The organism is Glycomyces artemisiae (genome assembly GCF_003002955.1).
GTDB lineage: Bacteria > Actinomycetota > Actinomycetes > Mycobacteriales > Micromonosporaceae > Glycomyces > Glycomyces artemisiae.
Window position 1 is genome coordinate 227,952 of record NZ_PVTJ01000006.1, and the last position, 54,538, is coordinate 282,489.

At 70.8% G+C, this 54,538-nt stretch carries 57 protein-coding genes, 1 tRNA gene and 3 pseudogenes (2 of these 61 only partly in view); 24 read left to right on the top strand and 37 right to left on the bottom strand.

Translation table 11 applies throughout. The features are described from left to right. Positions 1-120: the end of an RICIN domain-containing protein gene (locus tag B0I28_RS16735; protein ID WP_219926809.1), read on the top strand. Its footprint begins 1,980 nt before the window's first position; the window shows 120 of its 2,100 coding nt (coding positions 1,981-2,100); its start codon lies off the left edge, out of view; its stop codon occupies positions 118-120. A 47-nt stretch (positions 121-167) separates the two neighbouring features. Here B0I28_RS16735 and B0I28_RS16740 read toward each other — a convergent pair. Further along, positions 168-773 (bottom strand): annotated as a pseudogene (locus B0I28_RS16740) (class I SAM-dependent methyltransferase); the annotation flags it as partial. Between the two features lie 162 nt (positions 774-935). Between B0I28_RS16740 and B0I28_RS16745 the strand changes: the two are divergent. Then, the gene (locus tag B0I28_RS16745) at positions 936-1,901 is read left to right on the top strand and encodes a hypothetical protein (protein WP_106364984.1); all 966 of its coding nucleotides are present in this window, start codon (positions 936-938) and stop codon (positions 1,899-1,901) included. A gap of 196 nt (positions 1,902-2,097) precedes the next feature. Further along, complete coding sequence (locus B0I28_RS27300; protein ID WP_181245821.1) at positions 2,098-3,123, top strand: proprotein convertase P-domain-containing protein; 1,026 nt, start codon at positions 2,098-2,100, stop codon at positions 3,121-3,123. Between the two features lie 115 nt (positions 3,124-3,238). Here B0I28_RS27300 and B0I28_RS16755 read toward each other — a convergent pair whose 3' ends face one another. The 4 genes from B0I28_RS16755 to B0I28_RS16770 form a co-directional block, all read right to left on the bottom strand. Next, on the bottom strand, positions 3,239-4,288 hold the full coding sequence (locus B0I28_RS16755) for a cytochrome d ubiquinol oxidase subunit II (RefSeq protein ID WP_106364985.1): 1,050 nt from the start codon (positions 4,286-4,288) through the stop codon (positions 3,239-3,241). Next, positions 4,288-5,733, bottom strand: a complete 1,446-nt coding sequence (locus tag B0I28_RS16760; protein ID WP_219926811.1) for a cytochrome ubiquinol oxidase subunit I — start codon at positions 5,731-5,733, stop codon at positions 4,288-4,290. Before B0I28_RS16760 ends, B0I28_RS16755 begins: the two co-directional genes overlap by 1 nt. Positions 5,734-5,945: 212 nt before the next feature. Next, the gene (locus B0I28_RS16765; protein ID WP_106364986.1) at positions 5,946-7,397 is read right to left on the bottom strand and encodes a vWA domain-containing protein; all 1,452 of its coding nucleotides are present in this window, start codon (positions 7,395-7,397) and stop codon (positions 5,946-5,948) included. 83 nt (positions 7,398-7,480) lie between these two features. Then, on the bottom strand, positions 7,481-8,530 hold the full coding sequence (locus tag B0I28_RS16770; protein WP_106364987.1) for a glycerophosphodiester phosphodiesterase family protein: 1,050 nt from the start codon (positions 8,528-8,530) through the stop codon (positions 7,481-7,483). A gap of 315 nt (positions 8,531-8,845) precedes the next feature. On the opposite strand from B0I28_RS16770, the gene B0I28_RS16775 reads away from it, so the two are divergent. The 3 genes and pseudogenes from B0I28_RS16775 to B0I28_RS27305 all read left to right on the top strand — a co-directional run. After that, the gene (locus B0I28_RS16775; RefSeq protein ID WP_146148134.1) at positions 8,846-10,468 is read left to right on the top strand and encodes an HNH endonuclease signature motif containing protein; all 1,623 of its coding nucleotides are present in this window, start codon (positions 8,846-8,848) and stop codon (positions 10,466-10,468) included. Between the two features lie 386 nt (positions 10,469-10,854). After that, positions 10,855-11,655: a Scr1 family TA system antitoxin-like transcriptional regulator gene (locus B0I28_RS16780; protein WP_106364989.1), complete on the top strand. Its 801-nt coding sequence runs from the start codon at positions 10,855-10,857 to the stop codon at positions 11,653-11,655. Then, positions 11,573-11,860 (top strand): annotated as a pseudogene (locus B0I28_RS27305) (DUF397 domain-containing protein); the annotation flags it as partial. The gene B0I28_RS16780 and the pseudogene B0I28_RS27305, both read left to right, overlap by 83 nt. An 18-nt stretch (positions 11,861-11,878) precedes the next feature. On the opposite strand, the gene B0I28_RS27310 reads toward B0I28_RS27305, so the two are convergent. From B0I28_RS27310 to B0I28_RS16845, 13 genes and pseudogenes are all read right to left on the bottom strand, one after another. Next, positions 11,879-12,253, bottom strand: coding sequence for a group I truncated hemoglobin (locus tag B0I28_RS27310; RefSeq protein ID WP_181245822.1), 375 nt, complete (start codon positions 12,251-12,253; stop codon positions 11,879-11,881). A gap of 95 nt (positions 12,254-12,348) precedes the next feature. Continuing rightward, positions 12,349-13,590, bottom strand: a complete 1,242-nt coding sequence (locus B0I28_RS16790) for a DUF2786 domain-containing protein (RefSeq protein ID WP_106364991.1) — start codon at positions 13,588-13,590, stop codon at positions 12,349-12,351. Beyond that, positions 13,587-14,417: a tRNA pseudouridine(38-40) synthase TruA gene (gene truA / locus B0I28_RS16795; RefSeq protein WP_181245823.1), complete on the bottom strand. Its 831-nt coding sequence runs from the start codon at positions 14,415-14,417 to the stop codon at positions 13,587-13,589. Before truA ends, B0I28_RS16790 begins: the two co-directional genes overlap by 4 nt. A gap of 87 nt (positions 14,418-14,504) precedes the next feature. Then, positions 14,505-14,852 (bottom strand): annotated as a pseudogene (rplQ, locus tag B0I28_RS16800) (50S ribosomal protein L17); the annotation flags it as partial. 67 nt (positions 14,853-14,919) lie between these two features. After that, complete coding sequence (locus B0I28_RS16805; protein ID WP_106364992.1) at positions 14,920-15,966, bottom strand: DNA-directed RNA polymerase subunit alpha; 1,047 nt, start codon at positions 15,964-15,966, stop codon at positions 14,920-14,922. Between the two features lie 89 nt (positions 15,967-16,055). Then, on the bottom strand, positions 16,056-16,454 hold the full coding sequence (gene rpsK / locus B0I28_RS16810) for a 30S ribosomal protein S11 (protein ID WP_091053358.1): 399 nt from the start codon (positions 16,452-16,454) through the stop codon (positions 16,056-16,058). An 11-nt stretch (positions 16,455-16,465) separates the two neighbouring features. Beyond that, positions 16,466-16,840, bottom strand: coding sequence for a 30S ribosomal protein S13 (gene rpsM, locus B0I28_RS16815; RefSeq protein ID WP_106364993.1), 375 nt, complete (start codon positions 16,838-16,840; stop codon positions 16,466-16,468). A 171-nt stretch (positions 16,841-17,011) separates the two neighbouring features. Continuing rightward, complete coding sequence (gene rpmJ / locus B0I28_RS16820; protein ID WP_081913453.1) at positions 17,012-17,128, bottom strand: 50S ribosomal protein L36; 117 nt, start codon at positions 17,126-17,128, stop codon at positions 17,012-17,014. A gap of 26 nt (positions 17,129-17,154) precedes the next feature. After that, a complete protein-coding gene (gene infA / locus B0I28_RS16825; RefSeq protein ID WP_026929479.1) occupies positions 17,155-17,376 on the bottom strand; it encodes a translation initiation factor IF-1 in 222 nt (73 codons plus the stop codon). Positions 17,377-17,704: 328 nt separating this feature from the next. After that, the gene (rpsD, locus tag B0I28_RS16830) at positions 17,705-18,310 is read right to left on the bottom strand and encodes a 30S ribosomal protein S4 (RefSeq protein ID WP_106364994.1); all 606 of its coding nucleotides are present in this window, start codon (positions 18,308-18,310) and stop codon (positions 17,705-17,707) included. Between the two features lie 185 nt (positions 18,311-18,495). After that, positions 18,496-19,557 carry a D-alanine--D-alanine ligase family protein gene (locus B0I28_RS16835; protein ID WP_106364995.1) on the bottom strand — a complete coding sequence of 354 codons (1,062 nt, stop codon included), beginning with the start codon at positions 19,555-19,557 and terminating at the stop codon, positions 18,496-18,498. Beyond that, complete coding sequence (locus B0I28_RS16840) at positions 19,550-20,554, bottom strand: NAD(P)H-dependent glycerol-3-phosphate dehydrogenase (RefSeq protein WP_106364996.1); 1,005 nt, start codon at positions 20,552-20,554, stop codon at positions 19,550-19,552. Before B0I28_RS16840 ends, B0I28_RS16835 begins: the two co-directional genes overlap by 8 nt. Positions 20,555-20,565: 11 nt before the next feature. Continuing rightward, positions 20,566-21,336, bottom strand: a complete 771-nt coding sequence (locus B0I28_RS16845) for a lysophospholipid acyltransferase family protein (RefSeq protein ID WP_245889013.1) — start codon at positions 21,334-21,336, stop codon at positions 20,566-20,568. A gap of 324 nt (positions 21,337-21,660) precedes the next feature. On the opposite strand from B0I28_RS16845, the gene B0I28_RS16850 reads away from it, so the two are divergent. The 4 genes from B0I28_RS16850 (at position 21,661) to B0I28_RS16865 (ending at position 24,442) form a co-directional block, all read left to right on the top strand. Next, positions 21,661-21,876, top strand: coding sequence for a hypothetical protein (locus B0I28_RS16850; protein WP_106364998.1), 216 nt, complete (start codon positions 21,661-21,663; stop codon positions 21,874-21,876). Between the two features lie 77 nt (positions 21,877-21,953). After that, a complete protein-coding gene (locus B0I28_RS16855) occupies positions 21,954-22,151 on the top strand; it encodes a cold-shock protein (RefSeq protein ID WP_106364999.1) in 198 nt (65 codons plus the stop codon). Positions 22,152-22,220: 69 nt separating this feature from the next. Beyond that, on the top strand, positions 22,221-23,111 hold the full coding sequence (locus B0I28_RS16860) for an NUDIX hydrolase (RefSeq protein WP_181245824.1): 891 nt from the start codon (positions 22,221-22,223) through the stop codon (positions 23,109-23,111). A gap of 68 nt (positions 23,112-23,179) precedes the next feature. After that, positions 23,180-24,442: a D-arabinono-1,4-lactone oxidase gene (locus tag B0I28_RS16865; RefSeq protein ID WP_106365001.1), complete on the top strand. Its 1,263-nt coding sequence runs from the start codon at positions 23,180-23,182 to the stop codon at positions 24,440-24,442. Here the strand turns inward: B0I28_RS16865 and B0I28_RS28295 are convergent. From B0I28_RS28295 to leuC, 3 genes are all read right to left on the bottom strand, one after another. After that, on the bottom strand, positions 24,408-25,100 hold the full coding sequence (locus B0I28_RS28295) for an HU family DNA-binding protein (RefSeq protein ID WP_106365002.1): 693 nt from the start codon (positions 25,098-25,100) through the stop codon (positions 24,408-24,410). The genes B0I28_RS16865 and B0I28_RS28295 overlap by 35 nt on opposite strands. A 241-nt stretch (positions 25,101-25,341) precedes the next feature. Continuing rightward, complete coding sequence (gene leuD, locus B0I28_RS16875; protein ID WP_106365003.1) at positions 25,342-25,941, bottom strand: 3-isopropylmalate dehydratase small subunit; 600 nt, start codon at positions 25,939-25,941, stop codon at positions 25,342-25,344. A gap of 14 nt (positions 25,942-25,955) precedes the next feature. Next, on the bottom strand, positions 25,956-27,383 hold the full coding sequence (gene leuC / locus B0I28_RS16880; RefSeq protein WP_106365004.1) for a 3-isopropylmalate dehydratase large subunit: 1,428 nt from the start codon (positions 27,381-27,383) through the stop codon (positions 25,956-25,958). A gap of 67 nt (positions 27,384-27,450) precedes the next feature. On the opposite strand from leuC, the gene B0I28_RS16885 reads away from it, so the two are divergent. Continuing rightward, positions 27,451-28,137, top strand: a complete 687-nt coding sequence (locus B0I28_RS16885; RefSeq protein ID WP_030157516.1) for an IclR family transcriptional regulator — start codon at positions 27,451-27,453, stop codon at positions 28,135-28,137. A gap of 71 nt (positions 28,138-28,208) precedes the next feature. Here B0I28_RS16885 and B0I28_RS16890 read toward each other — a convergent pair whose 3' ends face one another. Beyond that, positions 28,209-28,997 (bottom strand): CHAD domain-containing protein, encoded by a 789-nt coding sequence (locus tag B0I28_RS16890; RefSeq protein ID WP_106365005.1) that lies wholly within the window; start codon positions 28,995-28,997, stop codon positions 28,209-28,211. Between the two features lie 148 nt (positions 28,998-29,145). Between B0I28_RS16890 and B0I28_RS16895 the strand changes: the two genes are divergently transcribed. Further along, on the top strand, positions 29,146-29,403 hold the full coding sequence (locus tag B0I28_RS16895; protein ID WP_106365006.1) for a type II toxin-antitoxin system Phd/YefM family antitoxin: 258 nt from the start codon (positions 29,146-29,148) through the stop codon (positions 29,401-29,403). Further along, the gene (locus tag B0I28_RS16900; protein ID WP_106365007.1) at positions 29,400-29,807 is read left to right on the top strand and encodes a type II toxin-antitoxin system VapC family toxin; all 408 of its coding nucleotides are present in this window, start codon (positions 29,400-29,402) and stop codon (positions 29,805-29,807) included. The genes B0I28_RS16895 and B0I28_RS16900 overlap by 4 nt, the downstream gene beginning before the upstream one ends. 48 nt (positions 29,808-29,855) lie before the next feature. Here B0I28_RS16900 and hutH read toward each other — a convergent pair whose 3' ends face one another. Genes hutH through hppD form a run of 6 tightly spaced genes read right to left on the bottom strand, consistent with a single transcriptional unit; the run spans position 29,856 to position 37,908 of the window. Further along, complete coding sequence (hutH, locus tag B0I28_RS16905; RefSeq protein ID WP_106365008.1) at positions 29,856-31,394, bottom strand: histidine ammonia-lyase; 1,539 nt, start codon at positions 31,392-31,394, stop codon at positions 29,856-29,858. A gap of 10 nt (positions 31,395-31,404) precedes the next feature. Then, entirely contained in the window at positions 31,405-32,562 is a 1,158-nt protein-coding gene (gene hutI / locus B0I28_RS16910) for an imidazolonepropionase (RefSeq protein WP_106365009.1), read from the bottom strand. Then, entirely contained in the window at positions 32,559-33,854 is a 1,296-nt protein-coding gene (locus B0I28_RS16915) for a formimidoylglutamate deiminase (RefSeq protein WP_106365010.1), read from the bottom strand. Before B0I28_RS16915 ends, hutI begins: the two co-directional genes overlap by 4 nt. Beyond that, on the bottom strand, positions 33,848-35,074 hold the full coding sequence (locus B0I28_RS16920; RefSeq protein WP_106365011.1) for an allantoate amidohydrolase: 1,227 nt from the start codon (positions 35,072-35,074) through the stop codon (positions 33,848-33,850). Before B0I28_RS16920 ends, B0I28_RS16915 begins: the two co-directional genes overlap by 7 nt. After that, positions 35,074-36,726 (bottom strand): urocanate hydratase, encoded by a 1,653-nt coding sequence (gene hutU / locus B0I28_RS16925; protein WP_106365012.1) that lies wholly within the window; start codon positions 36,724-36,726, stop codon positions 35,074-35,076. Before hutU ends, B0I28_RS16920 begins: the two co-directional genes overlap by 1 nt. A gap of 12 nt (positions 36,727-36,738) precedes the next feature. Beyond that, the gene (gene hppD / locus B0I28_RS16930) at positions 36,739-37,908 is read right to left on the bottom strand and encodes a 4-hydroxyphenylpyruvate dioxygenase (protein ID WP_106365013.1); all 1,170 of its coding nucleotides are present in this window, start codon (positions 37,906-37,908) and stop codon (positions 36,739-36,741) included. Between the two features lie 154 nt (positions 37,909-38,062). Here hppD and B0I28_RS16935 point away from each other — a divergent pair, with 154 nt between their 5' ends. Beyond that, positions 38,063-38,548: an Lrp/AsnC family transcriptional regulator gene (locus B0I28_RS16935; protein ID WP_106365014.1), complete on the top strand. Its 486-nt coding sequence runs from the start codon at positions 38,063-38,065 to the stop codon at positions 38,546-38,548. Here the strand turns inward: B0I28_RS16935 and fahA are convergent. Both fahA and B0I28_RS16945 read right to left on the bottom strand, forming a co-directional pair. Then, positions 38,541-39,767, bottom strand: a complete 1,227-nt coding sequence (gene fahA / locus B0I28_RS16940; RefSeq protein ID WP_106365015.1) for a fumarylacetoacetase — start codon at positions 39,765-39,767, stop codon at positions 38,541-38,543. The two genes, B0I28_RS16935 and fahA, sit on opposite strands and share 8 nt — an antisense overlap. A gap of 80 nt (positions 39,768-39,847) precedes the next feature. Beyond that, positions 39,848-40,549 carry a hypothetical protein gene (locus B0I28_RS16945; protein ID WP_219926812.1) on the bottom strand — a complete coding sequence of 234 codons (702 nt, stop codon included), beginning with the start codon at positions 40,547-40,549 and terminating at the stop codon, positions 39,848-39,850. A gap of 165 nt (positions 40,550-40,714) precedes the next feature. On the opposite strand from B0I28_RS16945, the gene B0I28_RS16950 reads away from it, so the two are divergent. The 3 genes from B0I28_RS16950 (at position 40,715) to B0I28_RS16960 (ending at position 44,667) form a co-directional block, all read left to right on the top strand. Continuing rightward, a complete protein-coding gene (locus B0I28_RS16950) occupies positions 40,715-41,899 on the top strand; it encodes a homogentisate 1,2-dioxygenase (protein WP_106365016.1) in 1,185 nt (394 codons plus the stop codon). Positions 41,900-42,094: 195 nt separating this feature from the next. Continuing rightward, on the top strand, positions 42,095-43,552 hold the full coding sequence (locus B0I28_RS16955; RefSeq protein ID WP_219926813.1) for a hypothetical protein: 1,458 nt from the start codon (positions 42,095-42,097) through the stop codon (positions 43,550-43,552). Further along, positions 43,549-44,667 carry an ARPP-2 domain-containing protein gene (locus B0I28_RS16960; RefSeq protein WP_106365018.1) on the top strand — a complete coding sequence of 373 codons (1,119 nt, stop codon included), beginning with the start codon at positions 43,549-43,551 and terminating at the stop codon, positions 44,665-44,667. The genes B0I28_RS16955 and B0I28_RS16960 overlap by 4 nt, the downstream gene beginning before the upstream one ends. On the opposite strand, the gene B0I28_RS16965 is transcribed toward B0I28_RS16960, so the two are convergent. Then, a complete protein-coding gene (locus B0I28_RS16965) occupies positions 44,661-45,185 on the bottom strand; it encodes an NUDIX hydrolase (RefSeq protein WP_106365157.1) in 525 nt (174 codons plus the stop codon). The two genes, B0I28_RS16960 and B0I28_RS16965, sit on opposite strands and share 7 nt — an antisense overlap. Positions 45,186-45,271: 86 nt before the next feature. Between B0I28_RS16965 and B0I28_RS16970 the strand changes: the two genes are divergently transcribed. Further along, a complete protein-coding gene (locus B0I28_RS16970) occupies positions 45,272-45,718 on the top strand; it encodes a MarR family winged helix-turn-helix transcriptional regulator (protein ID WP_106365019.1) in 447 nt (148 codons plus the stop codon). A gap of 43 nt (positions 45,719-45,761) precedes the next feature. Beyond that, positions 45,762-47,015, top strand: a complete 1,254-nt coding sequence (locus tag B0I28_RS16975) for an MFS transporter (RefSeq protein ID WP_106365020.1) — start codon at positions 45,762-45,764, stop codon at positions 47,013-47,015. Here B0I28_RS16975 and B0I28_RS16980 read toward each other — a convergent pair. Next, positions 47,012-47,929 (bottom strand): AraC family transcriptional regulator, encoded by a 918-nt coding sequence (locus B0I28_RS16980; protein ID WP_106365021.1) that lies wholly within the window; start codon positions 47,927-47,929, stop codon positions 47,012-47,014. The two genes, B0I28_RS16975 and B0I28_RS16980, sit on opposite strands and share 4 nt — an antisense overlap. A 74-nt stretch (positions 47,930-48,003) precedes the next feature. Between B0I28_RS16980 and B0I28_RS16985 the strand changes: the two genes are divergently transcribed. Beyond that, on the top strand, positions 48,004-49,038 hold the full coding sequence (locus tag B0I28_RS16985; RefSeq protein WP_106365022.1) for an SDR family NAD(P)-dependent oxidoreductase: 1,035 nt from the start codon (positions 48,004-48,006) through the stop codon (positions 49,036-49,038). A gap of 59 nt (positions 49,039-49,097) precedes the next feature. Here B0I28_RS16985 and B0I28_RS16990 read toward each other — a convergent pair whose 3' ends face one another. From B0I28_RS16990 to B0I28_RS17010, 5 genes are all read right to left on the bottom strand, one after another. Continuing rightward, on the bottom strand, positions 49,098-49,586 hold the full coding sequence (locus B0I28_RS16990) for a hypothetical protein (protein ID WP_146148136.1): 489 nt from the start codon (positions 49,584-49,586) through the stop codon (positions 49,098-49,100). A 21-nt stretch (positions 49,587-49,607) separates the two neighbouring features. Beyond that, positions 49,608-50,321, bottom strand: a complete 714-nt coding sequence (locus B0I28_RS16995; RefSeq protein WP_219926814.1) for a hypothetical protein — start codon at positions 50,319-50,321, stop codon at positions 49,608-49,610. Between the two features lie 63 nt (positions 50,322-50,384). After that, positions 50,385-51,041, bottom strand: a complete 657-nt coding sequence (locus tag B0I28_RS17000) for a hypothetical protein (RefSeq protein ID WP_219926815.1) — start codon at positions 51,039-51,041, stop codon at positions 50,385-50,387. 177 nt (positions 51,042-51,218) lie between these two features. Next, positions 51,219-51,293 (bottom strand) — tRNA-Gln (locus tag B0I28_RS17005). A 127-nt stretch (positions 51,294-51,420) separates the two neighbouring features. After that, positions 51,421-52,005: a hypothetical protein gene (locus tag B0I28_RS17010; RefSeq protein ID WP_106365024.1), complete on the bottom strand. Its 585-nt coding sequence runs from the start codon at positions 52,003-52,005 to the stop codon at positions 51,421-51,423. Positions 52,006-52,073: 68 nt separating this feature from the next. Here B0I28_RS17010 and B0I28_RS17015 point away from each other — a divergent pair, with 68 nt between their 5' ends. The 4 genes from B0I28_RS17015 to B0I28_RS17030 all read left to right on the top strand — a co-directional run. Further along, positions 52,074-52,391, top strand: coding sequence for a PadR family transcriptional regulator (locus tag B0I28_RS17015; RefSeq protein WP_106365025.1), 318 nt, complete (start codon positions 52,074-52,076; stop codon positions 52,389-52,391). Continuing rightward, on the top strand, positions 52,388-52,990 hold the full coding sequence (locus tag B0I28_RS17020) for a permease prefix domain 1-containing protein (RefSeq protein ID WP_106365026.1): 603 nt from the start codon (positions 52,388-52,390) through the stop codon (positions 52,988-52,990). The genes B0I28_RS17015 and B0I28_RS17020 overlap by 4 nt, the downstream gene beginning before the upstream one ends. Before the next feature lie 150 nt (positions 52,991-53,140). Then, positions 53,141-53,653: a SigE family RNA polymerase sigma factor gene (locus tag B0I28_RS17025; RefSeq protein WP_106365027.1), complete on the top strand. Its 513-nt coding sequence runs from the start codon at positions 53,141-53,143 to the stop codon at positions 53,651-53,653. Between the two features lie 19 nt (positions 53,654-53,672). Next, a protein-coding gene (locus tag B0I28_RS17030; protein ID WP_106365028.1) for a hypothetical protein crosses the window boundary here: on the top strand, positions 53,673-54,538 show its 5' portion. 700 nt of this gene lie beyond the right edge of the window; 866 of the gene's 1,566 nt are visible here — the first part of the coding sequence; its start codon is at positions 53,673-53,675; the stop codon falls past the right edge of the window.

The following is a 54,538-nucleotide window of genomic DNA, read 5'->3' on the forward strand; positions in this document are numbered from 1 at the left end:
AGCGGCAAGCTCCTCGAAATCGACGGCTGCTCGACGGCGGACGGCGCGGTGGCGCAGCAGTACACCGCCAACGGCGCCGCCTGCCAGCAGTGGCGGCTGATCAAGGAGGGCATCCAGTAACGCAGTGACGGCGGGGCGCCTCCGGCGCCCCGCCGTAACGACCCGGACCGGTCGACCCTCAGCACCCGGTAGCCCTTCGCGCTCGCGTGCTTGTCGACGGTCCAGCCGCGCTCGGCCAGCCAGCGCGCGAGCGAGTCCGCACCGAGGTGCTTGGAGACGACGAGCCAGGCGACGCCGCCGTCCTTGAGTCGCGGGAGCCAGGTGTCGAGGAGGTCGTGGAGGGCCTCCTTGCCGACCTTGATGGGCGGGTTGGACCAGATCTCGTCGAAGCGCAGGTCCTCCGGGACCTCCTCGGGGACGGCGACGTGCACCGTGCCCGGGACCCGCTCGGTGTTGCGGCGGGTGAGGTCGAGGGCGCGGCGGTTGACGTCGACGGCCCAGACTTCGGCGTCGTCGCGCTGGGCGAGGACCTTGGTGATGGGCCCGTAGCCGCAGCCGAGGTCGAGGAAGACGCCGGCGGTGTCGGGCAGGACGACCTTGTGCAGGAGCACGCTCGTGCCAGGGTCGAGGCGGCTGCCCGAGAAGACGCCGGTGGAGGTGGTCAGCTCGTATTCGACGCCGTCGAGGTCGAACGCGATGGTGCGCTCGCGGTCGTCGACGGCGGGCTGCTCGCTGAAGTAGTGCTCGGGCTGGTCGGCTGGGCCATTGGACATGCCGACCATTGTCGCTCGCCGGGCCGGGACGCGGGGCCGGGACCTGCGGGCGGGGGACCGCGGGTCACAGGTGTCGCCCGCTGAGGTGAACGGGGCTCGCGCCGTCCATCTCCAGGGGGAACGATTCACCGTTTCGCCCCGGTGCGGGGCTAAGCTGCCAGCATGGCACACGGCCCGTCCCCCTTCGGGGTCCCGCAGCAGGCGGGGCAAGGGAACCAGCACGAACCGGGATTCGACTGGGACGAGTACGACGAGCGCGCGCGGATGAACGCGCCGACCGTCCGTCTCAGCGAGGAGGAGCGCGCGCAGCTCGCACTGGACGCGATGCGCTCGCCGGAAGAGGAGATGGAGGCGCACCTGGAGAGCATCCAGGCCTCGCGCCCCCTGCGCCGCGCCGCCCAGCGGGCGCGGCGCCGCACGAAGTGGTGGCTGGTGGCGCTCGCGGTCGTGAGCGGCCTGGCGGTCGCCGCGGCGTGCACGGCGGGCGCGTTCATCGTGCTCCGCGAGGGCGAGCAGGACCCGGAGGCGCCGAACGGGGGCGCCGCCGACCTGGAGTCCTCAGTGGACGACGCCTCGGGCGCGCCCGAGGTCGTCGACCCGATCGCGAGCCGCGAGACCGACGCCGCGCCGTTCACCGCCGAGGAGCTGTTCGGCACCGGCCCGCTCGCGCCCGCGGGGGCCGCCGGGACCTACGAGGTCCTCCAGACCGAAGAGCTCACCGACTGCGCCGAGGCCGCGCTCGACGAGCTCGCCGACCTCCTCGCCGACGCCGACTGCACGCAGGCCGCGCGCGCCACGATCGTGAACCCCGACGGCGAGTACGCCGCCACCGCGGGCGTCCTCAACCTCGCCACCGCCGAAGAGGCCGAGGCGATCCGGGCCGCGATCGCGAGCGACCTCGACGGCGGATTCGCCGTGCTGCGCACCGACGGCGACGCCGCCGAACTCGGCCGCGCCGACACCCAGCTGGGCTACAACACGTACGGGCACTACCTGATGTTCGTCGTCATCGGCCGCACCGACGGCGAGGCGCTCACCGAGGCGAACGACGCGGTCCGCACCGTCGTCGGCGACGTCCTCGACATCTGGTTCGTAGATCAGCTGAGCCCCCGCCGCGAAGTCCAGTAGGGACAGATTCTCCAGCGCCGCCCGGCCGTCGGCCGGGCGGCGCCGTCATGTCCGGCTCGTGAACATTCGCCCGAAACCCTTGCCTGAGCCCATGATCCCATGTTTACATCGAGGGAGGCCGATGCACCGGATTCCCCGTCAGCCTGCCCCGCAACCGGTTCCCCATCACCTTCCCCCATCGCCTCAGGAGCCCCGAATGTCATCCTGGACCCTCACCCGTCGCGCCACGGCCGCTTTCGCCGCCGCCGCGCTGGCGCTGCTCGGCCTCCTCGCGGTCGACGCCGCCCCCGCCGAAGCCGTGCGCCCGCCGGGCATCCCCTCCACCGCGACCGCGCAGTCCGAGCTGAACGCGCTCACCGTCGCCGCCGAGTCCCACGGCTCGACCTACGACCGGGACCTGTTCCCGCACTGGAAGTCCGTGAGCGGCACGGGCAGCTGCACCGCCCGCCAGTACATCCTCAAGCGCGACGGCCAGAACGTCGTCACCTCCGACGGCTGCCAGCCGACCTCCGGCAACTGGCAGTCCGACTTCGACAACACCTGGACCACCTCGGTCTCCAACGCCACCATCGACCACGTCGTCGCGCTCTCCGAGGCGTGGGCGTCGGGCGCGTGGGCCTGGACCACCGCCGAGCGCCAGGCGTTCGCCAACGACATCAACTCCCCGCAGCTGTGGATCGCCACGACCTCCGCGAACTCCTCGAAGAGCGACTACGACCCCGCGGAGTGGATGCCCTCCAACAGCTCCGTGCGCTGCGACTACGTCAAGGCCTGGACCCACGTCAAGTACCTGTACGACCTGACGATCGACTCCGCGGAGAAGACCGCCATCCAGTCGCACCTGACCAACTACTGCGGCTCCTCCGGCGGCACCCCCACGGGGTGCACCGGCTCGAACACCACCGCCGGGACGATCACCGAGGGCGGCACGATCTCCCGCGCGATCTCCTTGAGCTGCACCGGCTCCGCCTCGACCGCCAGCTCGGTCACGGTGAGCATCACGCACCCGTACTACGGCGACATCCAGGTGCAGCTCCGGGCCCCCGACGGGACCGTGCGCACCGTCCAGGCGTCGAGCTCGGCCACCGGCAACTTCGGCAGCCGCACCTACAGCCTCAACCTGTCGAGCGAGGCGAGGTCCGGCACCTGGACGCTGCTGGTGACCGACACCTACAGCGGCGGCTCGACCGGCACGTTCAACAGCTGGTCGCTGAGCATCTGAGCACTCCCCTGCGGTCCCCCAGGGCTCGCGCAGAGGGCCGGGCGCATCGCGCGCCCGGCCCTCCACTGTATCCACCGCGGAACCAAGTATGTCCTATGTAGTCAAGTACAGGGGTTCAGTCGCTCATCCGGGCGCTCCAGTGGACGCGCTCGGCGCCCTCCGCACCCTGGTCGCTCCACTGCGGCGTCTGCGTCAGGTACAGCAGGTAGCCCAGGGCCGGGCCGACGATCACGCCCGCCAGGCCCACGGCCACCAGCAGGCCCTGCAAGGTCGCCCGCGCGCCCGCGGTCTCAGCGATGGTCACCTGGTCGACCAGGACCCACGGGTACTGGCCGATCCCCCAGCCCGCCATCACGGCCGCCACCGCGACCACCGCCGTCACCCGCGCCAGCCCGAACCGCCTGCGCCACAACAGGACCAGCGTCGCGGCCCCGCCGATCGCGGACAGCGCGATCACCGGCGCGGCGCGGCCGATCAGGCCCTCCCACAGGGTCGGCGCGTCGTGCTCGATCGGGATGAGTCCCGCGAAGACGACCAGGCCCGTGGCCGCGCCGACCACGATGGACCGCCGCCGCATCCGCTCGGCCAGCGCCCGCTGTCCGCGCCGAGCCGCATCGGCGGTCAGGAACGACCCGGCCAGGAACGCGCACGTGCCCACCGAGATCGCGCCCGTCAGCAGCGGCGTCGGCGCGATCCACGACGACCACGCGTCCCCGTACCCGCCCGCGGGGACCCGCCCCGACGCGAGCGACCCGGCGATCGTGCCGAGGAAGAACGGCGCGAGCACCGAGGAGGTCGCGAACACGACCCCGAACAGCCGCGCCTGCGCGAGCGTCTCGCTGTACTTGCGGAACGCGAAGCTCGCGCCCCGCAGCACGATCCCGACCAGCGCCAGCAGCAGCGGCACGTACAGCGTCGTCATGGCCGCGGCGAACGACTCGGGGAACCCGGTCCACCACATCACGAGCACGTAGATGAGCCACACGTGGTTGGCCTCCCACACCGGCCCGATGCTCTGGTCGATGAGGGTGCGCACCTCGGCGCCCCGGCGGCTGCCGCCCGCGGTCAGGTCGTGGAACCCCGACCCGAAGTCGGCCCCGCCGAACACGGCGTAGCACAGGACCCCGGCGAACAGCGCTGCGGCGACGGCGAATTCGAGGGTCATCATCGGGCGTCCTCCTTCTCGTCGGCGCAATCCCGGACTTCATCCGGCCCGTCGGCCCGCGCCAGCGGCGACTGCGGCCCGTACGGGCTCGGCAGGTCCGCGGCGCCCTTGCGCCAGCGCCGGGCCATCGAGCGGAGCACGACGATCGCGCCGACCGACATGGCGCCGTAGAGGACGACCGAGCCGCCGTAGATCCCCCACAGCCCGCCCGCGTGGTCGCCCGCGGCCTCGGTGGTCCGCATGACGCCGTAGACGATCCACGGCTGCCGCCCGACCTCGGTGGCGATCCACCCGGCCTCCATCGCGAGGACCGCGAGGATCCCGGTGACGGCCATGAACCGCAGGAACCACTTGTTGTCGAGCAGGTCCCGCCTGCGCCATCTGAGGAACCAGTAGAGGGCGACCGCGGCCATGAGCAGCAGGCCGAGGCCGATCATGGCCTGGAACGCGAGGTGGGTGAAGTTGACGGGCGGCTCGTCCTCGTCGGGGATCTGGTCGAGGCCGGGCACGGGGTCGAGCGAGCCCATCGAGATGATCGACCCGAGGTAGGGGATCTCGATGGCGCCCTTGATCTCCCCGTCGATGATGACGCCGCCGAGGCGCAGCGGCGAGGCGCCCTCGTCGGTCTCCTGCGCGAGCTCGAACGCGGCGAGCTTCGAGGGCTGGCGCTCGTCGAGGCCCTCGCCGAGGAAGTGGCCCACGAACGGCTGCGCGAGCGCGGCGATCGTCGCGAACGCGAACGGCACCATGAACCCGAGCCGGTGGTGGCGGTCGCGGCGGCCATTGAGCATCCCGGCGGCGTAGACGGCGGCGATGGAGAACCCGGCGACCATGTACGCGGCGACCCACATGTGCGCGAACTGCATGAACGCGTGCTGGTTGAACAGCACCGCCCACGGTTCGATGTTGGTGACCTCGCCGTCGATGACGTCGAAGCCGACCGGGACGTTCATCCAGGCGTTCACGGCGAGCACGCAGTACGTGCCGATGACGCCGGTGATCGCCATGGGCACCACCATGAGCAGGTGCAGCTTCTGCGGCATCCGCCCCCAGCCGTACAGGTAGATGCCGAGGAAGATCGCTTCGAGGAAGAACGCGAGGCCTTCGAACGCGAACGGGAGGCCGAGCACGTCGCCGTAGGTGCCCATGAGGCCGGGCCAGAGCATGCCCATCTCGAAGCTGAGGACGGTCCCGGAGACCGCGCCGATCGCGAAGAGCACCGCGGAGGCCTTGCCCCACCGCTTCGCGAGTCCGAGCGCGACCGGGTCTTTCTTCCTGATGCCGCGCAGGTGCATCGCGAAGATGATCGCGGGGAAGGCGACGCCGAAGCACGCGAGGATGATGTGCCATCCGAGCGACAGCGCCATCTGCTGCCGGGCGGGCATGAGGCCCGCGGGATCGGCCGCCGCTTCGGCGGCCTGGGCGAGGAGCTGGGTTGCGTCCATGCCTTGAAGATAGGTGCCGGAACGTCCGGATCCACGTTCTTGTGAAAGCTTTCACAAGCCTCGGAAGATGTGTTCCGAACGTGTTCAAAAACGCTGGGGCCTGCGAAAACACGCGATGCGCTGCAAGTCCGGCCGCGCGGCTAGCGGCCGGAGACGGCGGCGCTCAATTTTCGATCGGGAGGGGCCGGACGCGGCGTCCGGCCCCTCCGGGATCACGCGCCGAGTTCGGCCGCGATCGCGATCAGGTCGGCGAGTTCGTCCACATCGGGGTCGTCGCTCGCGGCGGCGAGCGCCTCCGCGTCGTCGAGGAGATCAGAGCACGTGAACGACGCCGAGCCGCGGAGGACTTCGGCGAACGCCGCCGCGAGGAGCGCGGTGTCGAGCCCCGCATCGGCGTCCACGGCCGCCTCGGCCGACGCCTCCCCGGTCTCGCCGGTCTCGGGGTCGGTCCAGCGGACCGCGACCGAAGCGTACTCCCCCGCCTCGCCGGTCGGCGTGACCGCGTACAGCGCCGTGACGGCGTGGCCGGGCCCGACCTCGCCCGCATCGACCGAGTCGTCCTCGAACTCGTCGTCCTCCAGGGCGCGGTTCTCGAACCCGATGAGCCGGTAGTCGGCGACCGTGGCCGGGTCGAATACGACCTGGACCTTCGCGTCCTCCGCGGCGACGCCGAGCGTCGAGGTGAGCCGCTCGGAGAACACCTCTTCGGCCCCGCCCTCGGACGCGAAGTACACGGCCCAGCCGTTCCCGTTGTCCGCCAGCTGCTCCAGCAGCTCCTGGTTGTACGAGTCGCCCACGCCCACCGTGAGCAGCGTGATCCCGTCGGCGATCTCGCCGCCGATCTCCTCCAGCATCGCGTCGTGCTCGGTGAGGCCCACGTTCGCCTCGCCGTCCGACAGCAGGATCACCCGGTTGTCCCGGTCGGCGTCGAAGGACTCGGCGGCCAGCTCGTACCCGTCCTCCAGGCCCGCCTGCATGTTCGTGGACCCGCGCGCTTCGAGGTCGTCGATCGCGTCGCGGATCTCGTCGCCGTCGGCGACTTCGGTCATCTCCAGCAGCACGTCGGAGTCGGTCTCGTACGTGACGACCGCGACCGAGTCGGTCGGCCGCAGCTGCCCCACGAGCATGGTCAGCGAGTCGCGCACGATCTGGATGCGGTCGCCCTCCATCGAACCGGAGACGTCGATGACGAAGGTGAGGTTGACGTCCGCGCGCTCCTCGTCAGGGACGGTCCGCGTCTGGAGCCCGACCCGCAGCACCTCCGAGGCGTCCCCGGAGGCGTACCAGTCGGGCAGCTCCTGGCGGTCGAGCCGCACCGAGAAGCCGTTCCCTTCGGGCTCTTCGTACCCGTAGTCGAACGAGTTCGCGAACTCCTCGGGCCGGACTTGGTCCTGCGGCGGCAGCCCGCCGTCCAGCAGGGCCCGCCGGGCGTAGTCGTAGGAGGCGGTGTCGACGTCGACGGCGAACGTCGACTCGGGGTCCTCGGAGGGGTCGACGGCCTCGTTGACTTCGTACATCTCGGCGTCGGGATCGTAGGGCTCGACCGCGCCCGGCGCGGCCTGGCCCGACATGTCCGCGGTCGTGGCGCTCTCGCCGCTGTCCTCGGAGCAGGCGGCGGCGAACGCGAGCAGGACCGCGGCGGGTATGGCGATGATGCGTCTCATGGGGGTCTCCTTCTCAAGGGGTCCCCCATGAGACGCCCGGCGCGCGTCCCGGTTCCGCCTGTGGCCGAACCGTAATCGAGCGGTCAGCAGGAGCGGTACCGCTTCGGGAGCTTGAACCCGTAGTCCTGCATGACGTTCCGCAGCACGTCGGGGTAGTCGGTGATGATGCCGTCCACGCCGTCGTCGATGAGCTTGCGCATGGTCGCCTCGTCGTCGACGGTCCACGGCACTACCTTGATCCCGTAGTCGTGCGCGTGGTCGACCATCGCCTCGGTCACGTACGGCACGTAGTTGGCGTCGCCGACCTTCCCGTTCTGCGGGGAGCCGTGGACCGGCGAGAACGCGTCGGCGCCGAACGAGTCGATCGCCGCGATCGGGTCGCCCCCGAAGTCGTCGATGTCGATGCCGCCCAGCCACGGCGAGGCCCCGGGCTTCCCGGTCTGGAGGAAGTCGATGTTCGTGAGCGCCACGAGCGGCAGCTCCGGCGCGGTCTCGCCCATGAGCATCAGCGCGCCCCAGTCGAAGCTCTGAATGGTCACCTGGCGGCCGATCCGGGCCGCCCGGATCTCGGCGACCACCGTCTCCACGAACGCCTCGCGCGGCGCGGTCTCCTGCGGCGCACCGGCTTCGACCTTCGTCTCGATGTTCAGCTTCACGCCGTTCGCGCGGTACTCGCGCACCAGGTCGAAGACCTCCGACAGCAGCGGCATCGGCTCGCCCGGGTGCAGCTCCTGGCCGGGGAAGGCCGCCTGGGCGAGGGACCCGCAGTCGAGCGTGCGGACCTGGTCGAGTGTCAGGTTGGTGATGTACTTCCCGACATAGGGGTACTCGGGGTCGCCCGCGAACGCCGGGGCCGTGTCGAGGCACTTCGCCCCGGAGACCTTGCGGTCGTGGGTGACGACAGCTTCGCCGTCCTCGGTGATCTGCACGTCCAGCTCAAGCGTGGACACGCCCAGTTCGAGGGCGTTCGCGAACGCGGGCAAGGTGTTCTCGACAACGAGGCCGATCCCGCCGCGGTGGGCCTGAAGGTCGAAGTCGCGCTTCGGGTGCGCGTCGGCGGGCGAGGGCATGGCGATGAACAGCGCAGAGGCGGCCACGACCGCCACCGCGCCAGCGGTGAGCAAACGTCTCATCGCCTCAGCCTGGAGGTTCGGACTGACGGGTGGGTGAATTGCGGCCTGCTGGCTGGTGACGTTTCAACCTGCGGGTCGCATTGGGTCCTGGTTAGAGCGGGCAGCGACGAAGAGGCAGTCCACTTCCCGGGTTGGGTTGGCGGCCATGGGGTCCGCGGGTGACATGGGGTGGGGTGCGGGTGGTGCGGGCGGGGCGGGGTGAAACTTCCTCACCAAAGATCACCCTTCTGGGTGTTGTCACCCTATCGCACACAGAGTCACAATTGAAACACACCAGCGAACACGCAGGGCACAACAACACAGGGGGTGATCCCGATGGCAGCCACTACGATCCACAGCCGGACCAGCAACAGTGACCAGGCCCAGACCATCCGGGCCCTCCTCGACACCGCCGCCTCGGTTGTCAACACCCAGTACGCCCGGGTCCTGTCCGCGGTCATCGACGCCAAGCAGGCGAACCTCCACCGCACCGCCTTCGGCTTCTCCGCCCTGCGCGACTGGCTCATCTCCACCTTCGACTTCACCCACCGCACTGCCTCGGACATCGCCGCCATCGCCCGCCTCTCCACCAAGTTCCGGGCACTTGTCGAAGCGGCTGTGTCGGGGCAGGCCAGGATCGACCAGGTCGCCTACGCGGTCCGGCAACTCGACCGCACCCCTGCGATGCGGCTGTTCGCACTCACCCCCTTCCGCATCCCCGTGGCCTCCCCCTTCGATGCCGACACCCTGTGCGCGACACCGGAACACCTCATCGCCCAGTACTGCCAGCACGCCCCCTTCAAAGACCTCCAACGCCACCTTGACGACCTGGCCGCCCACCTCGCCGAGGAGTCCGAACTCCTTGACAGCCTGGGTGAGCAGTCGCTCCAGTGGATCGAACTGGCCGAGACCGACAACGGCATGTGGGCCCTCTCGGGGGAACTCTCCGGCGACACCGGCAGGCTCCTGGACAAGTACCTGAAGACCGCCTGCCCGCCCCCTCGCCAAGACGAACAAGACCTCGACGGGGTGCTTCCGGCGCAGCCGAACCGGCACGCCGAGGCCCTCCACCAGCTCATTGCGGGCTACGGCACCAACCCCGACGCAGTCAAGCGCCACGGCCACACCGCCACCCTCGACCTCATGGTCGACATCGAAACGTTGCAGGGCAAGGACACCGGCCGGACCCCGCTCCTGGAGGGCCAGCCGGTCTCGGTCGCCAAAGCCCGCCTGATGGCATGCGAAGCCGGGATCATCCCCGGCGTCTTCGATTACGACTCCGGCGAGGCGATCGAACTCGGCAGGGCAGCTCGCCTCCCGAACCAGGCGCTGCGCCGCAAGCTCGAACTGGAGCAGGGGGAAGGGTGCGCCTGGTCGGGCTGCTCGCGCCCGGTCGCCTGGACCGAAGCCCACCACATCCAGCACTGGGCCGACGGCGGCGACACGAACGCGGACAACCTGATCCTCCTCTGCCGCTTCCACCACGGCCGCATCCACACGGCAGGCTGGACCGTCGAGAAGACCGGCCCCGGCCAAGCCCTCATCACCCACCACGACCACACCGCCACCGGTGATGACACCGGGGCCACCCAGGCCGGGCAGGCCGGGGAATGCGGATGCTCCGACTGGCGCACCGATGCCGACCTAGACACCGAAAACCAGGGCAGCGACTGGGATGTCTTCCCGACCGGGCTCTACCGCACCGAATGGTCCAACACCCTCAAACCCGACCTCGACTCCAGAGCCGAACAGGCCGAACGGCAAAGAGCCCTCGCCTCGATACGGGCAGCCAGAGCCAAATGCCGAACACGCTTCACACCCCCGGCGAAGGAACCCGCACCGGCCAAGGCGAGCGGACCGACCGCACTGCCCCCGCCTCCGCCCCCGCTCTCGCCCTCGCCCTCGCCCAGCCATCGGGAACCGATCCCGGCCGGGAACCTCGGCGACCCGCCCTTCTGAACCCGCCCACCCCGGGCCAGCCAACCAGGGCGGGAGAAGCAAAGCGAAGACACAGGCACAGGCACATCAAGACCCCAGGCCCGGCACCCAACCCCGGCCCCCCCCCCACACCTCCCCGTCGCCGCCAAAGAACCCGCACCCCAACACAACCCGCCAGCCACAGCACCCGACCCCGCCCTCCCACTCACCCCGTTGTCGCTGCCGCCTGAACCTCAACCGAATCCGACCAGATGGCCGCCCCGCAACGATCAGCCGCAAATCCTGCCTGCAAATTTTGGACACAAATCTTTGCTGCCGCACACAACTACTGTCGGCGACCTCGTGGGTACCGATCACGGCTATCGGCCTCTACCATGAGGTTTCCCACCGAATCGAATGGAGGCCCCATGGCGGACTCACGGCTTGCGAAGTGGTACATCACCGCCGAGCTCACCGCACTTCGCGCAATCCTTGGACTGTCGGAGGCCGGGATCGCAAGAGCACTCGGAGTAAGTGCCGCCACGATCAGGAACTGGGAGAGCGGAAAGACGGTTCCGCTGAGGTCTGTCGCAAAGGACATCGGCCAGATGGCCGGTGTCGAACAGAGTCGCATCGACTTCCTGTGCTTCGTGATCGACAACTACAAGGTCCCGGGGTTGGTCGCCAACCTGCACACCAGGAATGTCCGCATGGTCGAGCAGGCCGAGCGGACCTACGGCTCCATCTTCAAGTACGAGTCGGTCTATATCCCCGGACCGTTTCAGCTCGACGGATACCATAACGAACTGCTACCCGGTGCCGACTCGGATTCTTTGAAGCGCAAGCAAGCGCGCGGGCGGACGCTGCGATCACGCACCGCCGCCTCCATGCAGGTCTTGATCGAGTACAACGCCTTGCGGCATCTCCGCGACATGATCCACTGGGATCGCCAGATCGAAGCGCTCATCGAGGACTCGAATCGACCGAACTGGGAGATCCGGATCATCGATGGCATTCACAATGCTTCGCGGGGTAGCTTCGACTTCTACAAGACCGCCAAGGCACCCGATGCGGGCCCATCATTCGTATACACGGAGTCTCTCGACCAGAGCCGTTACATCGAAGATGAAGCTACCCTCCGTTGGTATGATCAGCTCCGCACCGAGGTCTGGGCCCAGGGCAAGCCGATCAAGGAGATTTTCAGTGGTGGAGTACAGCTCCTGGCGTAAAAGCAGCCGTAGCGCTGGTCAAAATGAAAGCAACTGCGTGGAGTGCCGCCGGTCCTGGCGTAAGAGCAGCCGTAGCGGTGGCGGCGGTGCTGAAAGCAACTGCGTGGAAACCCGGAGTGCCGGTTCGGACTTTCAGGTCCGGGACTCGAAGTTGGGCCACGAATCCCCCGTGTTCGGCCTCCGGGCCTCTGACTTCTCCGCTCTGCTCAGCGCCGCCGGCCGCTTATGCGGTGACGATGTCGCCCTTCAGCGGGAGGAGCTTCCCGGCGATGGCGCCGATCGTCTCGTCGTCCACCCCGGCCTCCGTCAGGGACGCCGCGAGGTGGCCCACGACCAGGTCGAAGTGGTCCGAGGTGATCGCAAGGCCCTCGTGGGCCTTGCCCATCGAGCGGCCGCTGTAGGGCCGGGTCGACCCCAGGGCCATGCCCACGAAGCGGGCCTGGTGCTTCTTCAGCCGGTCGATGTCGGTGTCCGCGAAGTAGTCCTTCAGCTCCGGGTCGCCGAGGACCTTCCCGTAGAAGATCTCCACGACCGCCTCCACGGCGGCGTCGCCGCCGATGCGCTCGAAAATGGTGTCAGGTGCCTGCAACTCGCTCATGCCACCACGTTCGGGGCGCAGTGATGCGAGCCGGTGACCGAGCCGTTCGCTCCGAGTAACTTCCCGCGCAGGGGAAGCGGTCCGGGATCGTGCGGTCAGCGGCGGGTGATCGGCTCCTGTGGATGCAGCCGCGCGGCGTCGGCCGCCGCGAGCCCCGCGAGGTGGCCCTCGTAGTTCGTGATCCGCGTGGAGCGCCCGAACTTCAAGCGCGGGAACAGCTCCTCGGTGCGTGCGTCGACGCGGTCGTCGCGCTGGCGCATCACCGGGACGAGGTCGGTACCGGTCTCCTCGGCGACCTCGCGGGCCGTGTCGTCGGCCGATTCGCGCAGGCGCTCGCCGATGCGCATCGCGAACGACGCGAGGAACGACTGCCGGAACGACCTGGTCTGCGACTTCCCGCGCTTCGCCGACACCGACCCGACCCGCGCCATCGCGGAGGTCGCCTGCACCAGCAGCGAGTGGTACAGCAGCTCCACCGAGCGCAGGTCGTCACGGTCGCCGATGAGCGTCGTGAACCCGCCGTCGGGCCAGTACACCGACCGGCAGTGGTTCGCGTCGGCGATCTGCGCGAGCAGCTCCGACTTCGGCCCCTCGTAGGGCCGCTCGATCACCACGCGCAGCGCCTCGGGCTCGCGCTTGTCCTGCCCCGCTTCGGAGAGCAGGGCCTCGTTGATGCTGTGCCGGGCGATGAGCTGCTGGGCCTTCGCGGTGAACGCCTCCGCTTCGGCGTCGGAGTCCGTGGACTCGGCCTTCGCCAGGAGCGCCCGGATCTTCTCGTACGCCTTCGAGGACTCGGCCACGCCGAGGCGGTGCGCGATCAGCGGCGTGCCCGGGAGGGGCTCGACGCGCGGGATCTTCGGGAGCCCGCCGAGGCAGTCGAGCGCTTCGAGCACTTCCGACCACGCCACGATCCGGTCCCAGCGGCCAAGGCCCGCAACGGCTTCGGCGATGTTCGCGTACGGCGAGGCCGCCGCGAGCTCGTCGCGGTGGGCCAGCCACCGGTCGCTCAGCTGCTCGTCGGTATAGCGGGCCAGCTGGCCGCGCATCATCACGGCCCCGGCCCGCGCCGCCTCCGGACTCAGGGCCTTCTTCAGCGCGCTGGTGACCTCACGCGGCATCCAGCCCCACTCCCAGGCGCGGAGCACCGCGTCGTCGCCGAGCTCCCCGAAGACGCGCGCGAGCGCGGCGGGCCAGCCCGCCTCGTCCGATGCGCCTTCGAGTCCCGAGGCGGCGTCGACCCAGTCGACGCCCGTGCTCATGGCGCGCTGGAGGACCCCGAGCACGGCGTACCGGGCGCGGCCGTCGATCGGCAGGGCCTTGAGTTCGTCCTCGTTCACTGTCCCCCCGGACCTGCGGTGCGTACCCGCCTGGTGAGGTCGACGCGGGCCGCCCAGTCCGCCGGGTCGTCCGAATAGGACACCTCGACGAGAGTGAGGCCGTGCGGGCCGACGACATGGACGTCGTTGGCGCGCTCGCCGATGTGGAGGATCGACGCGAGCCAGGCCTCGTCGCGGCGGCCGTCGCCGACGGCGAGGGCCGCGCCCACGAGACTGCGGACCATGGAGTGGCAGAACGCGTCCGCGCGCACGGTGGCGACCGCGGTGCCGTCCTCGTCGCGCGCCCAGTCGTACTGGAGCAGTTCGCGGATCGTCGTCGCGCCCTCGCGCTGCTTGCAGAAGCCCACGAAGTCGTGCTCGCCCAGCAGGGCCTGCGACGCGGCGTGCATCCGCTCGACGTCGAGCGGCCGCGGCCACGCGAGCGTGTCGAGGCGCCGCAGCGGCGTCACCCCGTAGACCGCGTCGGCGACCCGGTAGCGGTACCGGCGCCAGCGGGCCGCGAAGCGGGCGTTGAAGGTGCGGTCGACGGCCTCGGCGGAGACGACCCGCACGTCGGGCGGCAGGATGCCACGCAGCCGCCACAGGAGCCGCTCGCGCAGCTCCTCCCATTTCGCGGTCGGCACGTCCACATGGACGACCTGCCCGGTCGCGTGGACGCCCGCGTCGGTGCGCCCGGCGACGGTGAAGTCGGCGATGTCGCGGAAGAGCAGTTCGAGGGCCCGGATGACCTCCGAGGCGACCGTGCGCAGGCCCGGTTGCAGGGCCCAGCCGGAGAACTCGGCCCCGTCGTAGGCGACGCCGAGGCGCAGGCGCGTCATGTCGTCCATGCCGAATCCCTCCCTGATGTGCTTCGCGGAAAAGCAGAACCGCGCGCAGAGCGGATGCCCTGCGCGCGGTCCGAAGCCGTACTAGTCGACGAGCTCGATGATCGCCATCGGCGCGTTGTCGCCCTTGCGGTTCCCGGCCTTGATGATCCGGGTGTAACCGCCCTCGCGGGCGGCGAAGCGCGGGGCGACCTGCTCGAACAGGTCGTGCGTGGCGTCCTTGTTGCGGAGCTTGGCCAGCGCCAGGCGGCGGTGGTGCAGCGTGCCCTTCTTGCCGTACGTGATGAGACGCTCGGCGTAGGGGCGCAGGCGGCGGGCCTTGGTCAGCGTCGTGGTGATGCTGCCGTGCTCGAACAGGGAGGCCGCGAGGCCCGAGAGCATGAGCTTCTCGTGCGCCGGGGAACCGCCCAGACGCGGGCCCTTAGTGGGCTTAGGCATTTCTTACTCCTCTTGGTTTGACGCGGCCGGCCGTCTTACGGAACCGACCGCCGTATTCACGCGGCTCTTAGAGCTGCTCGGTCTCGCGGAGGTCTTCGCCGTCGTCCTCGTACTCGTCGGACTCGGCGACCGGCGACCCGCCGTAGGCCACGGCGGCCTCGCTGGGATCGAAGGTCCCGGGGGAGTCCTTGAGGCTCAGGCCCATGCCGGCGAGCTTCATCTTGACCTCGTCGATCGACTTCTGCCCGAAGTTGCGGATGTCGAGCAGGTCCGCCTCGGTGCGGTTGATGAGTTCGCCAACGGTGTTGACGCCCTCGCGCTTGAGGCAGTTGTAGGACCGGACGGTCATGTCGAGGTCCTCGATCGGCAGGGCCAGATCGGCGGCGAGCTGCTGGTCGGCCGGGCTGGGCCCGACGTCGATGCCCTCGGCCTCGGTGTCGAGCTCGCGGTACAGGCCGAACAGCTCCACCAGGGTGGAGCCGGCCGACGCGAGCGCGGTGCGCGGCGTCGTGGAGGCCTTGGTCTCGACGTCGACGGTGAGCTTGTCGAAGTCGGTGCGCTGCTCGACGCGCGTGGCGTCGACCGAGTAGGCGACCTTCAGCACGGGCGAGTAGATCGAGTCGACCGGGATGCGGCCGATCTCGTTCGTGTCGGCCTTGTTCGCCGGGGCCGAGACGTAGCCTCGGCCGCGCTCCACCACGAACTCCATGTCGAGGCGGCCCTTCGAGTTGAGGGTCGCCAGCTTGAGCTCGGGGTTGTGGACCTGCACGCCCGCGGGGGGCTGGATGTCGCCGGCGAGGACGTCGCCGGGGCCTTCCTTGCGCAGGTACATGGTGGCCGGCTCGTCGTTCTCCGAGGAGACGCAGATCTGCTTGACGTTCAGCACCAGTTCCACGACGTCTTCCTTCACGCCGGGGATGGTGGAGAACTCGTGCAGGACGCCGTCGATCTTGATCGACGTGACCGCCGCGCCCGGGATGGACGACAGCAGCGTGCGCCGCAGCGAGTTGCCGAGCGTGTAGCCGAAGCCGGGCTCCAGGGGTTCGATGGTGAACTTGGAGCGGGTCGGGCTGATCTGCTGCTCGGTGAGCGTGGGCCGCTGAGTGATAAGCACTGTGCGATGTTTCCTTTGTTCGGGGCGCCCGCTATTTGACGCCTAGACACTTGGATTGTTGAAGAGCTCCGTTGAAGCGTGCTGCGTTGTTAGACGCGGCGGCGCTTCGGCGGGCGGCAGCCGTTGTGCGGCTGGGGGGTGACGTCGTTGATCGAGCCGACTTCAAGGCCGACGGCCTGGAGCGAGCGGATCGCGGTCTCGCGGCCCGAGCCCGGGCCCTTGACGTAGACGTCGACCTTGCGCATGCCGTTGTCCATCGCGCGGCGCGCGGCGGCCTCGGCGGCCATCTGCGCGGCGTACGGGGTCGACTTGCGCGAGCCCTTGAAGCCCACCTGGCCCGAGGAGGCCCAGGAGATCACAGCACCGGTCGGGTCGGTGATCGACACGATGGTGTTGTTGAAGGTGCTCTTGATGTGGGCGTGCCCGTGGGGCACGTTCTTCTTCTTGGCGCGCGGGTTCTTGGATCCGCCGCGAGTCTTCGGTGGCATCAGATGGTCTCCTAACGTGCCTTCTTCTTGCCCGCGACGGTCTTCTTCGGACCCTTGCGAGTACGGGCGTTGGTCTTGGTCCGCTGACCGTGGACCGGAAGGCCGTAGCGGTGACGGAGACCCTGGTAGCAGTTGATCTCGATCTTGCGGCGGATGTCGGCCTGCACCTCGCGGCGCAGGTCGCCCTCGACCTGGAAGTGCTCTTCGATGTAGTCGCGGAGCTTCACCAGCTCTTCGTCGGTGAGGTCCTTGACGCGCTTGTCGCGGTCGAGCTCGGTCGCCGCGATCGTCTCAAGCGAACGGGTGCGGCCGATGCCGTAAATGTAGGTGAGTGCGATCTCCAGGCGCTTGTCGCGCGGGAGGTCCACTCCAACCAGGCGTGCCATAGCGGCGTACTCCTAGTGTCGTTCGGAGGTCTGACCACTGCCTTCTCGCCGGGGTTATTCGTTCCCCTGCCCTGACGGGCGATGCGAGCCACGGCCTCCGAGCCGTGGGTTGTGCTTGCGCACTGGCGGCGGCTTCCCCTTCTGGGGCCTTGCTGCTGGCGTGTGTGCTGCTTAGCCCTGACGCTGCTTGTGACGCGGGTCGGACGAGCAGATAACCATCACTCGTCCGTGCCTGCGGATCACGCGGCAGTTCTTGCAGATCACTTTGACGCTCGGCTTGACTTTCACGAGTCCTACTTCATGTAGTCGTCAGGTCAGCGGTAACGGTAGACAATCCGCCCGCGCGACAGGTCGTACGGCGAGAGCTCCACCACGACCCGGTCCTCTGGGAGGATCCGGATGTAGTTCTGGCGCATCTTGCCGCTGATGTGAGCGAGTACTTTGTGGCCGTTGGTGAGTTCCACCCGGAACATGGCGTTCGGGAGGGACTCGACGACCTTGCCTTCAATCTCGATGGCACCGTCTTTTTTCGGCATGTCCTCCGCTACCGTGACAACTCGGTCTGAAAACCCCGCACGTCTAGCTGGTGTGCGGAGCTACTGGCACGCCTGTCCGAGGCGGGAAGCTTCGGGCGGGCGAAAGAACGATGCGGCCGTCCCTCGAACGGTAGAGCGCCAGGTGCGGTCGGCTTGCGACCGCGGGGCGGCCCGACCAGGGACGCACTGCACCACTGAGCGAGTTTACTCGCGCCCGAGAGCCGTCTACCAGGGGGTTGACCGTGACGGAGGGCACTCGGGCGACGCCTGAACGCCGCCGGACCGGCGCGCGGCCGGCCTCGGCGGCGTTCAGTGCACGCTCAGGCTGTTACTTCGAGTAGTACTCGACGACGAGCTGCTCGTCGCAGATCACGGGGATCTGCTTGCGCTCAGGCACCGACAGGAAGCGGGCGATCAGGCCTTCGAGGTGGGCCTCGATGTAGGCCGGAGTCTGCTCGCCGGCCCACGCGCCCGCGGCGGCGAGCTGGAACGGCGTGGTCTCGCGGGACTTCTTGCGGACCTGGACGAAGTCGCCGGCCTTCAGGCGGTACGACGCGATGTCGACCTTGCGGCCGTTCACGGTGAAGTGGCCGTGGTTGACGAACTGCCGCGCCTGGTAGATGGTGCGGGCGAACCCGGCGCGGAGCACGAAGGCGTCCAGGCGGGATTCGAGCAGGCCGACCAGGACCTCACCGGTCTTGCCGGGCTTGCGCACGGCCTCGGCGTAGGCGTTCCGCAGCTGGCGCTCAGAGATGTTGTACTGAGCGCGGAGACGCTGCTTCTCGACGAGCTGGTTCTTGTAGTCCGATTCCTTCTTGCGGCCGCGGCCGTGCTGCCCCGGAGGGTAGGGACGGCGCTCCATGTACTTGGCGGCCTTCGGCGTCAGAGCGATGCCGAGGGATCGGGAAAGCTTGACTTTCGCCTTAGCTTGCAATGATCTCTCCAGTAATTCATGCGTTGCCCCGCTCGATATCGCGAGGCGGAGTACGTCCCTGACCAGCAGAAACGCGTGAGTGTAGCGCGCTCAGGAGTGCACCTGGGGGTTCCCGGGGCCTGGCGCGCACACGGTGATGCGGTGACTCCGACGCCACCGAAGGCGGCGCGAAGCTCATGACCAGGTTACTTGGCGTCCTTCTTGTCGCCCACCCGGGCCGCCGCGAGAGTGACCAGGCGCTCCACGAGGTCGCCGTAGGAGACGCCCGCGGCGGCGAACGCCTGCGGGACGCCGCTCATCGGCGTGAGGCCCGGCATGGTGTTGACCTCGTTGAGGTACACGGTCCCGTCGGGCGCCAGGAAGCAGTCGACCCGCGCGAGGTCGCGGCAGTCGAGGAGGCGGAAGACCTTGCGGGCCAGGTCCTGCGCGCGCTCGGCCACGCCTTCCGGGTAGTCCGGGTGGAGGTTGAACGGCTCGGGGTTGTCGAGGTACTTGGCGTCGAAGTCGAACCAGCCCTCCTCCCCCATCGCGAGGACTTCGAGCGGGAAGGTGATCTCCAGGTCCCCGTCGAGGGTCTCCAGGACCCCCATCTCGATCTCGCGCACGTCTTCGAACGAGGCCTCGAAGACGACCTTCTCGTCGACCTCGCGGGCCTTGACGACCGCTTCGGCGAGTTCCGCCGCGGACTTGACCTTGCTGATGCCGAGGCTCGATCCGGCGCGCGCGGGCTTGACGAAGATCGGGAGGCCGAGCTCGTCGATGACGGCGTGGGCGTCGAGCTCCTCCCCCGGCTTCAGGACCGCGAACGCGCCCTGGGGAACGCCTTCGGCCGCCAGGAGCCGCTTGGAGAACTCCTTGTCCATGGACAGGGAGCTCGACAGCACGCCCGAGCCGACGTACGGCAGGTCGGCCATCTCGAACAGGCCCTGGATGGTCCCGTCCTCGCCGTAGGGGCCGTGGAGGACCGGGAAGGCGATGTCGGCGATCGGCTGGGCGCCGGGGCCGAGGTCGACGGCGACGGACTTGCCGGCTTCGGCGGTGACCTCGGGGAGGGCGTCGGCGGCGTCGATCGCGAAGAGGGAGTCGGCGGGCAGTTCGACCCATTCGCCGGTGCGGGTGATGCCGATGGAGGTCACGTCGAAGCCGCGTTCGCGCAGCGCCTTGGCGACCCCGGAGCCGGAGGCGCAGGAGACGGGTTGCTCCACGCTGCGCCCGCCGAAGAAGACGGCGACGGTCGGTTTAGTCATTGTCGGACCTCAAACTGTCGGTTTCTGGTTTGGTCTCGCGCCCCATGAGTTCGGCGACCGCGGCCCTGGGGTCGAGCCCTTCGTGGCAGACCCGTTCGACGGCGTCGCAGATGGGCATCTCGACGCCGACCTTCCGGGCGAGGTCGGTGATCGAGCGGCAGCTCTTCACGCCCTCGGCGGTCTGCTTGGTGACGCGCGCGGCCTCCTCCAGGGTTGCCCCGAGGCCGAGCTGCTCTCCGAAGGTGTGGTTGCGGGACAGCGGCGAGGAGCAGGTGGCGACGAGATCGCCGAGGCCCGCCAGCCCTGCGAACGTGGTCGGGTCGGCGCCCAGGCGCATGCCGAGGCGGGTGGTCTCGGCGAGGCCGCGGGTGATGATCGTGGCCTTCGTGTTGTCGCCCAAGCCCATCCCGGCGGCCATGCCGTAGGCGAGCGCGATGACGTTCTTGACGGCGCCGCCGAGTTCGCAGCCCACGACGTCGGTGTTCGTGTAGGGCCGGAAGTAGCCGGTGGTGACGGCCTTCTGGATGTCCACGGCGCGGCCGTGGTCGATGCAGGCGACCACGGAGGCGGTCGGCTGCTGCTCGGCGATCTCGCGCGCGAGGTTCGGGCCCGACAGGACCGCGATCCGCGACTCGGCCGCGCCGGTGACCTCGGCGATCACCTCGGTCATCCGCTCGGTCGTGCCGAGCTCGATGCCCTTCATGAGGCTCAGGAGCGTCGAGTGCGGTTCGAGGAGCCCGGACCATTCGGCGAGGTTGCCGCGCAGGGTCTGGCTCGGCACGGACAACACCACGAGGTCGGCGCCCGCGAGCGCCTCGGCCGGGTCGCTGGTCGCGGAGACGAGCGGGGGCAGTTCGATGTCGGGGAAGTAGTCCGGGTTGCGGTGGTCGGCGTTCACCGCCGCCGCCACGGATGCCCGCCGCGCCCAGATGGTGACCGGCGTCCCGGCGTCGGCGAGGATCTTGGCGAAGACGGTCCCCCACGAACCGGCTCCCATCACGGCTGCTTTCACTCAGAAGACTCGCTTTCCTCGGGTCGGTGCTGCCGGGGGTCGAACAAGGGGGGTGCTTCCTGGCCGCGGACCTCGGCGAGTCCGGCGCGGAGGGCCTCCATGATGCGGTCGGTGACCGCGGCGAGGTCCTCGCGGGTCGGCTCCTTGCCGAGCCAGGGGGAGAGGTCGACGGCCGGGAGGGCCCGGACGGTGACGTCCTTGCGGCCGAGCTTGAACTTCGGGTCGCGCCTGCGGTCGTGGATGCCGAGGGCGCCCCACTGGACGATCGGGATCACGGGCGCGCCTGATTCGAGGGCGAGGCGGGCGACGCCGGTCTTGCCGCGCATGGGCCAGCGGTCGGGCTCCTTCGTCACGGTCCCTTCGGGGGCCATGATGACGACGTGCCCCTGGGCCAGCTGGTCCTGGAGGGTCCGGAGCGAGTCGGCGGCCTCGGCGCTGCCGCGCTTGACGGGGATCTGCCCGGCGCGCTTGAGGATCGGGCCGATCACGGGCACGTTGGTGATCGACTCCTTGAGGAGGAACCGCGGGTGGCGCCCGGCGTTGTACACGTAGTGGACGACCAGGAGCGGGTCGATGTCGGAGTAGTGGTTCCAGACGAGGATCGCCGGGCCGGTGAGCGGGACGTTCTCCATGCCGGACCAGCTGCGGCGGGTGAGCCCGAGCATCCCGCCCTTGACGATGTTGGCGTAGACCCGGACGTCGGGGGTGACGCGGTCGCCGCCGCGGCGGCGGAAGGTGTACTGCGCCTCAGGGCTAGGCTCGCTCACCTGCTGGCTCGCTTTCTCGGGGGGCGCGGGCCGCATGGGCTCGGCCTGTGCCGTTGTGTACGGGATCGTCAGTGCAATGCACTCTAACGTCCCGAGCGGGGCGCTCGGGCGACGGGAAGCGGAGCGTGGGGTTTGACTCCCCGGACCGGGGGTACGGCTCACGCGGCGTGAACCCGCAGGTACGCGCCGCGGTGGACGGCGCGTCGGCGGGGACCCGCGGGTTGCGCCGGATCCGTTATGATGTCATCATAGAGTCAAAGTGACATCTAGCCGGTCGGCCGAACCCAGTCGATCCGGAATACGACTCGACTCGGAGTGAGTGACATGAACTGGCGTCTCTTCGGCTGGCTCGCGGCCCTGTTCGGCGGTGCCATCATCGCGATCTGGCTCGTGGCGACCGTCATCGGTGCGGCCTTCGCGTTCCTCGGCGGTCTCATCAAGTTCGCGCTCGTCGTCGGCATCATCGGTGTCATCGGCTGGTTCGCGTACAAGGGCTACAAGGCGATCGGCGGGTCGGAGCGCCGCCAGATCCGGAAGTAGTTCCGGAGAAGAGGGCACAGCCGCAAGCAGCAAGGGGAGCCCTGGCCTTCAGCCGCCCCATGGTCCATGCTGAAGCCATGCAGGGCACCGTCTCGATCTTCAACGAGGACGCCTCCGGCGAGGCAGTTCTGGACAACGGCCGCCGCGTCGCCTTCGACGCGGCGGCCTTCGCCGTCTCCGGACTGCGCTTCCTCCGCCCCGGACAGCGCGTTTCGCTCGAAACGGACGAAGCGGGGGAAGTGGTCGCGGTGCGCATCTTCACGATGCACGAGTAGCCCCCTGCGGGGTCCTCCGCGCGAGTGGCGAGCTTCCCCCAGGTGGGTGCCTCCCAGTACGGTATGAGCGTGAGCGGTACGCAGAGGCGGGTGGCCGCCGCCGGCGGCCTGTTGTGGCGCAACGGCGAGCGCGGTCTGGTCGAGGTCGTCGCGGTGTGGCGGCCCGTGGTGGGGAACTGGTCGCTGCCCAAGGGCAAGCTCGACCCCGGTGAGCCGGCGCTCGCGGCCGCGTGCCGCGAAGTCGAAGAGGAGACCGGTATTCCGGTCATCCCGCAGCTGTGGCTGTGCCGCGCCGAGTACGTGCTCCCCAACCCCGCCGGGGACGTGCACAAGCACGTCGACTACTGGTCCATGCGCACCGAGAAGCCCGACGCGGTGTTCACCGCCGACGACGAGATCGGCGAGCGCCGCTGGCTCACCCTCGCCGAGGCCCGTGAAGCGCTGACGCGGCCGCGGGACCAGCAGGTGCTGTCGGCGTTCGCGGCGCTGCCCGCGGTCACGTCCACGGTCCTCCTGGTGGCCCCCGCGGAGGTCGAGCAGGACTGGGACGGGCCGGTCGTGACGCGGCCGCTGAGCGCGCGCGGGCAGGATCAGGCGGTGCGGCTGGCCGCGCTCGCGTCGCTGTACCAGCCGGACCGGGCGTTCACGGCGACCGGGCGGGCGAGCGTGCAGACCGTGGAGCCGATCGCGCAGGCCGTGCGCTGCACGCTGACCGGCGACTCGGTGTTCGACACCGAAGCGCACGAACGCAACCCCGAGCGCTCCAGCGCGCGCCTGCGCGAGCTCGCGGGCGGCGGCGGGGCCGTGATCGTCTGCGCCGAAGCGGAGGTCGTGTGCGACACGGTCGCGATCCTCGCCGACGAGGACGGCGTCGACGCCCCTGACGTGTCGACGCGTCCGGGCGAGGCGTGGGTGCTGTCGCTGTCGGGGCAGAAGCTCGTGGGGATCGAGCGGCTGTAGCGGCGCGCTAGGGTTGCCTCCGCCATCGGATTCCGGCGCCGGAGTGCGCCTTCACAGGAGGTAGGCCCGTGCCTGAGCGCGCCCCACTGCACAACTGGGCCGGGAACATCGCGTTCTCCCCCGCCCGGTTCGAAGCGCCCGCGACCCTCGACGAGGCGCGCGCGGTCGTCGCCGGAGCCGAGCGGGTCCGCGTGCTCGGATCGGGCCACTCGTTCAACGAGATCGCCGCCTCCGACGACGTGATGCTGTCGCTCGCGGGCATAGAACCGTTCGCGGAGCTGGACATCCTGAAGGGGACCGTGCGGGCCGCGGGCTGGCTCACTTACGCGGCGCTGAGCGCGGCGGTGCACCGGGCCGGGTTCGCGCTGCACAACATGGCGTCCCTGCCGCACATCTCGGTCGCCGGGTCGATCGCCACGGGCACGCACGGCTCCGGGGACCGCAACGGGAACCTCGCGACCGCGGTGGCCGCGATCGAGTTCATCGGCCCCGACGGGGAGCTGCGCACCGTCAGGCGCGGCGAGGAGGACTTCGCGGGCTCGGTGGTCCACCTGGGGGCCTTGGGGGTCGTCCACTCGGTGACCCTGGACCTGCTGCCCGCGTTCGAGATGCGCCAGTACGTGTACGACGGGCTGCCGCTGGACGCGGTCCTGGCGAACTTCGACGAGCTCACGGGCGCCGCGTACTCCACGAGCCTGTTCACGCCGTGGGGCGCCGAGCCCGAGTTCCAGTTCTGGGTCAAGCAGCGCACCGCGGACCAGACGCACCCGTTCCCGCCGTCCAGCCGCTTCGGTGCGCCCCTGGCGGACGGGCCGCGCCACCCGGTGCCGGGCGTGGACCCCGAGGCGTGCACCGTGCAGCAGGGCCAGACGGGCCCGTGGCACGAGCGCCTGCCGCACTTCAAGCCCGAGTTCACGCCGTCGTCCGGGGACGAGCTCCAGTCGGAGTACCTGATCGCCCGCACCGACGCGGTGGCGGCGCTGAAGGCCCTGGCGGGCATCGGGGAGCGGCTCGGGTCGGTGCTCCAGATCTGCGAGGTGCGCACGATGGCCGCGGACGACCTGTGGCTGTCCCCGGCGTTCGAGCGCGACACCGTGGGCCTGCACTTCACGTGGACGAGCGACGAGGCGGCGGTGCGGCCGGTGGTCGGGGCGCTTGAGGCGGCATTGGAACCGTTCTCTGCGCGGCCCCATTGGGGGAAATTGTTCACGATACCAATGAATGAAATCGGTTCGCGTTATCGGCGAATGGGCGACTTCGCGAAACTGCGCGCCCGCGTCGATCCAGAGGGGAAGTTCACGAATGACTTCTCCGCGGGACTGTTCGACTGAAAGCAGCGAGGGCATTCAGGCGGCTCCTGAATGCCCTCTTCCCCGTGCGAGTCGGACGGGTGCCCCACCGTGCCCCGAACCGGTTCGGGGCACGGCATAAGCTGCGCCCGCGCTTCGCGGTCTTCTTCGCCGCGGTCTTCTTGGCCGTGGCCTTGGTGGCGGTCTTGCGGACGGCCTTCTTCGCGGTGCTGGCCTTCTTGGCCGGCGTCGCCTTCTTGGTGGCGGTCTTCTTGGCGGCCACGCGGCTCGTGGCCGTCGAGCGCGCCGCGGTGGACGCCGCGCGCGTGGTCTTCTTGGCGGCCTTCTTGGCCGTCGTCTTCTTGGTGGCGGCCTTCTTGGCCGGAGCCGACTTCTTCGCGGCCGGGGCGGACTTCGCCGCCTTGCGCTTGCCGGTCACGAGTTCCTTGAACCCGGTACCGGGCCGGAAGGCCGGAACGACGGTCTTCTTGACCTTGACCGCCTCACCCGTGCGCGGGTTGCGGGCCATGCGAGCAGCGCGCTGGCGCTTCTCGAAGACGCCGAAACCGGCGAAGGAGACTTTCTCCCCTTTCACCACCGCGCGCTGTATCTCGTCGATCGCGACATCCACGACTTCTTTCGCGGCGGCCCGGTCGCCAGTGCGAGCGGCGATCCGATCGACGAACTCTGCCTTGTTCACGAGTCCTACCCTCCCGATAAGGTTCTGGAGTCATACCAGCTTGTTAAGCGCACGTTATGACGTTTCGAGAGCGAAGGCAACTGTTTCCGCGAAAATCGACCCGTTGTGTCGCAAGGAATTTTTAATCCGGTGCCCGAAATCGACGCTCGCAACCCCGTTGGCGGGGCCCGGAACACGCCTGGAGCCGGTGGCACAGCCACCGGCTCCGTACGTGAGCGCTAAAAGGATCGGTCCTGAGCGGCTAGGCCGCCGCGGGGAGAGTCCTAGGCCGCCAAGCGTCCCGGTTCGATTCGAACGCGGCGATCTTGTCCTCGTCGCGGAGCGTCAGCGCCACGTCGTCGAGGCCCTCCATCATCCGCCAGCGCAGGAACTCGTCGAACTCGAAGGCCCAGGTGCGGTCCCCCGCACGGACTTCGCAGGCCTCCAGGTCCACGGTGACCTCCGCGTCCGGGTTGACCTCGGCGAGGTGCCACAGCTCCTCGACGGCCGCCTCGGGCAGCTCCACAGTCAACAGACCGTTCTTGAGGGAGTTGCCGCGGAAGATGTCGCCGAAGCGCGGGGCGATGACCGCCTTGAAGCCGTAGTCCTTCAGGGCCCAGACGGCGTGCTCGCGGGAGGACCCGGTGCCGAACTCGGTGCCCGCGACGAGGATCGTGGCGCTCTTGTACTCGTCCTGGTTCAGGAGGAACTTCTCGTCCTCGCGCCACTCGGCGAACAGGGCGTCCTCGAAGCCGGTCTTGGTGACCCGCTTCAGGTAGACGGCCGGGATGATCTGGTCGGTGTCGACGTTCGAGCGGCGCAGCGGGGCCACGCGGCCGGTGTGGGTCGTGAACTTGTCCATGTCCCTTGCCCTTCCTACAGGTCCGCGGGGCCGGCGAGGCGGCCCGCGACGGCGGTGGCGGCGGCGACGGCCGGGCTGACCAGGTGGGTGCGCCCGCCCTTGCCTTGGCGGCCCTCGAAGTTGCGGTTCGAGGTGGAGGCGGCGCGCTGGCCCGGCGTGAGCTGGTCCGGGTTCATGCCCAGGCACATCGAGCAGCCCGCGAAGCGCCAGTCGGCGCCCGCTTCGATGAAGACCTTGTCGAGGCCCTCTTCGATGGCCTGCTCGCGGACCTTCGCGGAGCCGGGGACGACCATCATGTTGACGCCTTCGGCGACCTTGCGGCCCTTGATGACGTCGGCGGCGGTGCGGAGGTCCTCGATGCGCCCGTTGGTACAGGAGCCGAGGAAGACCACGTCCACGCCGATCTCGCGCATGGGCGTGCCCGCTTCGAGGCCCATGTACTCCAGGGCGCTCGCGGCCGTGGTGCGCGCGACGGCGTCGTCCAGGTCGGCGGGGTCGGGGACGTTCCCGGAGAGCTCGACGCCCTGGCCGGGGTTGGTGCCCCAGGTGACGAACGGGCTCAGGGTGGCCGCGTCGATGACGATCTCCTTGTCGAAGACGGCGCCCTCGTCGGTCTTGAGGCCCTGCCAGTACTCGACGGCGGCGTCCCAGTCCTCGCCCTGGGGCGCGTGGGGGCGGCCCTGGACGTAGGCGAAGGTCTTCTCGTCGGGGGCGATCAGGCCGGCCTTGGCGCCCCACTCGATCGACATGTTGCAGACCGTCATCCGGCCCTCCATCGAGAGCTCCTCGATGGCCTGGCCGCGGTACTCGACGATGTGGCCCTTGCCGCCGCCGGTGCCGGTGATCGAGATGATCTTGAGGATGAGGTCCTTCGCGGAGACGCCCTCGGGGAGGGAGCCGTTCACGGTGACGGCCATGTACTTCGGCTTCGCCTGCGGCAGGGTCTGCGTGGCGAGGACGTGCTCGACCTCGCTGGTGCCGATGCCGAACGCGATGGAGCCGAAGGCGCCGTGCGTGGAGGTGTGCGAGTCGCCGCAGACGACGGTCATGCCCGGCTGGGTGAGTCCCAGCTGGGGTCCCACGACGTGGACGACGCCCTGGTTCTCGTCGCCGAGGGAGTGGATGCGGACGCCGAACTCCTCGCAGTTGGCGCGGAGCGTCTCGATCTGCTTGCGGCTGGTGGGGTCCGCGATGGTGAAGAGGTTGTCGGTGGGCGTGTTGTGGTCCTCCGTGGCGATCGTGAGATCGGTGCGGCGGACCTTGCGCCCGGCCTGCCGCAGGCCGTCGAAGGCCTGGGGGCTGGTCACCTCGTGGAGGAGGTGCAGGTCGATGTAGAGCAGGTCCGGCTGCTGGCCGCCGGTGCGGACCACGTGGGCGTTCCAGACCTTTTCGGCGAGGGTCTGCGGTCGCGCGCCCTCAGCTTCGTGTGGTGTACGTGACATCTCTGTTCCCAGTCGTTGGACTTCTCGAAATATGGGAGGTAATGTTCAGCTCGTGAGAACGAATACTATCAGCGGAGTGGGCGTCCTCGACAAGGCGGTGCTCATCCTCACTGCTTGCACCAACGGCGCCAGCCTGGCTGAGCTCGTGCACGAGACGGGATTGCCCAGGGCCACGGCCCACCGCCTCGCGCAGGCCCTGGAGGCCCACGAGATGCTGCAACGCGACCACGAGGGGCGCTGGCGTCCCGGCCCGAAGCTCGGCGAGCTCGCCGGGTCGACGGCCGACGTCCTCCTCAGCGCCGCCGAACCGGTCCTCAACCTGCTGCGGGACCAGACCGGCGAGTCGACCCAGCTGTACCGCAGGAGGGCCGACGAGCGCGTGTGCGTCGCCGCGGCCGAGCGCGCCTCCGGGCTGCGCGACACCGTCCCCGTCGGCGCCGCCCTGCCGATGACCGCCGGGTCCGGCGCCCAGGTGCTCCTCGCCTGGGAACCCCCTGAAGGAATCCTGCCCCTGCTGCCGAAGTGCCGCTTCTCCTCCAAGACCCTCGCCGAGGTCCGCCGCCGCGGCTTCGCGCAGTCGGTCGCCGAGCGCGAGCCCGGCGTCGTCAGCGTCTCCGCCCCCGTCCGCGACAAGACCGGCCGCGTCGTCGCCGCCATCTCCGTGTCCGGCCCCATAGAGCGTCTGGGACGCCGCCCCGGCGACCGCCTCGGCATGGCGGTCATCCGCGCCGGCCAGAAGCTCTCCGGCCTGTAGCCCTGCGAACCCCTTCGACCCCTGAGACGGCGAAACGGCCCGGCGGATCACCGCCGGGCCGTTTCCTCGTCTTACGCCTCGGCGGCGACGAGCATCTCCTCCGCCTTCGCGACGTGCTTGGCGTGGCGGCGGCGCTCGTCCTCCAGCAGCGGCGAATCGGGGGCGTGGGCTTCGAGGTACGCGATCGCGACCGCGTCGTCCTGGCAGCGCCCGAACCGGTTCTGGATCCTCTTGGCCTCCGCAGCGACGGCTTCGGCGTCCTCACCGAGGACCGCGGCGGCGTCCGCGGTGTACCGGGTCTTCTTGGCGGCGTTGCGGGCCCGGTGCCGCGCCGCATCCGCGTCCTCGGCCCCGCCGACGGCCGCCAGCGCCCGCAGCATGTCCTGCCGCGAGGCCTCCAAGATCGGCCCGAGCACGTCCGCGGCGGGCCGCTCGGCTGCGGAAGCGAACACGGGCGCCTCGGCCAGCGCCGCTGCGGCGTCGAGCAGCTTCGCGGTCCGCTCACGGCGCATCACCTGCTCCAGCGGCCCGTACGCGTCCCGCTCCTGCGCTTCGAGCGCCGCGAACCACTCGGGCCGCTCCTCCCCCAGGCGCTTGGCGAACCGCGTCCGCAGCACTTCGAGATCCCGCACCTTCCCCAGCTCGTCGGCGAGCCACCGCAGGCGCCTGCGCTTCAACGGCACCTCCGCGTACAGCGCCGAGTACGTCGACAGCACCGACCTGAGCCTGCGCGTCGCCACCCGCATCCGGTGCACCGCATCGGGCTCGCGCGCGATCACCGGCTCCCGCCACTCCCGCAGCGCCGCCGCCTGCACGGCGAGGTACGCGTGGACGCCGTCCCCGGCACTGGTCTCGGTCATGAAGCCCTCCAAGCTCGAAGCCCGTCACGGCCGTGTGCCCTGCCGCACACGCCCGGAACCGCGGATCGCGACGGTCGTTTTCAAGACCGTGAACGTGCTAAATTATAGTCAGTCTGGTCAGACTTTCCGGAAGAGCGGGGGTGGGACGATGCACTGGCAGGTGCAGGACGCGAAGAAGCGCTTCAGTGAGCTGGTCCGGGCCACCAAGACCGAAGGCGCGCAGTTCATCACGCGGCACGGCCACGAAGAGGCCGTGATCCTGAGCGTGGAGGACTACCGGCGGCTCGCGGGTGCGCCCTCGTTCAAGGAGCTCCTTCGGGAACCGCCCTACATCGACGACTTCCCCGACACCTCGGACCTCCGCAGGGAACTGCCGCAGGAGCGGGATCTGGGGCTCGACCTGTGAAGTACCTGCTCGACACCAACGTGCTGAGCGAACTGCGGCGCCCCGAACCGAACCGGGGCGTCATGCGCTGGTACGAGGCGACCGCCGACACCGACTTGCACTTGAGCGTTATGACCCTCGGCGAGTTCCGCAAGGGGCTGGCGCGCCTGCGCCGGAAGGACCGTGAGCGCGCCGCGGCCCTGGCGCTGTGGCTCGATCGCCTCCTCGCGCCGTACGAGTCGAGGGTCCTGCCGATCACACCGGAGATCGCCAACGTCTGGGGCGAGCTCACCGACCCGGAGCCCGTCCCGGTCATCGACGCCTTCATCGCCGCCACGGCCATCGTCCACGACATGGTCCTGGTGACCCGCAACGTCAAGGACTTCGAGCGGACCGGCGTCCGCATCCGCAACCCGTTCGACTGAGCGATGCCAAGGGCCCGGCGGATCTCCGCCGGGCCCTTCGCGTGCGTCCTACTGGAGGGCGCCGACGGCGGCTTCGATCTCGGCTCGGAGGTTCGGGCCCTGGAGCTGGTGCCTGACCTGTTCGATGACGGGGGCGAGGAACTGGTCGGGGCCGGGCTTGCCCGCGATGGGGGCGACGGCGGCGATGGCGGCGCGGGCGGCGGGGCTCGGGATGAGGGGTTGGCGCAGCTGGAGCCCTTGGACGGCGGCGAGGAGTTCGACGGCGAGGAGGGTGCCGAGGTTGTCGATGATCGTGCGGAGCTTGCAGCCCGCGGCCCAGCCCATGGAGACGTGGTCCTCCTGCATGCCGGAGGTCGGCACGGAGTCGACCGAGGCGGGCGAGGCGAGGCGGCGGTTCTCGGCGACGATCCCTGCGGCGGTGTACTGGGCGATCATGAGGCCGGAGTTGACGCCCGGGTCGGGGCTGAGGAACGCCGGGAGGCCGCGCGAGCGCGTGACGTCGAGGAGGCGGTCCACGCGGCGCTCGGAGATCGAGCCGACGTCGGCGGCGGCGATGCCGAGGAAGTCCGCGGCGTAGCCGAGGGGCGCGCCGTGGAAGTTCCCGGTGGACTCGACGCGGCCGTCCGGCAGGACCACGGGGTTGTCCACCACCGAGAGGAGTTCCCTCGCGGCCACGGTCTCCGCGTAGTCGAGGACGTCGCGTGCAGCGCCCGCGACCTGCGGGGCGCAGCGCATCGAGTACGCGTCCTGCACGGCGTGCGCGGTGTCGTTGCGGTGCGAGTCCATCACCTCGGAGTCCTGGAGCAGCAGGTGGATGTTCGCGGCGCTGCGCGCCTGCCCCGGCTGCGGGCGGATCTCGTGCAGCTCGGGCTGGAACGGCCGGTCGGAGCCGAGCATCGCCTCGTTGGAGAGCGCGGCGCACACGTCGGCCATCGTCAGCAGGTGCCGCAGGTCGGCGACCGCGAGCAGGAGCATCCCCAGCATCCCGTCGGTGCCGTTGATGAGCGCCAGGCCCTCCTTGGAGGAGAGCGTGATCGGCGCGAGCCCCGCCGCTTCGAGGACCGGACCCGCCTCCGCACGGGTCCCGTCCGCCGCGAGCACCCAGCCCTCGCCGAGGAGCACGATCGCGCAGTGCGCCAGCGGCGCGAGGTCCCCGGACGCGCCGAGGGAGCCGTGCCGCGGCACCCACGGCGTGACGTCGGCGTTCAGCAGCGCGGCGAGGGCGTCGGCGACCTCGGGGCGGACCCCGGAGCGGCCCATGGCGAGCGAGCGCAGCCGCAGCAGCATCATCGCGCGCACCACTTCGACGGGCATCGGGTCGCCGACCCCGGCGGCGTGCGAGCGGATCAGCGCGTGCTGGAGCTCGGCGCGCCGCTCGGGCGCGACGAACGTGTTCGCGAGCGCCCCGAACCCGGTCGAGACGCCGTAGACGGGGCGCCCGTCGCGCTCGATCGCGTCGACCACGGCGCGGCTGCGCGCCATGGCCTCCCGGGCCTCCTCGTCGATGACGACCCGGGCGCGGTCGCGCGCGACCGCGACGACCTCCTCGGGCGACACTGGGACCGGTTTGATGCGGACGGTGGACATCGCTGCTCCTCTAGTTGACGGCGCGGCCGCCGCGGTAGACGGCGTGGACCAGGGGCGTCCCCGGCCGGTAGGCCAGGTGGACGTAAGAGGGGGCGTCGAGCACGACCAGGTCGGCGCGCGCGCCCGGGACGATCCGGCCGATGTCGGTGCGGCGCAGCGCGTCCGCGCCGCCGGAGGTGGCCGCGTCGAGGGCCTCGGCGGGCGACATGCGCATCTCGCGGACCGCGAGCGCGATGCAGAACGCCATGCTGGAGGTGTAGGAGGAGCCGGGGTTGCAGTCGGTGGCGAGCGCGACGCGCGCGCCCGCGTCGAGGAGCCGCCGCGCGTCCGGATAGGGCGAGCGGGTCGAGAACTCCGCGCCCGGGAGCAGGGTGGCGACGGTGTCCGAGTTCGCGAGGGCGTCGACGTCGGCGTCGGAGAGGTGCGTGCAGTGGTCGGCGGAGGCGGCGCCGAGCTCCACGGCGAGCCGCACGCCGGGGCCCTCGGTGAGCTGGTTGGCGTGGATGCGGGTCCCGAGCCCGGCGGCGGCGCCCGCGGTGAGGACCGCGCGGGCCTGGTCGCCGTCGAAGGCCCCGCGCTCGCAGAACACGTCGATCCACTTCGCATGGGGCGCACAGGCATCGAGCATGGGGCCGGTGACGAGCGCGGTGTACTCGTCGGCATCGGCGCCCGCGGGGACGGTGTGCGCGCCGAGGAACGTGGTCTCATCGGTGAATTCGCCCGCGATGCGCAGGGAGCGCAGCTCGTCCTCGACGGAGAGCCCGTACCCGGACTTGATCTCCACAGTGGTCGTCCCCTGCCGCAGCATCTCGGCGCTGAGTCGGGCGCAGTTCTCGCGCAGGCGGTCGTCCTTCGCGAGGCGGGTCGCGGTCACGGTGGTGCGGATGCCGCCGCCGTCGTAGGGCTCGCCGTTCATGCGCGCGTCGAACTCGCCGGAGCGGTCGCCCGCGAACACGAGATGGGCGTGGCTGTCGACGAACCCGGGGATCACGGCGCAGTTGTCGAGGTCGAGGTACTCGTCGGCGGCGGGCCGGTTCAGGCGGTGGCCGACCCAGGCGATCTTCCCGTCCTCGACGACGATCGCGGCGTCGTAGTAGATCGTGCCGTCGTCGTCGGCGGAGAAGAGTTCGCCGATGCCGTCGATGAGCAGGCTCTTGTGCGGGCTCATTGCCACAGGTCCCCGATCGCGTCGCGCAGTTCCGCACCGGCGTCGATGTACCGGTGGCGTCCTTCATGGACGATATGGCGGCCGTCGGCGATCACGTCCGCGATGTCGGCCGCGGCGGCGGCGTAGGCGATCCCGTCGGGCCGGGCGCCCGCGGTGCGCGGCGTGTCGAGGGCGACGGCGACGAGGTCGGCGCGGGCGCCGGGCTCGATGCGGCCCGCGTCGGGGAAGCCGAGGGCGGCATGGCCGGTCGTCATGTCCAGCAGGGCGTCCGCGGCGAACCGGCCGCGCTCCTCGCTGACGAGCCGTTCGTGCATCTCGACGGCCCGGGTCTCTTCGAACATGTCGATCACCGCGTTGGAGTCGGTCCCGAGGGTCAGGCGCACCCCGGCGTCGGCGAGCGCGCGGGCAGGGCCGATGCCGTCCGCGAGGTCGCGTTCCGTGGTGGGGCAGAACGCGACGCCGGTGCCGGAGCGGGCGAGGAGTTCGATGTCGTGGTCGGCGAGGTGCGTGGCGTGGACGGCGGTGAGGTCGGGGCCGAGGAGCCCGCAGCGCTCCAGGAGTTCGGTGGGCGTGCAGCCGTGCTCGGCGCGGCAGGCCTCGTTCTCGGCGCGCTGCTCGGAGAGGTGCACGTGGACCGGGCGGCCCTCGGTGGAGCACGCGAACGCGGCGATGGCCTCCTCGGGGACGGCGCGCACGGAGTGGACGGCGCCGCCGAGGACCGCGTGCGGCGGCAGGTCGAGGCGCTCGACGCGGTCGAGCCAGCCTTCGAGGCTGCCGTCGCCGAAGCGCTCCTGCGCGGGTTCGAGGGGCTTGCCGAAGCCGCCGGAGAGGTACAGCGTGTCGAGGAGCGCGATGCGGAGCCCTGCGTCCGCGGCGGCCTGGATCAGGGCCTCCCCCATGGCGTTCGGGTCGTCGTAGGGGCGCCCGCCGGGCCGGTGGTGGAGGTAGTGGAACTCGCCGACGCACGTGATCCCGGCGAGCGCCATCTCGGCGTAGACGGCGCGGGCGAGCCGGTGGTAGGAGTCGGGGTCGAGGCGCCCGGCGAGGGCGTACATGCCCTTGCGCCAGGTCCAGAAGGTGCCGCGGTCCTGATGAGTGCGTCCGCGCAGGGCCCGGTGGAACGCGTGCGAGTGGGCGTTCGCGAAGCCGGGCAGCACAAGGCCGCTGAGGATCTCGCCGCGCGGCGCGGTGCCCGGGACGACCGCGGTGATGCGGCCCTGGTCGACGTCGATCGCCACGGATTCGGCGACGCCGCCGGGCAGGCGCGCGTACCGGGCCCAGTAGGTCAGCACGCGAGGTCCCGCAGCACCGCCGCGAGGGCCTCGACGCCGGCGGCGCAGTCCTCGTCGCTCGCGCCCTCTCCCGGGGCGTGCGAGACGCCGGTGGGGTTGCGCACGAACAGCATCGCGGTCGGCACGTGCGCGGCGAGCACTCCTGCGTCGTGGCCCGCGCCCGTGGGGAGGACCGGGACGCCGCCGAGGAGGTCGGCGAGGCGGTCGCGCAGCGACGCGTCGAACTCCACGATCGGGGTCTCCGACTCAGGGGAGATCGTGAAGCCGGTGCCGTCTCGTTTCGCGCGTTCGGCCACTTTGGACTCGAAGCCGGTGAGGATCTCCGAGAGCACGGCCTCGTCGGGCGCGCGCGAGTCGAGCCAGGCGGTGACCTGCGACGCGATCGCGTTCGTGGCGTTCGGGACGGCTTCCACGCGCCCGACGGTGGCGAGGCCCCCGGCGAGGCGGGCCTCCTTGCGGGCGGCGAGGACCGCGAACGCGAACGTGAGCATCGGGTCGCGCCGGTCCGGCAGGCGCGTGGTCCCGGCGTGGTCGCCCGCGCCGGTGAACGTCATGCGCCACCGCCCGTGCGGCCAGATGGCGCTGGCGACGCCCACGGGCGCTTCGAGCGAGCGGCCCTGTTCGACGTGGAGTTCCACGAAGGCCGAGAGGTTCGCGAGCCGCTCGGGGTCGGGGCCGAGCGCGTCGGGGTCGGCCCCGGCTTCGCGCATGGCGTCGGCGAGCGTGGTCCCGGACGGGTCGGTGAGCGCGCGGGCCCGGTCGGAGTCGACGACTCCGGCCATGAGGCGCGTGCCGAGGCAGGGCACGCCGAACCGGCCGCCCTCTTCTTCGGTGAACGCGCCGATGACGATGGGCCGCTTGGGTTCGGCGCCCGCGGCGCGGAGTTCGTCAACCGCTAGGAAAGCGGAGACGATCCCGAGCGGGCCGTCGTAGGCGCCGCCGTGCGGGACGGAGTCGAAGTGGCTGCCGGTGAGGACCGCGCGCCGGTCGGGGGCCGCGCCGGGCGGGACGACCGCTTCAGGGGCGAGGTCCCACCAGGCGTAGCGGTTGCCGTTGCGGTCGGTCTCGACGCGCAGGCCGCGCTCGGCGGCCTGCGCGTCGAACCAGTCGCGGAGCGCGAGGTCGGCCGCGCTCCAGGAGAACCGCAGACACCCTCCGGTGTCGGCAAGGCCGATGCCGGCGATCTCGTCCCAGAGGCGGCGGAACCCGCTGGCGTCCATCAGGACTCCCGCGCGGGGATGCGCACGCCGTTGGCCTCGGCGGTGCGGTCGGCCTCCTCGTATCCGGCGTCGACGTGGCGGATGACGCCCATCGCCGGGTCGTTGGAGAGGACCCGTTCGAGCTTCTGCGCGGCCAGCGCGGTCCCGTCGGCGACGCTCACCTGCCCGGCGTGGATCGAGCGGCCGATGCCGACGCCGCCGCCGTGGTGGATGGAGACCCAGCTCGCGCCCGACGCGGTGTTGACGAGGGCGTTGAGCAGGGGCCAGTCCGCGATCGCGTCGGAGCCGTCCTTCATGGACTCGGTCTCGCGGTAGGGGCTGGCGACCGAGCCGCAGTCGAGGTGGTCGCGCCCGATCACGATCGGGGCCTTCAGGGTCCCGTCGGCGACCATCTCGTTGAAGCGCACGCCCGCGAGATCGCGTTCGCCGTGGCCGAGCCAGCAGATCCGGGCCGGGAGGCCCTGGAAGGCGACGCGGTCGCGGGCGAGGGTGATCCAGCGGTGCAGCGACCGGTGCTCGGGGAACAGGTCGAGCACGGCCTTGTCGGTGGCGGCGATGTCGGCGGGGTCGCCCGAGAGCGCGGCCCACCTGAAGGGGCCCTTGCCTTCGCAGAACAGGGGCCGGATGTAGGCGGGGACAAACCCTGGGAAGTCGAAGGCCCGGCCGAAGCCTCCGGCGAGGGCTTCGCCGCGGATCGAGTTGCCGTAGTCGAAGACCTCGGCGCCCGCGTCGAGGAAGCCGACCATGGCCTCCACGTGTCGGGCCATGGACTCGCGGGCGCGGTCGGTGTACCCGTCCGGGTCCGCTTTCGCGAGGTCCGCGGCGTCCTCAAGGGACAGGCCCGCCGGGATGTACGAGAGCGGGTCGTGCGCGGAGGTCTGGTCGGTGACGATGTCGACCTCGACGCCGCGGGCGAGCAGCTCGGGGAGGACTTCGGCGGCGTTGCCGACCAGGCCGATCGACCTGGCTTCGCCGGCCTGCTTGGCGGCGAGGGCCTGGGCGACGGCGTCGTCCAGGTCGGCGGCGACGGTGTCGAGGTAGCGGGTCTCCACGCGCCGCTGGAGGCGGTGCGGGTCGACCTCGACGATGAGGCACACGCCGTCGTTCATGGTGACGGCGAGCGGCTGCGCGCCGCCCATGCCGCCGCAGCCCGCCGTCAGCGTCAGGGTGCCTTTCAGCGTGCCGCCACTGCGCTTTTTAACTGCGAGCTTGGCAGCGACGGCGGCGAACGTCTCGTACGTGCCTTGCAGGATCCCCTGGGTCCCGATGTAGATCCAGGACCCGGCGGTCATCTGCCCGTACATGGTGAGCCCGAGGGACTCCAGGCGCCGGAACTCGGGCCAGGTCGCCCAGTCGGGCACCAGGTTCGAGTTCGCGATGAGCACGCGCGGGGCCCACTCGTGGGTGCGCATGACGCCGACCGCGCGCCCCGACTGGACCAGGAGGGTCTCGTCGGGGGCGAGGGTCAGCAGGGTCCGCAGGATCGCGGCGAGGTCGTCGCGGCTGCGCGCGGCCTTCCCCGTGCCGCCGTAGACGACCAGGTCCTCGGGGCGCTCGGCGACCGCCGGGTCGAGGTTGTTCTGGAGCATCCGGTAGGCCGCCTCGGTCTGCCAGGTCCGGCAGTGCAGGACGGTCCCGTGTGGTGCGTGCATGTCGCTCCCCGCTCAGAGGTTGCCGCGCTTGGCCTGCTCCTTCTCAAGGGCCTCGAAGAGGGCCTTGAAGTTGCCCTTGCCGAAGCTCAGCGAGCCGTGCCGCTCGATGATCTCGTAGAACATCGTGGGCCGGTCCTGCTGCGGCTTGGTGAAGATCTGGAGCATATAGCCGTCCTCGTCCCGGTCGACCAGCACACGCCGCTTCTGGAGCTCCTCGATGGGGACGCGCACGGTGCCGATCCGCTCGCGCATCTCGGGGTCCTCGTAGTAGGCGTCCGGGGCCTCCAGGAACTCGACGCCCCGCGCGCGCATGGCGTCGACGGCCGCGAGGATGTCGCTCGTGGCGAGCGCGATGTGCTGCACGCCGGGGCCGCCGTAGAACTCCAGGTACTCGTCGATCTGCGACTTCTTCTTGCCCACGGCGGGCTCGTTGATCGGGAACTTGATCTTGCGGGTGCCGTTGGCGACGACCTTGCTCATGAGCGCGGAGTACTCGGTGGCGATGGCGTCCTCGACGAACTCGACGATGTTCGTGAAGCCCATGACCCGCTCGTAGTACTCGACCCACTCGCGCATCCGGCCGAGCTCGACGTTGCCGACGATGTGGTCGATGGCCTGGAAGAACCGCTTCTCGGGCGGGGCGACCATCGGGTCGGCGGCGACGAAGCCGGGCAGGAACGGGCCGGTGTACTTCGAGCGGTCGATGAGGACGTTGCGGGTCTCGCCGTAGGTGCCGATGACGGCGCGGCGGATCGTGCCGTGCTCGTCGGTCAGGTCGTGCGGCTCCTCGACGGCGATGGCGCCCTGCTTGATCGCGTGCGCGTAGTTCTTGTCCACATCGGGCACTTCGAGCGCGACTTCGATGACGCCGTCGCCGTGGCGGGCGTAGTGCTCGGAGGCCGCGGAGTCCGCGGTGGTGCCGCCCGCGAGGACGAAGACGACCCCGCCGGACTTGAGCGCGTACTCGGCGTGCTCGCGGTAGCCCTGCTCGGGGCCGCGGTAGGCGAAGAGCGTCATGCCGAACGCGGTCGAGTAGTAGTGGGCGGCCTGGCGGGCGTTCCCGACGTAGTACTTGACGTGGTCCCAGCCCTTGATCGGGAAGGCGTCCTCGCGGATGTCGTGCTCGACGGCTCCGACCAGGCCGGGGTCGGTGTCGGCGGAGCGGTTGGCGGTGTCGACCATGGCGGCCTCCCGTAGTCCTCGTGGGGCTGTTGAGCGGGGCGGTGGCCCCTGTGGCCTTGATCATTGTTCACGTCGCGGCACTGGGCAAGCAGTTCCCTGAAAGCTGGTCAACTTGCGCAGATGTATCAGTGTGCAGGCGCATACACTGGTCGATATGACCAGTGGAACGGGTATCGACGCGCTCGATGCCAAGCTCATCGAACTCCTTGAGGCCGAGCCGCGCATCGGGGTCCTCGAATGCGCCCGGCGGCTCGGGGTCGCAAGGGGGACCGTGCAGGCGCGACTCGACAAGCTCATCGCGCGCGGCGTCGTGCGGGACTTCGGGCCGCGCGTCGACCCCGCGGCGCTCGGCTACCCGGTGACGGCGTTCGTGACCCTGGAACTGCGCCAGGCCGTGGGCCACCAGCCGATGGCGCAGCGGCTCGCGCGCATCCCCGAGGTCCTGGAGGCGCACACCGTGACCGGCGCCGGGGACATGCTGTGCCGCATCGTCGCCCGCACGAACGCGGAGCTCCAGGACGTCATCGACCGGGTCCTCGCCAGCGAGGGCGTGCTGCGCGCGACCACGGTGATCGCGCTTGCGGAGCAGATCCCCCACCGCACGCTCCCGCTGGTCAAGGAGGCCGCGGGGCTCAACTGACGGCGGGCAGGATCGTCCCGGTGACCTCGCCGAGGCCGATGACCGAGCCGTCCGGGCCCGGTGCGGTGGCCTCGATCGTCACGGTGTCGCCGTCTTCGAGGAAGGCGCGGGTCTCGCCGTCCCCGACCGTCACGGGCTCCTTGCCGCCCCAGGTCAGTTCGAGGAACGAGCCGCGCTCGTCGGCGCCGTCGCCGGAGACCGTCCCGGACGCGTACAGGTCCCCGGTGCGCAGCGACGCCCCGTTGACGGTCATGTGGGCGAGCATCTGGGCGGGCGTCCAGTACATCCCCTTGAACGGCGGGCGCGACACCTCGGTGCCGTTCCAGCGCACCGACATCGACAGGTCGTAGCCGAACCGCTCGGCCTCCCGCAGGTACGCGAACGGCGCCGGGTCCTGCACGGGCGCTTCGGCCTTCGCGGCCGCGAGCGCGTCGAGCGGGGTGACCCAGTGGCCGATCGAGGTCGCGAAGGACTTCCCGAGGAACGGGCCGAGCGGCACGTACTCCCAGGCCTGGATGTCGCGGGCGGACCAGTCGTTGACGAGGACCGCGCCGAAGACGTGCTCGGCGAAGTCGTCGGGGCTCACGGGGGTGCCGAGGTCGGAGCCGACGCCGACGACGAAGCCCACTTCGGCCTCGATGTCGAGGCGCACGCTGGGGCCGAACTCGATTGGTCCTGGTGGGGTCTTGCGCTGGCCGCGGGGGCGGACCACGGGCGTGCCGGAGGGGACGACGGTGCCGGAGCGGCCGTGGTAGCCGACCGGGAGGTGCTTCCAGTTGGGCAGCAAGGGCTCCGAGTCGGGGCGGAAGAGGCGGCCGAGGTTCGTCGCGTGCTGCTCGGAGGCGTAGAAGTCCACGTAGTCGGCGACGCTGAACGGGAGGTGCATGCGGGCCTTGTGGACCGGGGTCAGGAGCGTCGCGGACTGGTCCTGGTGGCGGCGGTCGGCGAGGAGCTCGGTGAGCTGGTGGCGCACGAGGCGCCACGCGGGCGGGCCCATCGCGAGGAAGGCGTTCAGGTCGTGCTCGTGGAACGCGGGGCGGATCCACGGCAGGAAGAACTGGCCGGTGGCGAGCGCGCGCAGGTCCAGGACCTGGTCGCCGATGCGGACCCCGATGCGCGGGGCCGGGTCCTTGCGGGTCGAGAAGACGCCGTAGGGCAGGTGGGCGAGGCCGTAGGGGCCGGGGTCCGCGCCCTCGACCCAGCTGGTGGCGGCGGTCATGCGGCGTCCCCTCGGTGTAGGAGTCCCAGGTCCAGGAGGTCTTGCAGCGGCTCGTTGATCGAGCACGAGCCGAAGCCGGTCTACAGCGCGCGCGGGCGGCCGAGGAGGCGCTTCGCGCGGGCGGCCAGGTCGGCGGCGTCTTCGGAGGCGAGCACCGCGGCGGTCGCGTCCGGGTCGTTCTCGGCCGCGGCGTCGGCGGCGACCAGGACGTTCACGAAGCCGTGGTGCTCGAAGCCGGTGACCGGGTCGCGGTGGCGGACCGCGCGGTGCAGGCCCGCGGTGAGCTTGAAGCGCATGCCGCGGCGGCGGCACGCGTGCATGGCGGCGGCGAGGGCCTCGGGGGCCGGGAACAGGTCGGCGGTGAGGCCGCCGGTGCGGAACTTCGGGGTGAACCCGGTGGGCCGGACCGCCTCGATCGCGTCCTCTTCGAGGGGGATCTCGGCGTAGACGGGCTTGCCCGCGAGGTGCTTGGCGAGGTCGTCGAGGGGGCGGCGCGACTCGTAGTGCGCGACGGTGACCTGCGGTCCGAGTGCTTCGACGGCGTCGAGGACCGTCGCGGGGTCGCCGTCGACGATCACGGCGATGCGCAGGCCGGTGCGGCCGGGGTCGAGGGCGGCCAGGCGCGTCTGCGGGATCAGGAGCGGGCCCACGAGCGGCTCGTACCAGGACTGCCGGTAGCCGCGGTGGGCGGGGACGGCGGCTTCGAGCGGCGCGTTCCCGGGCGGGAAGAGCGCGGCGTCGTCGATCAGGTCCCGCAGCGCCGCGGGGATCATTCCGGCCATGCCCAGAGCCTAGAGCCGTTGCGCGCACCGGTCCAGCGGTCCGCGCAAGGCGTGCGCACTGGTGCGCGGAGCGGTCGAAATCGACTCCCCGGAGCGTTATCCTCGGGGCATACCGTGACGGGGGCGACACCCACGGCCGCCGTCCGATCCGACAAAGGAGTCGTCGTGCCGTTCTACCGTTCGGTCGGGCAGATCCCCGACAAGCGACACACGCAGTTCCGCCAGGACGACGGGAGCCTGTACTCCGAGGAGCTCATGGGCCAGGAGGGCTTCTCCTCGGACTCGTCGCTCCTGTACCACCGCTACCGGCCCACCGCCATCAGCTCCAGCACCGAGCACCGGCCGGAGAAGGCCGAGCCGTCCCCGAACCACCCGCTCAAGCCCCGCCACTTCCGCACCCACAAGCTCGACGCCGCCGGGGACGCGGTCTTCGGCCGCGAGCACCTGCTGTCCAATGCGGACGTCAGGATCTCGTACTCCGTCGCCGACAAACCGTCCCCCTTGTACCGCAATGCGATCGGCGATGAGTGCATCTACGTCGAGTCCGGTGCCGCGCGCGTCGAGACCTCCTTCGGCGCCATCGACATCGGCCAGGGCGACTACCTCATCATGCCGATGTCCACGATCTACCGCGTGCTCCCCGAAGGCGACGAGCCGCTGCGGACCCTCGTCATCGAGTCGACCGGGCACATCACGCCGCCCAAGCGGTACCTGTCGGTGCGCGGCCAGTTCCTGGAGCACTCGCCGTACTGCGAGCGGGACCTGCGCAGCCCCGCGGAGCCGCTGCTCGTCGACGGCGAGGACGTCGACGTGTACGTGCAGCACCGCGGCCGCGGGTCGGCCACGCTGTGGACGAAGTTCACGTACGCGCACCACCCGTTCGACGTCGTCGGCTGGGACGGCTGCCTGTACCCGTGGGTGTTCTCCATCCACGACTACGAGCCGATCACCGGCCGCATCCACCAGCCGCCGCCCGCGCACCAGGTGTTCCAGGGCCCGAACTTCGTGGTCTGCAACTTCGTGCCGCGCAAAGTGGACTACCACCCGGACGCGATCCCGGTGCCGTACAACCACCACAACGTCGACTCCGACGAGGTCATGTTCTACTGCGGCGGCAACTACGAGGCCCGCCGCGGCTCGGGCATCGAGCAGGGCTCCATCTCGCTGCACCCGTCCGGCTTCACCCACGGCCCCCAGCCCGGCGCTCCCGAGCGCTCCATCGGCGCCGAGTTCTTCGACGAGCTCGCCGTCATGGTCGACACGTTCCGGCCCCTGGAGCTGTGCGAACCGGCCCTCGACGTCGAGGACACGAACTACGCCTGGACCTGGAACCGCGACCCGGGTCTGTAGTTCGGCGGCACTGCGCTCCCGGTGACGGGACCGCCCGCGCGGGCGGCCCCGTTTTCCGGTCGCCCGCGCGGGCGCGGAGCCGATACAGTGGACCGGCCGGCCGCGGGACTCAGGTGCGATTTCCGGATCCGTTTCTTAAGCGCTCTTTCGCCATCGCGCCGCCCGCTCCCCGGCCGGCACCCCGTTCCCCTCCGAATGCTGAAGGCCCCAATGGAGTCCGTCGCCGACCTCACCGCCGCCGAGGACGTGCTGCTGTTCGTGAACGCGGCCGTCGCCGCCACCGGGCAGGACGAGTTCCACACCGGGAGGGAACGCCAGACCTGGTCGGTGGACTTCCTCCACGAGTACATGCTCGTGAACTACCGCGACCTGTACGCCGCCGCGCTCGCCCTCGGCATCAACGACCGCAACAAGGCCCGGATCGTGCAGCGGCTCCTGAGCACCGGCGCCGACGCGGTGCCCGCGCAGCGCGCCGTCGAGGGCCGCCTCATCCGGCGGGCCCTGCGCGACCTCCCGGCCTCGCGCGTGTACCGGCTGTTCACGGCCCTCCAGAAGGCGAAGGTCAACAACCGGCGCACCCGCGCCGTCATGCGCGAATGGCTCGCGGCGCGGCCGGATCTCGGCTTCGAGGCCGTCAAGTACCGCGGCGCGTTCAAGCGCGCCGCCGTCCACGCGCACCTCGACCTCGACGGGCTCCCCGGCGAGGCGGGCGACGAGCTCGCCGCGTTCCTGTTCGCGCCCAAGGCGATCGGGAAGTTCCGCACGCCGCTGTTCGAGACGTGGCGGCGCGCCCACTACGAGCGGGCCGCGGTCTTCGAGCTGCCGTACACCGTCGCGGAAGGCTTCGCGGCCGCGCACCGCATCCCCCGCGGGGCGTTCCTGGAGGGGATCGCGCCGCAGCTCACCAGGAACGAGCGGTTGCGGCTCCAGCGCAGCGGCGGCGAGGCCGTCGCGCTCGACGCCGCCGCGCTCGGGCGGATGCCGCTGACCAGGCTCGCCGCGTACGTCCTCGCGATCCCCGCGAACGAGCGCGAGGAGCGGCGCGCAGAACTCACGGGCGCGCTGCGGGCCGCGGCGCGCCGGACCGCCGGGGACCGGGCCGGGACGTGGGGTGCCGTTGCGGCCGTCCTCGACGACTCGTACTCGGCGAGCGGCTCCACCGAGAAGCGGCGGCGGCCCCTCGTCGTCGCACTCGCCGCGCACTTCCTGCTCGAAGCGCTCGCGGGCGAGTACCGGCCGCTGTGGCTCTCGGGCAACGACGATGCGCTGCTGGCGAAGCCGCGCGGCGTCACCGCGCTCGGCGAGCGGATCCTCGACGCCCTGGAGACCGGGCCGGAGACGCTCGTCGTCGTCTCCGACGGCTGGGACAACGCGCCCGCCGGGCTCGCCGCGGAGGTCCTGCGCGTCTGGGCCGTGCGCCTCGATCCGCAGCGGCGCACCGCGATCGTGCACCTGAACCCGGTGTTCGACGCCGACGGCATCGGCGTGCGCCGCCTCGCCCCCGGCGTGCCCACCGCGGGCATCCGCGACGCCGAGGACCTGCCCGAGCTCGTGGCGTTCGCCCGCTTTGACGACGGCCGCTCCGGGATCGCCGAACTCCGCGCCGCCGTCGACGCGCGCGTCGAGCGCTGGCTCGCCGAGGAGGACAGATGAGCCGCTTGACGTTCGCGGGCCTGGAGACCCGCCCGGGCCAGGTCTGGGGCCAGGTCCGGCTGGTGCCGCTCGTGCGCGAGGCGCCCGTGGAGGGCCTGCGCATGCACCCCGGCGGGCTGGAGGACCTGGGCCTGCCCGCGGACGGCTGCTGGTACACCCCGCACGGGCTCACCGCCGAGTGGACCGGCGACGGCTCGGGCGTGCCCGAGTTCGGGACCGCGATGCGGATGGCGGCGTCCACAGTGCGCGGTTCGCGGCGGCCGAAGGCGAAGCCGCGGTTCGGGGACCGGCGCACCCGCGTGCGGTTCGTGCCGCGCCGCGGCGCTCTGGAGACGTACCTGCCGCTGGCGTTCAGGGCCCCGGTCGTCGCCTGGCCGGAGTGGTCCTCGCGGGCGTTCCGGCACAGCCTGCTGCCGCTGCCGGACCGCACGTACTCGGGCGCGCTGGTCGACGGCCTCGCGGATGCCTTGCGGGTCTTCGAGATCCATCCCGGCCAGTGCGGCGTGCTCGTGTACGTCGCCGACGCGCTCTCGGGCGTCCTCGTCACCCCGCACCCCGACGACTACCGGCGGCTGCACCCGACACTCGTCGAGGACTCCTACGGCGAGCTGATCTGGCGGTACTCGATGCTGTACGACGCGGTGCCCGAGTTCGAGGCCCGCATCGACGCGTCCCGTGTGGACTCGCTCGCGGACCTGCGGGCCCGGGCCCGCGCCGTCCAGCGCGAATGGGCCGCGTTCCACGACGGGGCCCTCGCGGCGGGCCTCCTCGACCCCGAGTACCACTTCACCGAGACCTGCGCGATGGCGGAATTCCGCCTCGTCAGGTACCGTCCTACGTTCGCCTCAGTGCGTGAAGCCCATGTGGGCGAGGCGATCATGGACGCGCAGGGCCGCCCCGCGTTCCTCCAGTCGTTCCGGCTCTCCGAGACCCACGTCCGCCGGGCGCGGCTCCTCGAAGCACTCTCGGTGAACGAGTGGAGGCTCGAAGCGACCGCCGAAGCGCTCGGCCTGTCGACGCCCGCGCTCGTCGCGCTGCTGCACAACTCGGACCTGGACTGGATGCTGCGCCGCGACGTCGCCGACCGGAACCTGGCGCGGCACCGGGGTCAGTAGGACTTCAGGCGCGCGATCAGGTCATCGCTGTCGAGGTCGCCCACCGGGCGCCACTCGGCGGCGTGGACCTCCGCGGCGGCCGGGGTCAGGTCCGTGCCGGCGGCGCGGAACAGGTAGCGCACGTCGTAGTGATCATGGGCCGCTTCGCCTTTGCGCGGGTTCGCCGGGATCGGGTGGACGTCGATGTGGATCGGCGCCGGGTCGAGGAGTTCGAGCGCGCCGAGCCCGGTCTCCTCGACCGCCTCGCGCCGGGCCGCGGCCGGAAGGGACTCGTCGCCGGGTTCGAGGTGCCCGCCGGGCTGGAACCAGCGGTCGAGCGCGCGGTGGTGGATGAGGAGCACCTCGTCCGCGGCGTTGAGGACGATCGCGGAGGCCGTCACGTGCCCGGGGACCGTCGAGCGGTCGAAGCCGGACGGGGAGTCGAGGTCGAGCAGCGGCCGGACCTCGCACTCGGACTCGGGCCAGCGGTGGAGATAGGCCGTCAAGTGTTCGCGCAGGTGGGCGATGGTGATGGACACCGGGCCATTGTGCCAGCGCACCCCCGGCCGCGCCGCCTCCGGGCGCTCGTTCGCCGATTTACATAAGCAGTGTATATAATTTCTCTATGGTTTCACGGGACCCCGACGACCTCGACCAGTTCTCCGCGCGACTCACCTCCCAGGCGAGCCGCTTCGCGCGGACCGCGTCCCGCAAGGCCGGGACCCGCCGGTCCCTCATCTCGCTGCGCGCGCTGGCCAACCTCCAGCAGGACGGCGACCTGCGCGTGGGCGAACTGGCCCTGCGCGAGGCGATCACGCAGCCCGCGATGACCGCGGCCGTGAACCGCCTCGAAGCCGACGGCCTCGTGGTGCGCCGCGCCGACCCGGCCGACGCGCGGGCCGCCGTCGTGAGCCTCACCGAGGCCGGGGCCGACGAGCTCCACGAGTTCCGGATGCGCGCCGCCGCGAAGGTGCGGCCCGCGCTCGAAGCGCTCGGCGACGACGACCTGGCCGTGCTGGCCCGCGCCGTCGACCTGCTCGAAGCGCTCTCCGACCGGCTCAACAAGGAATGAACCCCGGGGCCCCGCGGCCCTGTGCATAGGAGGAAGTGCCCGAATGGAACAGCCCGAGAAGGCGTCGATCCTGCGCCAGCCGACGGCGGTGTGGGCCATCGCGTTCGCGTGCGCGGTGTCGTTCATGGGGATCGGCCTCGTGGACCCGATCCTGCCCGCGATCAGCGAGGGCCTCCGCGCCTCGCCGTCCCAGACGATGCTGCTGTTCACGAGCTACCTCATGATCACCGCGGTCGCGATGTTCTTCAGCGGCTTCATCTCCAGCCGCGTCGGCGTCAAGCGCACGCTCATCGCCGGGCTCGCGCTCATCGTGGTCTTCGCCGGACTCGCGGGCGCCTCGGACACGGTCGGCCAGATCATCGGCTTCCGCGCCGGATGGGGCCTCGGCAACGCCCTCTTCATCTCGACGGCGCTCGCCTCGATCGTCGGTGCGGCCTCCGGCGGCAGCCGCCAGGCCGTGATCCTCTACGAAGCGGCGCTCGGCATCGGCCTCGCGGTGGGCCCGCTCCTGGGCGGCGCACTCGGCGAGGCGTCGTGGCGCGGGCCGTTCTTCGGTACGGCGGTCCTCATGGCGATCGCCCTGATCGCGATCGTCGTGCTGCTGAAGGGACCCGCGGCTACGCCGGCCCCGGTCCCGCTCACCGCGGGCTTCACGGCCCTCCGCGATCCGGCGCTGCGCACCCTCGCGGTCACCGCGCTGTTCTACAACTACGCGTTCTTCACCCTGCTCGCCTACTCCCCCTACCCGATCGAGGCGGCCGCCGCGCAGTCCGGCCTCGACTTCGGCGCGCACGAACTGGGACTGGTGTTCTTCGGCTGGGGCGCGGCCGTCGCGGTCACGTCGGTCTTCGCGGCGCCGCTCCTGACCCGCCGCTTCGGCCTGCTCCCGGTGCTCTACTCGATGTTCGCGCTCCTCGGCGTCGCCTTGGCGGTCATGGGCATCGGCGTCGACTCCGCCCCGCTCCTCATCACGGTGGTGATCCTGGCGGGCCTCTTCCTGGGAGTCCTCAACACCGCGCTGACGGAGACCGTCATGGAGGCCACGACCCTGCCGAGAGGCGTCGCGTCCTCCACCTACTCAGGCGTGCGGTTCCTCGGCGGGGCCATCGCCCCGGCCGTCACCGGCGGCATCGCCGAGACCTGGGGCGACGGCGCCCCGTACTGGTTCGCCGTGGCCGCGCTCATCATCGCCATCACCATGCTCGCCCTCGGCCGCGGCACCCTCGCCCACCTCACCCGCCCGCACCAGGACGCCGAGACCGAGGCCCAGCTCATCACCGTAGGCGACGAGGCCTAGACCGCCGCCCGGTGGCGGAGCCTGTAGCGCAGCGGGGATTCGCCCACTTCGCGTTTGAAGGCGGTGCTGAACGCGCTTTCGGAACCGTAGCCGAGACGCGACGCGAGCGCGCCGACGCGAGCGTCGCCGTCGCGGAGCTCCTTCTGCGCCAGCAGCATCCGCCAGCGGTGCAGGTAGGTCAGCGGCGGGACTCCCGCGACGGCCCGGAACCGCTCGGCGAACGAGGTCCGCGACATCGCCGCCGCTTTCGCGAGGGCGTCGAGACCCCACGGCCCGCCGGGATCGGCGTGCATGAGGGAGAGCGCCGGACCGAGCCGCTCGTCGGTGAGGACCCGGAGCCACCCGGGGGGCAGCTCGGCCTGGTCCACATAGGATCGAACGGCTTCGAGGAGCAGGAGCTGGCCGTACTGGCGCAGCGCGAACGCCGACCCGGCCCGCCCGCGCGCGCCTTCGTCGAACATCCGGTCGAGCAGGTCCTGGACGGTCCCGGCCGTCGCGGCCGAGGCCCGCACGTGGGCCACCGGCGGCAGCGCGTGCGCGAGCAGCGCCTGCCCGGCGGCGTTCAGTTCGATGCGCCCGCCGATGATCACGTCGTCGACGCTCCGGTCGACGGGCCCTGCGTCGGCGAAGCGCGGGTCCGGTTCGACGCGCCTGCGCGGCCCGTCGCCGCCACCGCCTTCGGCGCGCAGCCACGAGCGGGCGTTCATGATCGCCACGTCGCCGGCTTCGAGCTCGATCGGCCCGTCCACGCCGTCGGCCCACAGCCGGGCGCGGCCCGCCACCATCGCGGTGAACTTCATCGCCTCGCTGACGTCCGCCTCGGTGAACCACGGGCCCCGGACCGCGAATCCGCCCGAGACGACGCCGCGCACCTCGACGAGATCGAAGACCTCCGACAGGTGATCGCTTTCCATGATCCGAACTCTAAAGCAAGAAATACGGACTGGCAATTATTCAGAGTCCGGCCGTTCGGGGACAGACTCGAACCATGGAACACCACACGAAACAGCACCCGATCGGCACCGGCTTCACCGCGGCGACCACCGCCGACGAGGTCCTCGCCGGAATCGACCTCTCCGGCAGGCATATCGTCGTGACCGGCGGCCACAACGGCATCGGACTGGAGACCGTCCGCGCCCTGAGCAAGGCCGGCGCCGCGGTCACCGTCGCCGCCCGCAACCCCGAGCGCGCGGCCGCGTCCCTCGCCGGGATCGACCGCGTCGAGACCTCGCAGCTCGACCTGCTCGACCCCGCCTCGATCGACGCGTTCGCCGCCCGCTACCTCGCGACCGGGCGGCCCCTGCACGCCCTCGTCAACAACGCCGGCATCATGGCCGGCCCGCTCGTGCGCGACGCCCGCGGCTACGAGTCCCAGTTCGCGGTCAACCACCTCGGCCACTTCCAGCTCACGCTCGGCCTGCTGCCCGCGCTGCGGTCCGCGCGCGGCGCGCGCGTCGTCAACCTGACCTCCGGGGGCCACCGGATCTCCGACATCCGCTGGGACGACCCGCATTTCAAGGACGGCTACGACGAGATGGGCATGCTCGGCTACGGCCAGTCGAAGACCGCGAACGTCCTGTTCGCCGTCGAGCTGGACCGCCGCTGGTCCGCGGACGGCATCCGCGGCTTCGCCGTCCACCCCGGCATCGTCATGACCACCCGGCTCGGCCCCTGGATCCCCGAAGGCGAGGAGCGCGAGCCCTGGCTCAGCGACGACCAGATGCGGGCCATGGGCCTGGCCGACGAGCGCGGCGAGCTCATCCTCGACCCCGACCGCGAGCTGAAGACTCCGCAGCAGGGCGCCAGCACCAGCGTCTTCGCCGCAGCCAGCCCGCTCCTCGACGGCATCGGCGGCGTCTACCTCAAGGACAACGACCTCTCCCCGCTCGACGAGGACCCGCACGACGTCGAGTTCGGCACCGACTCCGACGTCAAGTCCGACGTGGTCCCCTACGCCCTCGACCCGGCCTCAGCCCGGCGCCTGTGGGAGCTGAGCGAAGAGCTGATCGGACACAAGGTCTGAGGCTCTGCGCGCCACGCGAAGCGGGGCCCGGGCCGGTGCGGCCCGGGCCCCGCGGCCGGTCACTTGCCCGACCACCACCAGAGCTGCATCATCACTTCTTCGTAGTACTGGATGAGGTAGCCGCCGGCGACGGCGTGGTCGCCGTCCTCGCGCCAGTCGAAGTTGCACCTGACCCAGGTGCCGTAGCCTTCGGCGTTGGCGCACCAGCGGTGGTTGATGGAGCCGAACTCGGTGTAGACGAGGGCGGTCGCCCCGTAGCCGTCCTTGTCGCCGTCGCGCACGTAGACGTAGTCGCCGTCGTACTGGATGCAGACCTGGGTGCTGCCGTGGGCGGCGTTCGCGGTCATGCATTCGCCGATCGGGCCCGCGACCTTCGTGCCGTAGACGCATGCGACGCGTTCGAGTTCGCAGTCCTGGAAGTAGTTCGCCTCGGCCATGGCCGCCGACGGCACGGCGAAGACGGCGGCGAGCACGGCCGCGAGGAGCGCGGTGAGGTGGAGGGCGGTGCGGTTCAGCTTGCGCCGCAACCGGTTCGATGAATTCGTCATGAGAGGTGTCCTTTCGGGTGGTTACACGCAGGAGTGCATGAGCGAGAACTCGGACGCCTCGGCCTGCGCCGCGGCATCCGGAACGGCGCTCTCCAGAGCGGCGACGATCGCATCGGCGCCCTCACCGGCGAGGAGTTCCTCCACGCCCTGATCCGGCAGGTCCTCCGCCGCCGCGGCGAACGCCGCCGCGTCCTCCACGGCGCCTTCGGACTCGCCGTTGCCGAGGACCCCGCCGTCGAAGGGGATCTCCGACCCCTCGCCGAGGCCGTGCCACTGCGCCGGCGTGTACTCGCCGTCCTCGTCGCAGACGGCCGCCTCCCACCGGATCGCCATCACGTACTGGTGACCGACCTCCACCCGCGGGAAGCCGTACAGCGCCATCTCCACGGCCCCTTCGGTATCGCCGTCGGTGAAGTGCCACCCGAGGGCGTTGAAGCTCCAGGTCGCGGGCGCCGCGACAGGGGCTCCCTCCCGCGACCACAGCACGTCCTCGACGTTGAGCGAGACGGTCCGGCCGATGATCCCCTCCCCGCGTTCGAGCTCCTCCGCGCCGGGCGCGATCGTCTCCTCCGACACGGCCTCGACGACGATCACGTGGTCGGCGTAGGTCACCCAGTCGTCCGCGGTGATGCTCGGCAGGTAGTCGGCCCCATGCCCCATGAGCACTGAGGGCTCAGGCGCGGCCTGCTCCTCCGGAGCGGGAGCGGCGAGGGCCGTGACGGCGATTCCGGTCAAGGCAGCGGCGGCGACAACGCCGGCAGCCGCCGCAATTCGAGTACGAATACGCACGGGCCCTCCTCAGTAGGTGCCGTTGATGTTGTCGATGTTGTTGTCCTGGAGGACCTCCCCGTCACTGACCGGGTCCTCCATGCACCCGAGCCGCTCATCGCGCCGACTCGTCACCGGCGACGCCTGGTCCCCGTGCAGCAGCCCCACGGCGTGCCCGGTCTCGTGGCAGATGAGCCCGTTCGCGTAGTGGCCGCCGCCGAGGATCCGGATGTACTGCTGGTCGCAGCGCAGATGATCGGCCGCGTCGTTGCAGAAGGTGACGCCGCTGGCGCCCGACGGGACGCCGATGCCGCTCTCCTCGTACACGATGTCGGTCTCGGCGCTCCCGGAGAACGACGGCGTGCTGTCCAGACTCACTGTCAGGTCAGTCGGCTCGAACACGTGCTCCATCACGTAGTTGACGCGGTTGCGGTCCACCGTCTCCAGCATGTTCGACCCGCCGCTGTCCATGTAGTACGTCAACGTGGCGTTGTCCGTCTGGCACGAGAGGTACCCGTTCGGCGTACTCCCCTCGTCCACGCACGCCAGGTTCGCGTACGGCGTCGGATACATGTTGTCGGTGAACGCCGCCCACGCGGCCCCCGCCGTCACCGCCACCGCCGTGAACACCGCCACGGTCATGCACACGGCCTTCACGCTCATCCGCCTCGCGGAACCATTCGTCATCAGGCGACTCCCCTTCCGGCCGCCCAACGCATCTGACCGGCCTCCACGAGCCTAGAAAACCGGGAGTACACGCCCCGTACACGAGCAGTACACGCCCCACGAACCCGCAGACAGACCGCCACAAAAAGCCAAAACAAGAACAAACAAAAAGGCCCGCCGAAAAGCGGGCCTTCATGATGGCTGGGGTACCTGGACTCGAACCAAGAACGGCTGAACCAGAATCAGCTGTGTTGCCAATTACACCATACCCCAATGGTGTCGTAGCGCCTCGAAGCTCGTTGCGCTGACGGGATGTAACTGTACCGGACGGGCTCGCGCCCCTTCAAACGGGTTCCTGTGATGGGGACGACTCGGCTGAAAGGGCGCGGGCCCGTCGTGGTCAGGAGGAGGTCGGCACGGGGGTGGGGCGGTCGAGGCGCAGGTAGGTGAGGGTGAGGGCGATGAAGGCGGCCAGGATGAGGAGGTCGGCGGCGTGGGCGAGGGACTCGGTGCGGGAGATGCGACTGAGGGGGAAGAGGGCGCCGGAGGCGATGAGGAGGAGGCCGAGCCAGAGGGGGGCGAGGCGGGTCCAGAGGAGGGCCGCGCCGAGGGCGCAGAGGGCGAGGGGGAAGGCGGGGCCGGGAATCCAGAGGACGACGGCGGAGGCGACCGGATGCTCGGCGGCCGCGGCGAGGGAGTCGGCGCCGGAGACGCCGAAGATCCCTTCGAAGAAGCCCTGGAGGCTGAAGGCCATGCCGCCGGCGAAGCCGGCGAGGGACAGGACGGCGCCGAGGGCGCCGAGCCAGGGCCGACGCTCGCCGATGCGGGTCCAGACGGCGAGGAGGCCGTAGATCCAGGCGACGGTGGAGCACATGAGGACGGTCGAGGCGGTGACGCCGTAGCGGTCGCTCTCCCACAGGAACGTGGCGGTCGCGCCGAGCAGGGGGCCGAGGAGGAGCGAGGCGGTGGCGAGGTGTCTGTTCATGTAGAGAGACTACATGTAGAAGCTCTACATAACAAGACCGTCTACCTATCGGGGCGTAGCCTGGACCCATGGACGCGGACGGCATTCACGGACAGCTCGACACCCTCATCCTCGCCACCCTCAAACGCGGTGAGGCCCACGGCTACGCGATCATCTCGGCCCTGCGCGAGCACAGCGGCGAGCGGCTCGACCTCCCCAGCGGCACGGTCTACCCGGCGCTGCGGCGGCTGGAGCGCGCCGGAAGCATCCGCGGCACCTGGTCGCAGGACGCGGGCCGGCGGCGGCGCGTCTACGCGCTCACCGAGGACGGCCTGAAGGCCCTCGACAAGGGCGTGCGGGACTGGAAGTCGCTGCGCGAGGTCATGTCGGCGGTCCTCGGCGCATGAACGAGTACATCGCCGCGGTGGCCGCGCCGCTGCGAGGCCCCAGGCGGGTCCGCCGGGACATGCTCGCCGAGATCGAGGACGGCTTCGAGGAGGCCGTCGCCGAGCGCGTCGCGGCCGGGCTGAGCCGGGGCGAGGCCGTCGACGGGGCCGCATCGGAGTTCGGCGAGCCGCGGATCGTCGCCGCCGAGGTCCAGCGGGAGCTGGAGGCCGCGCAGGCCCGCCAGACCGCGTGGACGCTCCTGATCGCGTTGCCCGCCATGACGATCATGTGGGACGTGTTCGGCGGCGACGGCGACCCCGGGCTGGCCGCGACCCTCCTGGCGCGCGTGGTCGACGCCGCGACCGCCGTCGCGTTCGGCGCGGCCGCGCTCGTGCTCACCGGCCACCTCGAACGCCGGGCCGCCCGCCTCTGCGGCCTCCTCGGCCTGGTCCAGATCGCCACCGCGCTCGGGTGCTCGGCCCTCATCGCGATGGTCGCCGACGGGCAGGGGCCGACCGGGGCCTGGGCCGCCCTGACCGCGGCGTCGGCGGCGGGGTCGATCCTCGTGTGCACCGCGTCGGTGCGGGCGCTGCGGACGGCCCGCGCGGCGATCTCCTAGCGGCGCAGAGGGCTCGGCCGCGAGACGGAGAAAACCTCCCACACCGGGCAACCGCGTCCGGCCCGGCCGCGTATTCAGCGTGCCGGGCCGCGTCGCCATCCACCACCGTGCGCGGGGCCGGGCCCCTACCCGTCATGTGAAAGAGGCCCAGTGGAGACCGAGGAGCAGCAAGAGGCCGAGTTCCGTTCCTTCGCGATCGCCCAGCGCGACAGCCTGCGGCGGTACGCCTACCTGCTGTGCGGGGACTGGTTCGAGGCCGACGACATCGTGCAGAAGGCCCTGACGAAGATGTTCGCCGCGTGGAGGCGCGTCGAGCCCGGCGGGGCGCCCGCGTACGTGCGGCGCATCGTCACGAACGTGTACTTCTCGCACCGCCGCCTGTCGTGGGTGCGCCGCGAGCGCGCCAGCGACGAGCTGCCGGTGCGGCGGCTCGACCGCCCCCAGGAGGAGGTCGACGTGCGGCTCGAACTCGCCGCGGCGCTGGACCGGCTGCCGCCGCGGCAGCGGGCGACGCTGGTCCTGCGGTACTGGGAGCAGTTGTCGGTCGACGAGACCGCGGCGGCCATGGGCTGCTCCGCGGGAACCGTGAAGAGCCAGTGCGCCAAGGGAATCGCGAAGATGCGCGAACTCCTCACCGACGCCGCCGTGCCTGCCCGGGCGTAGCGGAAGGAAGCGAACCACCATGAATCTGCAAGACGACCCCGGCGCGGTGCTCCGGGAGCTCATGCCCGAGCAGCCGCCGTCCGGCTCGTTCGACCTCGACCGCATCGTCAGCGACGGATACAAGGCGCGCCGCCGCCACCGCGCGGCCCTCGCGAGCGCGGCCGCGACCGGCGTCGCCGCCATCGCGGGGGTGCTGGCCCTGTCGATCGCGGGCCTGCCGGGGTTCCTGGTCGACGACCCGCCCGCGGCCGGGGAGGACCCGGACCCGGCCCTGTCGGGCTACCCGATGCCCGGGGAGGAGGGCTTCAGCGACGAGGAGACCGCGCAGGCGCTCACCGACGCCGCACGGGACGCGTTCGCCCCGCTGCTGCTGGAGACCGGCCTGTTCCAGGAGTCCGACTTCACGACGGTCATGTACGAGCCCACGGCGCAGGAGATCCAGGAGTACGCCGAGGAGCACGGCGTGAGCCCCGAGGAGGCCGCGCAGGACCTCCAGTACGTCGCCGACAGGGGCGAGCTCGCGTTCAGCGGGCACACCAGCCCGGGGAACTACGGCCAGGTGCAGCTCTACAGCTACCTCGCGTCGGTCCAGATCGGCCTTGACGAGGAGGGCGCCGGCGGCCGGGTCCTGCTCGACGTGGAGGCGCTGCTGCCGGGCGGCTGGACCGACGAGCCGGGGCCCACGGGCGAGCAGTACTTCCCGCAGCACCTCATCGACGACGACGCGGACGAGTTCGAGCGGACCGGACTCGACGACGGCCGGGTCCTCTACACCGCCGCCGACGGCTGCGAGCTGCACGCGGCCGTGGTCTACCCCAACGGGTCCGGGCTCCGGGCCTCCTGGGACGGCTGCGACGTCGACGGCCACGGCGAGGTCGCCGTCGA

Bases quoted from the DNA above. Each gene is read 5' to 3' on its own strand.
- B0I28_RS16745 (WP_106364984.1), top strand. From the start codon at position 936: ATGGCACACGGCCCGTCCCCCTTCGGGGTCCCGCAGCAGGCGGGGCAA.
- B0I28_RS27300 (WP_181245821.1), top strand. From the start codon at position 2,098: ATGTCATCCTGGACCCTCACCCGTCGCGCCACGGCCGCTTTCGCCGCC.
- B0I28_RS16755 (WP_106364985.1), bottom strand. From the start codon at position 4,288: ATGACCCTCGAATTCGCCGTCGCCGCAGCGCTGTTCGCCGGGGTCCTG.
- B0I28_RS16760 (WP_219926811.1), bottom strand. From the start codon at position 5,733: ATGGACGCAACCCAGCTCCTCGCCCAGGCCGCCGAAGCGGCGGCCGAT.
- B0I28_RS16765 (WP_106364986.1), bottom strand. From the start codon at position 7,397: ATGAGACGCATCATCGCCATACCCGCCGCGGTCCTGCTCGCGTTCGCC.
- B0I28_RS16770 (WP_106364987.1), bottom strand. From the start codon at position 8,530: ATGAGACGTTTGCTCACCGCTGGCGCGGTGGCGGTCGTGGCCGCCTCT.
- B0I28_RS16775 (WP_146148134.1), top strand. From the start codon at position 8,846: ATGGCAGCCACTACGATCCACAGCCGGACCAGCAACAGTGACCAGGCC.
- B0I28_RS16780 (WP_106364989.1), top strand. From the start codon at position 10,855: ATGGCGGACTCACGGCTTGCGAAGTGGTACATCACCGCCGAGCTCACC.
- B0I28_RS27310 (WP_181245822.1), bottom strand. From the start codon at position 12,253: ATGAGCGAGTTGCAGGCACCTGACACCATTTTCGAGCGCATCGGCGGC.
- truA (WP_181245823.1), bottom strand. From the start codon at position 14,417: ATGGACGACATGACGCGCCTGCGCCTCGGCGTCGCCTACGACGGGGCC.
- rpsK (WP_091053358.1), bottom strand. From the start codon at position 16,454: ATGCCACCGAAGACTCGCGGCGGATCCAAGAACCCGCGCGCCAAGAAG.
- rpsM (WP_106364993.1), bottom strand. From the start codon at position 16,840: ATGGCACGCCTGGTTGGAGTGGACCTCCCGCGCGACAAGCGCCTGGAG.
- infA (WP_026929479.1), bottom strand. From the start codon at position 17,376: ATGCCGAAAAAAGACGGTGCCATCGAGATTGAAGGCAAGGTCGTCGAG.
- B0I28_RS16835 (WP_106364995.1), bottom strand. From the start codon at position 19,557: ATGACTAAACCGACCGTCGCCGTCTTCTTCGGCGGGCGCAGCGTGGAG.
- B0I28_RS16840 (WP_106364996.1), bottom strand. From the start codon at position 20,554: ATGGGAGCCGGTTCGTGGGGGACCGTCTTCGCCAAGATCCTCGCCGAC.
- B0I28_RS16850 (WP_106364998.1), top strand. From the start codon at position 21,661: ATGAACTGGCGTCTCTTCGGCTGGCTCGCGGCCCTGTTCGGCGGTGCC.
- B0I28_RS16855 (WP_106364999.1), top strand. From the start codon at position 21,954: ATGCAGGGCACCGTCTCGATCTTCAACGAGGACGCCTCCGGCGAGGCA.
- leuD (WP_106365003.1), bottom strand. From the start codon at position 25,941: ATGGACAAGTTCACGACCCACACCGGCCGCGTGGCCCCGCTGCGCCGC.
- leuC (WP_106365004.1), bottom strand. From the start codon at position 27,383: ATGTCACGTACACCACACGAAGCTGAGGGCGCGCGACCGCAGACCCTC.
- B0I28_RS16890 (WP_106365005.1), bottom strand. From the start codon at position 28,997: ATGACCGAGACCAGTGCCGGGGACGGCGTCCACGCGTACCTCGCCGTG.
- B0I28_RS16895 (WP_106365006.1), top strand. From the start codon at position 29,146: ATGCACTGGCAGGTGCAGGACGCGAAGAAGCGCTTCAGTGAGCTGGTC.
- hutH (WP_106365008.1), bottom strand. From the start codon at position 31,394: ATGTCCACCGTCCGCATCAAACCGGTCCCAGTGTCGCCCGAGGAGGTC.
- hutI (WP_106365009.1), bottom strand. From the start codon at position 32,562: ATGAGCCCGCACAAGAGCCTGCTCATCGACGGCATCGGCGAACTCTTC.
- B0I28_RS16920 (WP_106365011.1), bottom strand. From the start codon at position 35,074: ATGGACGCCAGCGGGTTCCGCCGCCTCTGGGACGAGATCGCCGGCATC.
- hutU (WP_106365012.1), bottom strand. From the start codon at position 36,726: ATGCACGCACCACACGGGACCGTCCTGCACTGCCGGACCTGGCAGACC.
- hppD (WP_106365013.1), bottom strand. From the start codon at position 37,908: ATGGTCGACACCGCCAACCGCTCCGCCGACACCGACCCCGGCCTGGTC.
- B0I28_RS16935 (WP_106365014.1), top strand. From the start codon at position 38,063: ATGACCAGTGGAACGGGTATCGACGCGCTCGATGCCAAGCTCATCGAA.
- fahA (WP_106365015.1), bottom strand. From the start codon at position 39,767: ATGACCGCCGCCACCAGCTGGGTCGAGGGCGCGGACCCCGGCCCCTAC.
- B0I28_RS16945 (WP_219926812.1), bottom strand. From the start codon at position 40,549: ATGGCCGGAATGATCCCCGCGGCGCTGCGGGACCTGATCGACGACGCC.
- B0I28_RS16955 (WP_219926813.1), top strand. From the start codon at position 42,095: ATGCTGAAGGCCCCAATGGAGTCCGTCGCCGACCTCACCGCCGCCGAG.
- B0I28_RS16960 (WP_106365018.1), top strand. From the start codon at position 43,549: ATGAGCCGCTTGACGTTCGCGGGCCTGGAGACCCGCCCGGGCCAGGTC.
- B0I28_RS16970 (WP_106365019.1), top strand. From the start codon at position 45,272: ATGGTTTCACGGGACCCCGACGACCTCGACCAGTTCTCCGCGCGACTC.
- B0I28_RS16975 (WP_106365020.1), top strand. From the start codon at position 45,762: ATGGAACAGCCCGAGAAGGCGTCGATCCTGCGCCAGCCGACGGCGGTG.
- B0I28_RS16980 (WP_106365021.1), bottom strand. From the start codon at position 47,929: ATGGAAAGCGATCACCTGTCGGAGGTCTTCGATCTCGTCGAGGTGCGC.
- B0I28_RS16985 (WP_106365022.1), top strand. From the start codon at position 48,004: ATGGAACACCACACGAAACAGCACCCGATCGGCACCGGCTTCACCGCG.
- B0I28_RS16990 (WP_146148136.1), bottom strand. From the start codon at position 49,586: ATGACGAATTCATCGAACCGGTTGCGGCGCAAGCTGAACCGCACCGCC.
- B0I28_RS17000 (WP_219926815.1), bottom strand. From the start codon at position 51,041: ATGACGAATGGTTCCGCGAGGCGGATGAGCGTGAAGGCCGTGTGCATG.
- B0I28_RS17010 (WP_106365024.1), bottom strand. From the start codon at position 52,005: ATGAACAGACACCTCGCCACCGCCTCGCTCCTCCTCGGCCCCCTGCTC.
- B0I28_RS17015 (WP_106365025.1), top strand. From the start codon at position 52,074: ATGGACGCGGACGGCATTCACGGACAGCTCGACACCCTCATCCTCGCC.
- B0I28_RS17020 (WP_106365026.1), top strand. From the start codon at position 52,388: ATGAACGAGTACATCGCCGCGGTGGCCGCGCCGCTGCGAGGCCCCAGG.